Origin of the sequence: Algoriphagus sp. SE2, assembly GCF_039563885.1 — a bacterium.
Taxonomy (GTDB): domain Bacteria; phylum Bacteroidota; class Bacteroidia; order Cytophagales; family Cyclobacteriaceae; genus Algoriphagus.
Map to the genome: position 1 here is coordinate 1 of NZ_JBCLWJ010000019.1, position 57,671 is coordinate 57,671.

General features: G+C 38.8%; 38 protein-coding genes (1 of these 38 running past the window's edge). 13 read left to right on the plus strand and 25 right to left on the minus strand.

All coding sequences use genetic code 11. From position 1 onward, the window contains the following. Positions 1–666: 666 nt before the first annotated feature. The 4 genes from alr to AAGF08_RS17870 all read right to left on the minus strand — a co-directional run bounded on the left by alr (position 667) and on the right by AAGF08_RS17870 (position 8,471). A complete protein-coding gene (alr, locus tag AAGF08_RS17855; RefSeq protein ID WP_343512726.1) occupies positions 667–1,845 on the minus strand; it encodes an alanine racemase in 1,179 nt (392 codons plus the stop codon). After that, a complete protein-coding gene (locus AAGF08_RS17860; RefSeq protein ID WP_343512727.1) occupies positions 1,818–3,806 on the minus strand; it encodes a hypothetical protein in 1,989 nt (662 codons plus the stop codon). Before AAGF08_RS17860 ends, alr begins: the two co-directional genes overlap by 28 nt. A gap of 16 nt (positions 3,807–3,822) precedes the next feature. Continuing rightward, entirely contained in the window at positions 3,823–5,046 is a 1,224-nt protein-coding gene (locus AAGF08_RS17865) for a carboxylate--amine ligase (protein ID WP_343512728.1), read from the minus strand. A 389-nt stretch (positions 5,047–5,435) separates the two neighbouring features. Beyond that, positions 5,436–8,471 (minus strand): glycoside hydrolase, encoded by a 3,036-nt coding sequence (locus AAGF08_RS17870; protein ID WP_343512729.1) that lies wholly within the window; start codon positions 8,469–8,471, stop codon positions 5,436–5,438. Between the two features lie 218 nt (positions 8,472–8,689). On the opposite strand from AAGF08_RS17870, the gene AAGF08_RS17875 reads away from it, so the two are divergent. After that, positions 8,690–10,822, plus strand: coding sequence for a M20/M25/M40 family metallo-hydrolase (locus tag AAGF08_RS17875; RefSeq protein ID WP_343512730.1), 2,133 nt, complete (start codon positions 8,690–8,692; stop codon positions 10,820–10,822). Between the two features lie 180 nt (positions 10,823–11,002). On the opposite strand, the gene AAGF08_RS17880 is transcribed toward AAGF08_RS17875, so the two are convergent. Next, positions 11,003–11,761 (minus strand): glucose 1-dehydrogenase, encoded by a 759-nt coding sequence (locus tag AAGF08_RS17880; RefSeq protein WP_343512731.1) that lies wholly within the window; start codon positions 11,759–11,761, stop codon positions 11,003–11,005. 7 nt (positions 11,762–11,768) lie between these two features. Continuing rightward, entirely contained in the window at positions 11,769–14,141 is a 2,373-nt protein-coding gene (ppsA, locus tag AAGF08_RS17885) for a phosphoenolpyruvate synthase (RefSeq protein ID WP_343512732.1), read from the minus strand. Between the two features lie 186 nt (positions 14,142–14,327). Between ppsA and AAGF08_RS17890 the strand changes: the two genes are divergently transcribed. The 9 genes from AAGF08_RS17890 (at position 14,328) to AAGF08_RS17930 (ending at position 27,754) form a co-directional block, all read left to right on the plus strand. Further along, positions 14,328–14,732: an OsmC family protein gene (locus AAGF08_RS17890; RefSeq protein WP_343512733.1), complete on the plus strand. Its 405-nt coding sequence runs from the start codon at positions 14,328–14,330 to the stop codon at positions 14,730–14,732. Positions 14,733–14,782: 50 nt separating this feature from the next. Next, positions 14,783–15,697: an endonuclease/exonuclease/phosphatase family protein gene (locus AAGF08_RS17895; RefSeq protein WP_343512734.1), complete on the plus strand. Its 915-nt coding sequence runs from the start codon at positions 14,783–14,785 to the stop codon at positions 15,695–15,697. A 350-nt stretch (positions 15,698–16,047) separates the two neighbouring features. Then, the gene (locus tag AAGF08_RS17900; RefSeq protein WP_343512735.1) at positions 16,048–17,499 is read left to right on the plus strand and encodes a transporter substrate-binding domain-containing protein; all 1,452 of its coding nucleotides are present in this window, start codon (positions 16,048–16,050) and stop codon (positions 17,497–17,499) included. Positions 17,500–17,629: 130 nt separating this feature from the next. After that, positions 17,630–19,156, plus strand: coding sequence for a bifunctional phosphoribosylaminoimidazolecarboxamide formyltransferase/IMP cyclohydrolase (gene purH / locus AAGF08_RS17905; protein WP_343512736.1), 1,527 nt, complete (start codon positions 17,630–17,632; stop codon positions 19,154–19,156). A gap of 315 nt (positions 19,157–19,471) precedes the next feature. Further along, entirely contained in the window at positions 19,472–20,962 is a 1,491-nt protein-coding gene (gene cysS, locus AAGF08_RS17910; protein WP_343512737.1) for a cysteine--tRNA ligase, read from the plus strand. Continuing rightward, the gene (locus tag AAGF08_RS17915; RefSeq protein ID WP_343512739.1) at positions 20,952–21,929 is read left to right on the plus strand and encodes a M28 family peptidase; all 978 of its coding nucleotides are present in this window, start codon (positions 20,952–20,954) and stop codon (positions 21,927–21,929) included. Before cysS ends, AAGF08_RS17915 begins: the two co-directional genes overlap by 11 nt. A 70-nt stretch (positions 21,930–21,999) precedes the next feature. Continuing rightward, complete coding sequence (locus AAGF08_RS17920) at positions 22,000–23,025, plus strand: LacI family DNA-binding transcriptional regulator (protein WP_343512740.1); 1,026 nt, start codon at positions 22,000–22,002, stop codon at positions 23,023–23,025. Continuing rightward, positions 23,025–24,173, plus strand: a complete 1,149-nt coding sequence (gene galK, locus AAGF08_RS17925) for a galactokinase (RefSeq protein WP_343512741.1) — start codon at positions 23,025–23,027, stop codon at positions 24,171–24,173. Before AAGF08_RS17920 ends, galK begins: the two co-directional genes overlap by 1 nt. 134 nt (positions 24,174–24,307) lie before the next feature. Then, positions 24,308–27,754, plus strand: a complete 3,447-nt coding sequence (locus tag AAGF08_RS17930; protein ID WP_343512742.1) for a ThuA domain-containing protein — start codon at positions 24,308–24,310, stop codon at positions 27,752–27,754. Between the two features lie 130 nt (positions 27,755–27,884). On the opposite strand, the gene AAGF08_RS17935 is transcribed toward AAGF08_RS17930, so the two are convergent. From AAGF08_RS17935 to AAGF08_RS18005, 15 genes are all read right to left on the minus strand, one after another. Continuing rightward, positions 27,885–29,258 (minus strand): nucleotide pyrophosphatase/phosphodiesterase family protein, encoded by a 1,374-nt coding sequence (locus tag AAGF08_RS17935; protein WP_343512744.1) that lies wholly within the window; start codon positions 29,256–29,258, stop codon positions 27,885–27,887. Beyond that, a complete protein-coding gene (gene eboE / locus AAGF08_RS17940) occupies positions 29,255–30,469 on the minus strand; it encodes a metabolite traffic protein EboE (protein ID WP_343512746.1) in 1,215 nt (404 codons plus the stop codon). Before eboE ends, AAGF08_RS17935 begins: the two co-directional genes overlap by 4 nt. Before the next feature lie 38 nt (positions 30,470–30,507). Next, entirely contained in the window at positions 30,508–31,659 is a 1,152-nt protein-coding gene (locus AAGF08_RS17945) for a 3-dehydroquinate synthase (protein ID WP_343512747.1), read from the minus strand. Positions 31,660–31,732: 73 nt separating this feature from the next. Next, positions 31,733–32,641, minus strand: coding sequence for a UbiA-like protein EboC (gene eboC / locus AAGF08_RS17950; RefSeq protein ID WP_343512748.1), 909 nt, complete (start codon positions 32,639–32,641; stop codon positions 31,733–31,735). Between the two features lie 3 nt (positions 32,642–32,644). Then, entirely contained in the window at positions 32,645–33,556 is a 912-nt protein-coding gene (locus AAGF08_RS17955) for a TatD family hydrolase (RefSeq protein WP_343512749.1), read from the minus strand. Between the two features lie 50 nt (positions 33,557–33,606). Beyond that, positions 33,607–34,503 (minus strand): EboA domain-containing protein, encoded by an 897-nt coding sequence (locus tag AAGF08_RS17960; RefSeq protein WP_343512751.1) that lies wholly within the window; start codon positions 34,501–34,503, stop codon positions 33,607–33,609. 220 nt (positions 34,504–34,723) lie between these two features. Further along, positions 34,724–36,229 carry an arylsulfatase gene (locus AAGF08_RS17965; RefSeq protein WP_343512753.1) on the minus strand — a complete coding sequence of 502 codons (1,506 nt, stop codon included), beginning with the start codon at positions 36,227–36,229 and terminating at the stop codon, positions 34,724–34,726. A 280-nt stretch (positions 36,230–36,509) separates the two neighbouring features. After that, entirely contained in the window at positions 36,510–37,676 is a 1,167-nt protein-coding gene (locus AAGF08_RS17970; RefSeq protein WP_343512754.1) for a Gfo/Idh/MocA family oxidoreductase, read from the minus strand. A gap of 51 nt (positions 37,677–37,727) precedes the next feature. Beyond that, on the minus strand, positions 37,728–38,753 hold the full coding sequence (locus AAGF08_RS17975) for a TIM barrel protein (RefSeq protein WP_343512755.1): 1,026 nt from the start codon (positions 38,751–38,753) through the stop codon (positions 37,728–37,730). A gap of 72 nt (positions 38,754–38,825) precedes the next feature. After that, on the minus strand, positions 38,826–40,037 hold the full coding sequence (locus tag AAGF08_RS17980; protein ID WP_343512756.1) for a hypothetical protein: 1,212 nt from the start codon (positions 40,035–40,037) through the stop codon (positions 38,826–38,828). Between the two features lie 69 nt (positions 40,038–40,106). After that, the gene (locus tag AAGF08_RS17985; RefSeq protein WP_343512757.1) at positions 40,107–41,171 is read right to left on the minus strand and encodes an aldose 1-epimerase family protein; all 1,065 of its coding nucleotides are present in this window, start codon (positions 41,169–41,171) and stop codon (positions 40,107–40,109) included. A gap of 202 nt (positions 41,172–41,373) precedes the next feature. Then, on the minus strand, positions 41,374–42,090 hold the full coding sequence (locus AAGF08_RS17990) for a DUF1080 domain-containing protein (protein WP_343512783.1): 717 nt from the start codon (positions 42,088–42,090) through the stop codon (positions 41,374–41,376). Between the two features lie 68 nt (positions 42,091–42,158). Next, complete coding sequence (locus AAGF08_RS17995; RefSeq protein WP_343512758.1) at positions 42,159–44,831, minus strand: c-type cytochrome; 2,673 nt, start codon at positions 44,829–44,831, stop codon at positions 42,159–42,161. Between the two features lie 165 nt (positions 44,832–44,996). Continuing rightward, the gene (locus AAGF08_RS18000; protein WP_343512759.1) at positions 44,997–46,508 is read right to left on the minus strand and encodes a RagB/SusD family nutrient uptake outer membrane protein; all 1,512 of its coding nucleotides are present in this window, start codon (positions 46,506–46,508) and stop codon (positions 44,997–44,999) included. 40 nt (positions 46,509–46,548) lie between these two features. Beyond that, positions 46,549–49,641: a TonB-dependent receptor gene (locus AAGF08_RS18005; RefSeq protein WP_343512760.1), complete on the minus strand. Its 3,093-nt coding sequence runs from the start codon at positions 49,639–49,641 to the stop codon at positions 46,549–46,551. A gap of 486 nt (positions 49,642–50,127) precedes the next feature. On the opposite strand from AAGF08_RS18005, the gene AAGF08_RS18010 reads away from it, so the two are divergent. Then, positions 50,128–52,248, plus strand: a complete 2,121-nt coding sequence (locus AAGF08_RS18010; protein ID WP_343512761.1) for a bifunctional aldolase/short-chain dehydrogenase — start codon at positions 50,128–50,130, stop codon at positions 52,246–52,248. 80 nt (positions 52,249–52,328) lie between these two features. On the opposite strand, the gene AAGF08_RS18015 is transcribed toward AAGF08_RS18010, so the two are convergent. Both AAGF08_RS18015 and AAGF08_RS18020 read right to left on the minus strand, forming a co-directional pair. Continuing rightward, on the minus strand, positions 52,329–53,081 hold the full coding sequence (locus tag AAGF08_RS18015; RefSeq protein ID WP_343512762.1) for an NIPSNAP family protein: 753 nt from the start codon (positions 53,079–53,081) through the stop codon (positions 52,329–52,331). A 58-nt stretch (positions 53,082–53,139) separates the two neighbouring features. Further along, positions 53,140–53,505 (minus strand): transmembrane 220 family protein, encoded by a 366-nt coding sequence (locus AAGF08_RS18020; protein ID WP_343512763.1) that lies wholly within the window; start codon positions 53,503–53,505, stop codon positions 53,140–53,142. Between the two features lie 121 nt (positions 53,506–53,626). Between AAGF08_RS18020 and AAGF08_RS18025 the strand changes: the two genes are divergently transcribed. After that, the gene (locus tag AAGF08_RS18025) at positions 53,627–55,321 is read left to right on the plus strand and encodes a mechanosensitive ion channel family protein (RefSeq protein ID WP_343512765.1); all 1,695 of its coding nucleotides are present in this window, start codon (positions 53,627–53,629) and stop codon (positions 55,319–55,321) included. A gap of 8 nt (positions 55,322–55,329) precedes the next feature. Further along, positions 55,330–55,887, plus strand: a complete 558-nt coding sequence (locus AAGF08_RS18030; RefSeq protein ID WP_343512766.1) for a GNAT family N-acetyltransferase — start codon at positions 55,330–55,332, stop codon at positions 55,885–55,887. A 2-nt stretch (positions 55,888–55,889) separates the two neighbouring features. Here AAGF08_RS18030 and AAGF08_RS18035 read toward each other — a convergent pair whose 3' ends face one another. Both AAGF08_RS18035 and AAGF08_RS18040 read right to left on the minus strand, forming a co-directional pair. Next, on the minus strand, positions 55,890–56,936 hold the full coding sequence (locus AAGF08_RS18035) for an SMP-30/gluconolactonase/LRE family protein (protein ID WP_343512767.1): 1,047 nt from the start codon (positions 56,934–56,936) through the stop codon (positions 55,890–55,892). 87 nt (positions 56,937–57,023) lie between these two features. Continuing rightward, positions 57,024–57,671, minus strand: partial view of a TIM barrel protein gene (locus AAGF08_RS18040; protein WP_343512768.1) — the 3' portion only. 633 nt of this gene lie beyond the right edge of the window; 648 of the gene's 1,281 nt are visible here — the last part of the coding sequence; the start codon falls outside the window, past its right edge; it ends in the stop codon at positions 57,024–57,026.

Consider the following 57,671-nt stretch of genomic DNA (forward strand, 5'->3'; position numbering starts at 1 on the left):
TACTCAACGTTACATAAAGTAGTATTTGATATTGAGTAAGTTACTTACCTTCAAAAAGGAAAAGACCTAATAATTAGTTTTCATTATAAGAAAGGCGCGCCAAAAACCTTCCTGTTTTGGTTTATATCCTAGTTGCCCCTTTCTCGCAATTCGAGAAGAAGAGATCAAATAAAACTAAATTTATCTTATGCATTAGAAAAAGTGATTGCACTAATTACATCTCGATGGTCTTCGGGATGGCGGGGATTTTTAAAGGATTTTACTCTCGGCAATTGTAGAGAATCATACCAATCCCAATTGAATCAGAAGTAAATATGAAGGTGCCACGCGTTTTGGAGTGTTTTGTTATTAGTTATAGTACAGAATTAATTAAAAGAATAGGATATAAATCTTAGCATGCGACGTTAAGAATATTTAGACTAAATTGAGTTATGAAATCGAACCAAGGAGTAAGACAAAGTAAATGGTTAATAGCGAGTTTATGCTGAAATTCAAAAATTCAGTATTTAACAAAAAAAGTATTAAACCGAAATTTATAAACTTCTATTCTCGCTACTAACCATTCGCAAAACGTTTACAGCGCTAAGTAACCTATAAGCAATTTATAATTGCATCGCTGAACTCCATTTATTTCGTAGTGATCATAATTAGCTTGAAATGGAGGTTCTACTTCACTATCCTTCTTGGAATAGCAGAAGGAAGTCTACTTAGCATTTCATTATTCAGAAGCTGAGTCACTTGTGAAAATGAACTGATATTGATGGTACTATTTTTTTGACGACCGACCAAAACCACCTCATCTCCTACCTGCACGTCCGGGATGTTTGACACATCTACCATAAAAAGATTCATATTGATTAATCCTACAATCTGTACTTTCTTTCCTTTAATTAGTACATGACCACTATTAGATTGCGCACGTGGATACCCATTACAATAACCTAAAGGCATCACGGCTACTTTCATATCCTGGGAAGCTTGATAGCTAGTTCCGTATCCAATAAATTCTCCTGCATCCACATCACGAACATCCATTACATCTGTTTTCCATGTAAATATCCGCTTTAAAGCTCCATCTGACTGTTTACCGATTTCCTGCAAATGCGAATAATAAATATCAGGACTCGGCCAAAAACCGTATTGAGCCACACCAATTCTTACCATATCATACACCGTATCCTTATAAGCCAATGCTGCCGCTGAACATGCGATATGACGAAGCTCAGGCATAATCATTTTTTGTTTGCATTGCTTTAGAAAGTTTTTATACCGTTCATGCTGACTCTTGATTTTAAACTGATTCGAAAAGTTCTCAGCACCACCAAAATGTGTACACAATCCTTTGAAAGAAATTTCTTCGGAATGCTTTTTTAGAAAGTTTAAAGTGGGTAAAAAATGCTTTTTAGAAAGTCCTGTTCTATTGGCTCCGGTTTCAACTTCAATATGAACTTTGGCCTGTTTCCCTATTTTCTTCGCAGACTCTAAAACTAAAGGAAGGCGTTCATAATTAAAAACATAAAACTCTATCTCATTTTTTATAGCCCAATCAATGTCTTCATCATAGAGAATCCCCATAATCATAACATCACTACCGGTTGATTTTGCCTCAAGTACTTCCTCCGCCTCAAAGGCAGATGCTGTTGCAAAATGATTTACGCCTGCTTTTTCCGCCATCTTTACAAATTCGCGAATTCCATGACCATAGGCATTCGCCTTTACCACAGAAGATACTTTTACGCCCTCTCCTACTTTCTTTTTTATAAAGTTTATATTATTCGTAAGCGAGGATTGACTTAACTCTATTCTCGACGAATGTCTTACCATAATTTCGTTTGTTGATTCCATGTATATGATTTACCCCAACTACCTCTAGCCAACTTCTCTACCTTTTCAATTTCCTCCACAGGCACCTCGTTTAACCTGTTTTTCACATCCAAAGAGCTGTAGTGAAAGGCATAAACTCTTGCCGCAAATTGATGAAAAGGCAAGGAAGATTCGCCTTGCTTTTCACCTTTACCGTGAACGGAAGGCAAAATACCTTGGCCCCAATCCTGTCTACCCTCATTGTTGGGATTTAAGAAATATGCACGCATCTCTCCCGATGGACTTTTTTCGACTCTCAAAAGTGAAACAGCATGAAAGCCGATCATATCGCCTTTATTGCTTGTGATGAATATCCCTACAGGATTAGGATACACTAAATGCCGATTCCCATTAAAATCAGGATGAAAAGACGCAAAGAATATCCTTTGATATCCTGGAAAATCCATAATAGAATTACTCATATAATCATAACATGAAGCAAAATCGACCTGAATCCAATGACCATACATCGCTGGATTGACCCATTTATGCGGATCTTCCAATCTCCCCGCAGAAATCCTCATCATCTCGTTATAAATTTTATCTAGATGAGGAACTAGTACCACTGATACGACATCTAAATTATAATCCAATTGATCGAGCAGGCCTTTTACTAAGTTGTTTGAAACCAAGTTTTGGTTTTCAAACCGCATGATCAAATTGTTCTGGGTTGAAACAGTTATGATCATATCGATCAGCTTAGCCGGTGAATGCTGGCTCCACATACTGATTCCTCGAGCCGACTGGCAGGTTGGATTATGCCCTTGGCCGATTCCGAGTGGCTGTCCCAAAACCTTGATTGTTCCGCCTATCAGGTACTGCAAAGCCGTGATATCAGCATCAGGTTCAGTCAAGGATTTCAAAATCCTTTTCTCCACCTGAGAATTAATCTTAATTCTCCGAAGGTTCTCTAAGCCAACTCGCACTGCTCTTCTGGAAAATAAATTCTTTCCTAACATTCTTGCCAATCCGTAAATACATTGGCAATTATCCCAGCTTGCAGTTTCCAAAATCAGGGAGGATACTAACTCATGATATTTTTCCCACTCAGCAATCCCTCGATCATTAAGATCAAGACAAATAGGAACAAGATTAGGATTGACTTTTAAAATATGTCTTAATAAGAGCGCATGATAGCCACTGACTAGACCTGTAGCATTCATAAGCTCACCCATTTCATGGGCTTCAGAAGCAAGAGTCGTTTCATCAGCACTTCCCAAAAACTCCAGATAGGATTCCTTGTTTTCATTCTCTCTAACCCCTCTGGAAGGAGTGTAGAGGGCATTAATGAAAACACGTATCATCTTGTCCTTTTTAGCTTCCCCCGAAGTATCAAACCTACGCTTAACCAGGCTGATTAACTCTCTTGCTTTTTGGGTTCGAATTGGTCTTTGTTCACAAATCAACCGCACTTCTTCTACAAGTTTTTCGTAAACTCCATTCAAGTCTATTTCAGACATGATAAAGCCAAAAAGATTGTATGCTTTTTTTAATTCCCGATCGGGCATACGGAGTCTGGTCTCTTCACTGGGTTCACGTAAAGCAAATTCCAAATTGTGGACAATCACTTCTTCCAGGAATTTTTGAGCGTCTTTGGCAGAAATGCCTTCATAAGAATCTTCTCCCTTTGCTATCCGCAGCATTCGAAGTTCAGAAAGTGTCTCAAAACTTGAAGAAGGATGCCCATAATTAAGAGTTCCTTTCACTAGGTATGGTACTAATTTGTCTGGATCACTCCATGAAGTATCCTTAAAAAATCCCCCACGATCAAGTTCTACGCTTTTACTATATAAAAAAGCAAGACCAGATCTGGTCAAGCTTAGTATATCGATATGACTGGCCAATTTTGTAGCCTTGCCTTTTTTAGTCAGCGGTCCAGAGTCAATAAACTCCTGGAAACTTTGATCGAAATTATTAAATACCTTATCGATAGTTAATCCCATTTAATATCTTAAAATTTTAGACGTAAAATTCTTCTTCTTCGTAATGCTTCAATAATTCAGTCATACGATCTGGGTCCTCACCTTTGAAGTTTATTGTACCAAAGTGATTACCAAACCCATCGCGATCAGCACTTAGCTTTTGGCCTTCATAAGGAGCTATCAATGTGTGCTCAACAAAGTATGGTTCATTATTGAGGGATTCAGGAATTTCCAATTTTGAGAATTGGCGCTTGTGAGGATAAATCATCACATTTCCATGATAATTTTTTGGTCTAAAGTCCTTCTCAGGAAAGATTTCATCCAGTTCTTCTTCCGTGATATTTGGATCATGGCAAATCACAAATGCAGCCAAGGCATCAAATTCATAGGACTTCGAACAAAGCTCTAAAATATGTCCTCCTGGAATTCTGCATGCAGTTTCTCCGAAATTCAGTTCATCATTTTCGGTCAAGAACCACTCCGGATGTACCATACCGTATTCAATTCCAAAGATGTCTACCATCTTTTGAACTTCTTTGTGGATTAAATCACGCTTTGATTCAAGATATTTTCCTTCCGGAATAAAGTTAGAATAACCCAACTTGACATATTCTGTAATATTCAGGAATCGGATTTTACCTTTATTAATGAAGGCTTCACAAGAAAACTCCCGACCAGACAAGTGACTCTCTGCCAAACATGGGAAATCACTATCCTCACATTTTTCATCAATTTCATCCATTGAGCGTAACAATCGATGTCCTACGGTACCTGCAGAAGCAAATGGTTTAATATGAACCCAGCTATCTTCCTCTCCATCAAGTTGGAGATTAGCTTGATTGAGACGTTTCATAAAGGCTTTTACCCCTTCTTTATTGTAAACTTCTTCAAATAATCCGACACGTAATCCGCCTATAAGCGCTTTACGCTTCATCATGGCTTTATTTCTAAATAGGAAAGCTCTATTAAGTACGCGTGGATCTCCTCTGTAAATAGAATTCAAAGCTCCTGCCCACTCAACTGTTTCTTCATAAAGCGGAACTGCAACGTCTGCATCAAATGCTTTTAGCTTTTCATACAAATCAATTGAATTGGAAGTATCACTCCACTCATCTAATTGATAAGAAACAAAAGGAATATCATTTTCATTAGCATAGGGTTCAAAATCTGAAAATGAAACGACCACGAAAGGTCTTCCAGTTTTTTGCATACTTTCAATGACAGGCAAACTCCAGCCTATAAGTGCGAAACATTTAGCCATTATTAAATCTTGGTTTAGGGTTAAAAATTTATAAATCTGATGCCTCGAACAACACGGGAAGTGTCAGAGAGAAATAGACAGAACTGTCAAATAGATCATGGCATCCACTACTACAAGAGGACTGATCGGAAGATCGTTCCATAAATTTTCAATCCCCTTGATGAGTACAGTTGATTCTTCGAATAATTAAAGAGAAGGGGGTTTTTACCGGATTTTGAGCTTTTGCTTCAGAGGGTTTAACTTTATGCTGTCCACTCAGCAAAGCTTAAAAATAATCGATAGGTCAAGATGAATTAATCAAAAATTAATCTCTTGTACTGAGCGCATTGATTGGATTTAGAGACCGAAAATGGTACTAAACCTTAAAAGAGAATAGGCTGATTTTTTAATTATTTAATTTCTTTCCACCTATTCTTTAACGCTTCCAAGGATTGGTTCAAAATATCTATTGCTTGAATAGTTTGAGTAGTAGGCTGCACATCTGCCGCTTGAATCAAATCCATCATAAAAAGGAATTTTTCCTGCAAGCCGACCAATGTCTCTTGATTTGGATCTGTTTGACGAATGCTCCCATACATCGTATCAGGATTCCCTACGCTTCCATTTCCTCGAAACTTACTTTGCGACTCGGATGGGTTGCTCAGTCTATCTATTTCCTCCACCATATCCTGTAATTCGTGATACCCATCGTAGCAAGCTTTACTCAGATTTGTCTGCAACTCTAAGGCTCTTTCTGTAATAGTGACCCGTGGATCCATTTTTATTGTTAATGGTCTTTCGGAAGACTTTCCATCCACTGTCAATCGAACCCGATAAGTTCCAGGTTGAACAAATGGACCTCGAGGTCCACTCGGCGTATTTTTGTATACTGCTGAAATAGAAAACTCTCTTTTCGATCCTCTTGGAGGCTCAAGCCTTAAGTCCCAGACAAATCGATGATGTCCAAGATCAGTTCCTAACCTTTGCTGGGGTCTGATCCAATAAGTTGGATGTGGCAAGGCAGTAGAATCAATGTACTCGGGCTCATCCTCACTTGAATAGGTTCTGATAGCATTTCCCTCACTGTCCAGTATTTCCAATAGCACCTTGTTCGCATTCTTGTTTAACTGATAATCCAAAATTGCACCATCAGGTGGGTTTTGGCCTGCGGGTTCTTCGGGAGGTAGTGGCGTATCCAAAAACATATTCCATCTGACACGATAAGTGTCTGAAGGTGAAAATAAGAAAGCTTCAGTTTTAGAAGAGTTTGCAAGTTCTCTAAGAGGTGAGATATTATCTAAAATCCAAGCAGACCTACCATGTGTGCCAACCACTAAATCATCTTCATGAATCACCAAATCCCGAATTGAGGTTGCAGGCATATTATTACGAAGTGATTGCCAGTTTTCACCATCATCTATTGAAAAGTAAACTTCACGTTCAGTCCCTGCATAGAGTAATCCTTTCTGCTTGGGATCTTCTCGTACCACATTCACTGGTCCATTTGGATTCAATCCTTTTGTAATCAAATCCCATGTCTTCCCTCCATCTCTTGTTCGATAGATATAAGGAGTCATATCATCTTTGCGAATAGCATTGATAGCAATATATGCGGTTTGCTTATCAAAATGACTTGCATCAATTTGTGAAACTTTATCCCAAGTGCTCATCTCAGGTGGAGTTACTTCAATCCAATCTTTCCCCCCATTATTAGTCACATGCACACGACCGTCATCCGTACCTGTCCAAATAGTTTGAACATCCAAAGGTGAAGGACCTACAGAATAGATCACTCCCCTTCTGTTCATTGTTTCCATTTCCTTGGTTTTATATCGACCCACACTGGATGGCACTTCCGGTTGTTCATATGTCAAATCGGGACTAATAATTTCCCAACTTTGTCCTCCATTCAATGTTTTCCATAACACGTTTGTACCAAATAGCAGCATATTGTCATCTGCTGGGTGAAAAAGCAAAGGCATTGTTCTAACAAACCGATAATCCCCGGAACGTAATGCTTCGGGTGCGACATTGCTTGATTGACCAGTTTTCTTATTGAATCGCATGATACGACCACCATAAATGATATCTGGATTTTTCGGATCTGGTGCTACGTAAGCATATTCATCTGCTCCCACTCCCATAAATTCTCTAAAACTTATCTGTCCCCCATTACCACGGCTTGCAATCCCTATCGCTCCACTTTCTTGCTGGCCCCCATAGACCCAATAAGGAAAAGCGTTATCGGTAGTAACATGATATAATTGTGTAGTGGGTTGATTATACCAAGAGCTCCAAGTACGTCCGGCATTTACTGTAATAACTGCACCTTGATCAGCAACAAAAAGCATAATGTCAGGATTGAATGGATTAATCCAAATACGATGATAATCATCCCCTCCAGGTGCTCCTTTTAGCGAAGACCAAGTCTTACCCCCATCTGCAGAGGTGTAGGAAGCTATATTAGCGACATAAATACGGTCTGGATTTTTAGGATGGATTTTTATCTCGGCAAAGTCCCCTCCTCTTCCCCATAGTCGTCGATCTTCATGAATCAATGTCCAGCTTTCACCAGCATCTGTACTTTTATAAATTCCTCCATTCTGTCTGGCATCAACCGTAGCAAACATAAGATTGGAATTACTTGGAGCTATCCCAACTCCTATTCTACCTAAGCCTTTTTCGGCGCTTGGAAGTCCTTTTGTAATCTTGCGCCAATTCTCTCCTCCGTCTGTACTTTTATATAATCCACTGTTCGGACCGGAAAATGCCGCATTCTCCCAAGGCCCTTCCTGATGTTCCCACATATGAGCAAAAAGTATATCTGGGTTATTAGGGTCAAATTCTACCTGAATCGCACCTGTATTATCATTTATATAGAGTACTTTCTTCCAAGTCTTCCCTCCATCAATTGTTTTAAAAACACCTCTTTGCTCATTGGCTCCATAAGGATGCCCTAAACCGGCTACAAATACTACATCAGGATTTGAGGGATGAACGATAAGCCTTCCAACTTGCTGAATATCTTTTAAGCCGACATGATCCCAGGTTCTCCCTCCATTGATACTTTTAAAGATCCCATCTCCCACTCCCAAATCCGGTCTATGTAGGCCTTCCCCACTTCCGACATAAATGATATCAGGATTAGACAAAGCCACAGCAATATCCCCAACCGAACCAGTAGGTGCTTCATCAAAAATAGGATTCCAGGTTCTTCCATAATCGTCTGTTTTCCAAACACCTCCATTATTCACCCCCATAAAAAACACGTTGGGTTGATCAGGAATACCCACTCCACCCACAGTTCTACTCGCCCTAAAAGGTCCTATCATCCTATAATCAAGGTCCTGATAAGCTGAAGAGGGAATCTGCTGCGAGTAAAGTGAGCTAAATAAAAATAGGCAGAAAAGGGAAAGTAAAACCCTGAGATTAGATTGATCGGACATAGTGCTGGAAAACGGTTTACCGAGTTTACTTATAATGCCATTCAAAACCAATATTATGTACTCTTTATCATTTATAAAGCAACTTCATATTTGATAATGAATACCGACTTGGAGTTGTCATAATTCTTTTTGTAACTATGTCCATGAGTATTTTGGTCCTATTTTGTATCTTAACACACCAATAAAAAACTTTTTTACCTACTATTTATTCTACAAACATGCATCTACTAAAACAGTCCTTCTACTTCATTATTTTTATCTTTTTTAATTACAGTTTGGCATTAGGGCAAGCGAAAAATGATAATTCTAATTTAGTGCATCATTTATATGAATTCTCAAAAACATCATCGGTAACTGGAAGAGAGGAACAAGCCTCCACCTATATTCAATCATTATTTCCAAATGCCGAATTAAAGAAAGATAAATTAGGAAATCTTGTACTGACAATTGGGTCTGGTCTCCCGAGAAAACTGCTTACAGCACCTCTTGATGAACCTGGATATGTTATCAGCCAGATTCAAGATGATGGGTATTTAAAGATCAATCCGATTGGTTATGGACATATAGGAAGTCTCTATCATCAATTTTTGCAAGGCCATGAAGTACAAATAAATACCGAAAAAGGACCTATTATTGCTGTTTCCACAGTTCGATCTACTCACTATGAGGGACTGAGAGCCATTCCTGAAAGAGTAAAAGCTCCTTTCTCTTGGCATGAAGTTTTTATTGATGTTGGTGAAGCAAATGCTGCAGCAGTCGGACAAAAAAACATTCATCTTTTAGACCCGATCACCCTCAATAAAAAACCTCAAATTATTAATGGTTCTTCGATTGCTGCCCCCTCAATGAAATCAAAAGCTGCTGCAATTGCGTTGGCGGCATTTGCAAAAAGCATTACCGAAAAAGACATAGATGGTACCCTTGTGATTGCATGGGCAACCTTAGAATTAATCAATGGAAAAGGAATCGAAACAGTGATAAACGAGTTTGGTCCCTTTGATGAAATACATCGATTTAATCGTTTTTTAGAATATGAAAAAACAGATCATCAGACATTATTGTCCAATGGGAAATCAATTGATAATGGTGAGAATTACTTGAATGTTAAACCTTCTTCTCCATTTAGAAACCCCACCTCCACGGTTGATTTCGAAAACCAAAATATTTTCGAAGTTGGATTACCAAGTCTTTATTCTGACACCCCAGTAGAATTAGTAGCTTTTTCTGATTTTCAAAATCTTATTAATCATTGGTTTGATGTAATCGGTGAAGACAAAAAACATGTTGACTTACCTATGGCAGAAACCACAACTTCAAACCCATCCTATACTAATTTCGATAAGGAACACGAACTAATTTCTGAGTTAATTGGTCAATATGGAGTGAGCTCAAATGAAGTAAAAGTGAGGGAACTTATTTTAAATAAATTGCCAGATTGGGCAAAACCAACTGTGGATTCTCAAGGAAATATAAGACTTACTTTTGGGCAAGGAGCCGATCATGTCGTTTTCGTAGCCCATATGGATGAAACGGGATATGTGGTAGACTCAATTCGTGATGATGGTAAATTAATTTTAGATAGCAAAGGGGGAATGCTTCCTTGGTTATGGGAGGCACAACCAGCTTTGATTCATTTGGAAGAAAGCTCTATTCAAGGAGTATTTGAACCTCGATCTGATTACAAGTCTTCATCTAGCAGAACGCTTTCCAATTCTTTCATGGTTTACGCAGGATTCAATTCAAAAAGTGAAGCACTTGATGCGGGAATAAAAGTTGGAGTTTCAACAGTGACTATGCCAAAAGAAATGATTCGTCTCAGCCAAAACAGAGCTACGGCGAGAGGTTTCGACGACCGTGTTGGCTGTGCCGCATTACTGATGAGTTTGAATGATTTAGATCCAGAACAAGTGAAAAATAAAATAACTTTTGTTTGGTCTGTGGGAGAAGAAACAGGATTAATAGGTTCTGCCTATGCTGCGAAAAGCCTACAAGATGCCAAATTGGTATTTCCTATTGACACCTATGTTTCTTCAGATGACCCATACACCGATGAAACATTTGCAAATAGTCCTTTAGGAAACGGAGCTGTTATCAGGGTATTGGAAAGTATAAATTTCATCAGTAGAGAAAATTTAAAGGAGATTCAAAAACTTGCAGAAAAAAATAACATCAAAGTTCAATATGGCATGACTGCAGGAGGCACAGATGGCCAAGCTTTTCTTGGCTATGGCATACCTTCTATTCCATTATCTTGGCCTGGAAGATACTCCCATTCCCCAGTAGAAATCATGGATTATCGGGATATGAAAAACCTCGTTTCCATGATTAAAGCTATAATCCAGGAAAATTAGGATGGACCTAAAATACGATTCAACATTTCTTCCCGAAAAAAGAAAATCGAGTTAATCTGTAAAACCAAACATGTAAAGCTCTAATCAAAGAATCTTTTAAGAAACTATTTATCAAAAGATTCAAGTTGAATTAGAGCATTAGACAATTTTTCCAGAAAGGCTGCTTCTAAATAGTTTGGATTAATAGGCTGTCCAACCACCGTCAGCAGTGATCACTTCACCATTTATAAAAGAAGAATCATCAGAGGCTAGAAAAAGCGCAACTTTGGCAATTTCATCAGATTCACCCATTCGAGGCATAGAACCCGCGCCCGAACTGCATAACTCTGCACCTTCTTTATCCGGTTCCGCATTTTTCATAATATTGGTATTGACACCTCCCGGGGCTATAACATTACTTCGAATTCCCTTTTTAGCATACATGAATCCAATATTTCTACTCATCCCCACCAAGGCATGCTTAGAGGTAGTATAAGCTAAACCTGCTCTTGCACCATGGGTTCCGCCTACAGAAGAAATATGGATCATCACTCCTTTTTCTTGCTTTAGCATCTGTCCGATTGCTTCTCTTGCTGCATAAAAAGGCCCATTAATGTTTACTCCCATCACTTTAGTCCAAAGTTCATCCGTTACCTTTTCAAGGGGCATAAAATTGTCCATGATTCCTGCATTATTAACAAGGATATCTATAGAGTGAAATTCTAAAAGAGCTGCATGCATCATCTTTTTGACTTGAGCCTCATTAGAAACATCACATTTCAATCCGATAGCATGCCCTCCTTCCATTCGTATCATTTCAGCAACATCCATAGCATCATCGGGATCTAGATCTACTGCCACCACTTTTGCCCCATTCAATGCAAAAAGTCTGGCTATTGCTTTTCCCATTCCCGATGCTGCCCCAGTTACTATTGCTGTTTTGTTTTCGAGCTTCTTCATTTGACTATTATTTATTTTGGGTTTCAGCTTCAATCATATTTTCTATGCCTTTGAGTAAAGCATCTGCATTAAAGGAAATACTGTCGATTCCCTGAGCTATCAAAAATTTCGCGAATGCAGGGTTATCACTGGGAGCTTGTCCACAGAGCCCTATTTTCTTTCCGCTTGATTTGGCAGTATGAATTACTTCCGAAATCATCCACTCAACAGCTGGGTTACTCTCATCAAATAGCTCGCTTAATACTTCCGAATCCCGATCTACACCGAGCGTTAGTTGCGTCAGATCATTTGATCCAATGGAAAATCCATCAAAAATCTCGGCAAATTCCTTCGCCAAGATTATGTTAGAAGGAATTTCCGCCATCACGTAGATTTCCAAGCCATTTTCCCCTTGCTTTAGCCCTTCTTCTTTGAGAATTTCAACAACCTTTTTCCCCTCTTCAGGCGTTCTGCAAAAAGGAATCATCACCTTTAGATTTTCCAACCCCATATCATCTCGAACTCTTTTGACTGCCTCGCATTCCAAAGCAAAACCCTCCCGATAGCGCTCGTGGTAATACCGCGAAGCACCTCGGAATCCTAACATTGGATTTTCTTCATCCAATTCAAATTGATGACCACCGAGTAAATTAGCGTATTCATTTGACTTAAAATCACTCATTCTCAGAATCACATCTTTTGGATAAAAAGCCGCTGAAATAGTTGCGATAGCCTGTGAAAGCTTGTCTACAAAATATTCTTTCTTGTCTGAATACCCCTTGCAAAGATCTGCTATCTGCGTTTTTTCCTCCTGATTCTCAAGTTGGTCAAAATGGACTAAAGCCATTGGGTGAATTCGAATACTGCTATTCACTACAAACTCCATCCGCATCAGCCCTACACCTTGATTAGGAAAAAAGGAAAGATTAAATGCTTTATCTGGATCTGCCAGAATAAACATGGGCTTGGTCTTAGGAAGCTTCAAACCATGGAAATCATGCTCAGTAGTCTTCCATTCCAGCTTACCTTCATAAACTTTCCCCATTTTCCCGGAGGAATTATCAATCGTTACCACATCCCCATTTTTGAGAATTTCCAATGCGCCCTCTGCCCCCACGATGGCCAATGCGCCGACTTCCCTAGCCACAATAGCCGCATGACTGGTTCGCCCTCCTTTTGTAGTAATGATCGCTCCGGCTTTTTTCATCACGGGATCCCAATCCGGATTAGTAATCTCGGTCACCAGAATATCTCCTTCTTCCAGAAGGTCTGCTTCGGAAGGAGACATAATGATTTTTACTTTCCCTGAGGTAATTCCCCCTCCGATGGCATAACCCGTACTGAGTAGTTTACCTTTTCCAGTCAAAGCATATTCCTTCAGGAGATAAGGATCCTTATCTGCATGAATGGTTTCCGGTCTGGCTTGAACTATAAAAAGTTCATCGGTAACTCCATCTTTAGCCCATTCAATGTCCATGGGAAGTTTATAATGCTTCTCAATCTCCACAGACCATTTTCCCAAAGTCTCCACTTCCTCATCGCTTAGCACAAGGGCTTTTTGTTTATCCATCGGAGTATCCAAGTTGACCACTCCTCCAGAATCCGAGTACACCATAGTTTTGGTCTTCGAACCTGCCTTTTTGGAAATAACAGCTCTTTTCCCCTTTTCCAGACTTGGCTTAAACACTAAAAATTCATCTGGTATAACTGCTCCCTGGACTATATTTTCACCCAATCCCCAACAGCCGGTCACCAAAACAGAATCAGCAAAACCGGATTCAGGATCGATGGAAAAACATACCCCGCTACTCGCTTTGTCTGCTCTTACCATCAACTGCACGCCAACAGAAAGGGCTATTTCATGTTTGTCAAATCCTTTGTCATGACGGTATTTAATCGCCCGACCATTGTACATGGAGGCAAAACAGGCACGTACCGCTTTCAATAAAGCCTCTGTGCCATTAATATTTAAAAAAGACTCATGCAGACCTGCAAAACTCGCTCCTGGAAGATCCTCTGCGGTAGCACTACTTCTTACCGCCACATCTGGAGCAGCTCGGTCTTTCCCTCCTATAGATTGATAAGATCGGATGATTTCTTTTGCTAGTTTTTCAGGTATTTCACCTGCTAAAATGAGAGATTTGATACCATCTGACACTTCACGAAGATTAGAAAATTCTTTTAGATCAAGGCTTGCCAATTGATCCTGAATGGCTTGCTTAAGTTGATTCTCATCTATAAAAAGGCGAAAACCTGTGGAAGTCACTGCAAACCCATCAGGTATGCGAATACCCAAGGGAGTGAGTTTTTGGTACATTTCTCCCAAAGAGGCATTCTTACCACCCACCTTTGGGACATCCTCTATTCCAATTTCACCAAATGAAATTACCAGATTATCCATATTGTTTTTGATTTTTCTAGATTTTAAGAATAGCCCAATTTAAGCAGTCCGCATTGCTTTACTTATGATTCATTTAGGTTAAAAAAATGATATAAATCAGTAAATAAATCCTCCTATTTTGAGACTTTCAAGAAGTAAGAAATGACTTATTATTTTGTTATTTAAAAAATTAAAATCCCAAAACTCATGATCTACTCTTGTAAAGCCAGTTCTACCTCAAAAGAAAAAGCTACCATATCAATCAAAAAATCAGAAATCGAGTTTGGTATTAGCGCAGATAAAGGCGATCTGCTATCCAGCCCGGCAGAACTATTTTTAGGATCTATTTCAGCATGCATCTTGAAAAATGTAGAACGCCTTTCCTCAATAATGAATTTTGAATACAAGAAAGCAGAGATTGAAGTAAAAGGAACACGGCTTGAAAAACCTCCTAGAATGGACGAGATAAAGTATGAATTACTTATTTACACAAAGTCACCAACAATAAACGTTCATCTACTTCAAATGAATATTGAAAAATTTGGGACCATTGTAAATACAGTTAAAAAATCATGCTTGATTCAAGGTGAAGTCAAAATAATTGAAACATGATAAAACTTTATATACTTAAACTGGAATAAAAGGTATTTAATATCAAAATAATGAAATTTATCAAAATATTATTTTTCGTATCCTTATTTTTTGTTTTTGAAGCAAATGCTCAAAAACCTACGTTCAAAGTTATGGCTTGGAATATTTTACATGGAGCAAATGATATTGAAAATGGAAAGGAAAATGCGATAAATATTATAAAAGAAATAGATCCTGACGTGATTTTAATGGTGGAGACTTATGGTTCAGGTTTATCAATAGCAGAATCTTTAGGATATAATTTTCACCTTATAGCTTCAGAAGGTACAGCTTTAGATGATAAGGATATAAATCTCTCCATATTCTCAAAATATCCTTTTGGGGATAGAATAGACACAGATTACCCTTTCTATTTGGGTGGAATAGAAATATTGATTGATAATAAAAAATATCGATTCTTTTCTAATTGGTTTCACTATTTACCTTGGGAAGATGAGCCCGAAAAAATGGGAAAATCAAGTGAAGAGTTGTTAGCATGGGAAAGAACCGGGAAAAAGTATGAGATGATTCAAAATATACTCCCCTATTTGGAAAAATATGGGAAAGAAACGGATTCCATACCATTAATTTTTGGAGGAGATATGAACTCTCCTTCGCACTTAGATTGGGGCAATAGAACAAAAAAATTACATAATGGCCTGGTAGTTCCATGGTATGCAACAAAAGTTCTGGAAGATATGGGACTGATTGATTCTTATCGAAAAATAAATCCGGATCCTATAGCATCTCCCGGAATAACCTGGCATACAAAAGGGAAAAATGATGCACACAGAATAGATTATATTTTTTATAAAGGAAAATCTATTCGACCTATAAAGTCTGATTCATATAAAGCTTTTCTTGGTGAAAACTTTTCTATAAATAACAAAAATTTTAAATATCCTTCAGATCATGGGTTCGTGGTAACAACATTTGAAATTTTGTAAAAAAATTATTTTAACTATACAAAAAGAGATTCTTTTTAAATTATTATTAATGCAACATAAAATTGAATTGAAACCATCGGTTGAAATTAAATTTCTAAATATCGATTGTAATTTATATTAAAATCTAAATATCTATTTTAAACATATATTATTTAAGCATGATTTATTTAGTGGAAACAACAGTCGATTAATTTACATTATTATTAATAGGAAGTACCGCTGAACATGTTTTAGTTTGATTTTCAATATTTTTTTGTTATAATATTCTTTTTGCAAACTGATAATCAGCGCTTGTAAAATTACAATTACAAGTTTCACCAACCACAATAAAATCACCAAATAAAAGTAAAATGAAATTGATAAAAGCGTTTTTTAATACCAAGTTCAATTTACTATTCCTAACACTTCTTTTAATGATCAGTTGCTCTCAAGAGCAGGAAATTAAAAGTGAAAAAGATAAAGCGAATCCCATAAAAAGAGACCTGGAACAAATAAAAAAAACGGGGACCTTAAGAGCGTTAACAATTTATAGTAGCACCACTTATTTTCTTTACAAAGGCCGTCCGATGGGGTATGAGTATGAATTGCTGGAAAGGTTTGCGGACTATTTAGAAGTAGAATTAGAGTTGGTTGTTGTCAAAAATATGGATGACTTGTTCGAAAAACTCAATGCAGGAGAAGGGGATATTGCCGCACATGGATTGACGATCACCTCCGAAAGAAAAGAAGAGGTGGCTTTTACAGATTATTTATACTTGACCAAGCAAGTTTTGGTTCAAAAGAAACCAGATAACTGGCGGACCATGCATTGGAACAAATTGGAAAATTCCCTAATTCAAGATCCTATGGAACTTTTGGGAGACACGGTTGCTGTTCGTAAAAAGTCTTCCTACAAAGAAAGAATCGCTAATCTATCAGAAGAGCTCGGGGGAATAATTCATGTCAAAGAACTTCCTGGTGAACTGGCAACCGACAAGATTATAAAAAAAGTTGTAGAAGGAGAAATTGAATATACAGTTGCAGATGCTAATATCGCTAGTGTTATGGCCTCTTATTATCCTATTTTAGACATTGGAGTACCTATAAGTTTTTCACAAAGGATAAGTTGGGCTACACGTAAAAATTCACCAGACCTATTAGAAGCCACTAATAATTGGTTAGAGGAAATTAAAAAGAAGGTGGATTACAATGTTATTTACAACAAGTATTTTAAGAATAAAAAGAATTTCAAAAGACGCGTCAAAAGTGACTTTTACAGTTTAAACAATGAGGAAATAAGTCCTTATGATAATTTAATAAAGAAGCATTCCAAAAAGTTAGATTGGGACTGGAGATTTGTTACTTCGTTAGTCTACCAAGAATCAAAATTTAATCCTACAAACAGTTCTTGGGCAAACGCTCAAGGGTTAATGCAACTAATGCCAGCAACTGCCAAAGAACTAGGAGTAACAAATAGAGCTGATCCCGAACAAAGTATAAAAGGTGGTTTAACTTATTTAAAACAAATAAGGGAGAACTTTCAAAACGTTCCCGACTCAGTCCAAAGAATTAAATTTACACTTGCCGCCTATAATTGTGGACTCTACCATGTCATCGATGCACAAAGGCTTGCAGAAAAACGAGGTTTAAATGCGCAGCTTTGGGATGAGAATGTAGAGGAAATGATTCTGGAATTAAGTTCCCCAAAAAATTATAATGACCCAGTAGTAAAATATGGCTATGTAAGAGGAATAGAACCTTACAATTACGTCGATCAGATTTTTGAAAGATATCAACATTATACCCAGTTTATAGAGGTCTAGGGATTAAGCAATCGCAAGAGCAATCTTTTATCCAAATCAATTGTAGATATTACAATCTTCTTCTACCCCCTTCCGAGCAATTTTCTTACCTTTGCAGCTTCCTGAGTTTTTCTAATCAACCCATTTCCAAATGGCCACAAAAAAAATAAAATCTGCTCTTATTTCTGTCTTTTACAAAGACAATCTTGAACCTATCATTGCCCTTCTTAAAAAGCATGGTGTCACTATTTATTCCACAGGTGGCACACAGAAATTTATTGAAGAACAAGGAGCAGCAGTTGTTCCTGTTGAAGAATTAACCAGCTACCCTTCCATCTTCGGAGGAAGAGTGAAGACTTTACACCCAAAGATTTTTGGAGGAATTCTTTATAGGAGAGATAATGAGGGAGATCTTTCCCAAGCAGCGGAGTTTGATATTCCAGCTATTGATTTGGTGATTGTGGATTTGTATCCTTTTGAAGAAACGGTAGATTCCGGAGCTTCTGAAGCGGATATTATTGAAAAGATTGACATTGGTGGTATTTCATTGATCAGAGCTGCTGCAAAGAATTTCAAGGATGTAACGATCATTGCCTCTAAGGATCAATACAAAGAATTGGAGCAGAAACTCTCTGACCAGGATGGCGGAACAACCATCGAAGACCGTCGCTATTTTGCCGCACATTCCTTTCAGGTTTCTTCTAATTACGACACGCATATTTTCAATTACTTCAATCAGACTGAAAATATACCTGCTTTGAAAGTATCTGAAACCAAAGCAAAAGCACTTCGATATGGGGAAAACCCTCATCAGGGCGCACATTTTTACGGAGATATGGATGCGCTTTTTGATCAATTAAACGGAAAAGAACTTTCATACAACAACTTGGTAGATGTAGACGCTGCCGTGAATTTGATCGCTGAGTTTAAAGGTGAGACCGCTTTCGCGATTTTGAAACATACAAATGCCTGTGGTGTTGCTTTGGCACCGACCGTGAAACAAGCCTATCAAAAGGCTTTTGAAGCGGATACCATTTCTGCATTTGGAGGTGTTTTGGTCACCAATCAAACAGTAGATAAAGATGCCGCAGAAGAGATGCATTCGCTTTTTTTCGAGGTCTTAATCGCTCCGGATTTTACCCCTGAAGCTTTAGATGTACTGACTAAAAAGAAAAATAGAATTTTGCTTCGTCAGAAGATAAATCTTCCTGGAACCAAAATGATGAAAACACTTTTGAATGGAGTAATCGAGCAGGACAAGGATTTGGCTACTGAAACAAAGGCGGATTTCAAAGTAGTTACGCAAGAAGCTCCAACAGAAAAAGAGATGGAGGCGATGGTTTTTGCAGCTAAAATCTGTAAGCATACCAAATCCAACACCATTATTTTAAGTAATGATAATCAATTGTTTTCTTCAGGAGTAGGACAGACTTCCCGCGTAGATGCCTTGAAGCAAGCTATCACAAAAGCGCATGAGTTTGGATTTGACCTAAAGGGTGCTGTCATGGCATCCGATGCATTCTTCCCCTTCCCTGATTGTGTGGAAATTGCAGGAAAAGCAGGAATCACTGCGGTTGTACAGCCAGGTGGTTCTATCAAAGATCAGTTGAGCATTGACTATTGTGATCAGCATGGGATGTCTATGGTGATGACAGGAGTAAGACACTTCAAACATTGATTTATGATCCTTTGTGGTTTTACCAACCCCAAAGATTTTACTTTCCTATTAAATTCTTTCAGGATTTTAAGCCTAAAAGGATGGATCTCAAGACCTTCTGATTTGAATTCGGAAGGTCTTTTTCTTTCAATAAGAAAAGAATATTTAGATAAGCTATTCTAGAGATTTCCAGATTTACGATAGAACTTACCCAAATTCATTTAATCCTTCATTTCCCCGGTCGAAACTGCTATTTTGCAAGTCTAATCCAAACCGTTTGGCCCGAATCACGTAACCCAATCATTATCGGATTCAAATTCGTACTTTTGCAGACTTATGAAATCGCATCAATTAAAGCTATACAACACTCTTTCCCGCAAGAAAGAGAACTTCCAAGCAATTAACCCTCCTTTTGTAGGATTGTACGTCTGCGGACCGACCGTTTACGGTGACGCCCATTTAGGACATGCAAGACCAGCAGTGACTTTTGATACGGTCAATCGCTACCTTACCCACCTTGGCTACCGCGTCAGATATGTCAGAAATATCACGGACGTAGGTCACTTGCAAGGAGATGCGGATGAAGGTGAAGATAAAATTGCCAAAAAAGCAAAACTCGAGCAGTTGGAACCGATGGAAATTGCACAGCAATATACGGACTCCTACCACCGGGACATGGCTCTTTTGAATACCTGGAAACCGAATATCGAACCTAGGGCAACTGGTCATATTCCTGAGCAAATTGCGTTGGTTGAAGCTATTCTGAAAGAAGGTTTGGCCTATGAGGTCAAGGGGTCTGTGTATTTCGATACTTTGAAATACAATGAGATCACTCCATACGGAAGACTTTCCGGAAGAGTGATTGACGAATTGATGAGCGGAAGCCGAGACCTAGACGGTCAAAGCGAAAAGCGTAATCCTGTAGATTTTGCTTTGTGGAAAAATGCTGCTCCTGAGCACCTCATGAAATGGGATTCACCTTGGGGAATGGGATTTCCGGGTTGGCATCTGGAGTGTACTGCAATGAGTTCGAAATATCTTGGAACTACCTTTGACATTCATGGAGGTGGTATGGATTTAATGTTCCCACATCATGAATGTGAAATAGCACAAGGAAACGCCTGCAATCATAAGGATCCGGTCAACTACTGGATGCACAATAATATGATCACCATCAACGGACAGAAGATGGGCAAATCTTTGGGCAATTTTATTACGCTTCAAGAATTATTTAATGGGAATCATCAGTTGTTAGAGCAGGCTTATAGCCCGATGACGATTCGTTATTTCATACTGACGGCTCATTACCGCTCTACTTTGGATTTCTCCAATGAAGCACTAAAAGCTGCGCAGAAAGGATATAAAAAACTGATCAACGGCCTGAGAATTGCAAAAATGTTGGAATATCAAGCTGCTGACGCCGAAGTGGACAAAAAGCAAGTCGAACAAATCGAAAACAGCATCTCCAATGCCTATAGGGCGATGGATGACGATTTCAATACGGCTCAGGCAATTGGGCATTTGTTCAACTTATTGAAAAAAATCAACTCCATGTACACAGGACAGCTACAAGCAGCAGTTCTTGGCGAAGAGACATTCAATAAATTAATCAGCACCTTTATCACTTTTGTAGTAGATATCCTGGGGTTGATTGAAGAGAAATCAGATAGTCAGAATAAAATGATCAATCTCTTATTAACTCTTTATACAGAAGCTAAAACAGCAAGGGATTATGACAAAGTGGATGAAATCAGAGCGGGTTTGAAAGACCTTGGTTTTGTGGTGAAAGACATGAAAGACAAAATTGACTGGGCGTATGAAGAATAAATTATGGCTCTTCGGTATCTTTTTTTTAGTATGGGCTTGTAGTGCCCCTGAAAAAAAAACCGAGACTGTAGCAGAGGTCCCGGTAAAACCTTACCCAAGCTTTTCTCCGGACTCCGCCTATGCCTATATTCAAAAGCAAGTTGATTTTGGACCAAGAGTTCCAATGACTCCTGCCCATCAGGAGACAAAGGAATGGATTATCGCAAAGTTTGAGAGTTTTGGCTTAAATGTAAGCACTCAGGATTTTGAGGCTAAAACGTACGATAACTTAACTTGGAATCTAACCAATATCATTGCATCCTATAAACCCGAGGCGACAAAACGTATTATGCTATCTGCTCATTGGGATACCAGAAGATTTGCAGACAAGGATTCTCAGGATATGGATCAGCCTATAGATGGCGCTAATGATGGAGCTAGTGGTGTAGGGGTTTTATTAGAAATTGCAAGAACGATTACTTCACAACAATTAGAACCAGAGGTAGGAATAGATTTTATTCTTTTTGATGGGGAAGATGACGGAGAATTAGAAAATGGCCCGAGATTAAATAATGGAAAAATCTGGTGGTGTTTAGGTTCCCAATACTGGTCTTTAAATAAACATGTCCCAAACTACAGTGCTTATTATGGGATTTTACTTGACATGGTTGGAGCCAAAGGGGCACACTTCTATTATGAAGGATATTCTCGCCAATATGCCGCAGGAATTCTAAGGAAAGTTTGGGAGAACGCTGCCAAGATTGGTCACAGCGATTTTTTCGTAATGAGAGAAGCAGCAGAAATTTTAGATGATCATGCCTTTGTAAATGAAAACGCAGGTATTCCTATGATCGATATTTTGGACTTTTCTCCTGATTACGGGTTTGGGCATTACCATCATACCCATAGTGATAATATGGAATTGATTGATAAAAGAACCTTGCAAGCTGTAGGAGAAACCGTTTTATTTACGGTTTATCAAGAGTAATCTAGTAACCAAGGAATTATTAGATTGTTGATTTCAAACCTAAGCATTCATGCTTACCTAAATTTCAAACATGAAAAAAGGGCATCAGGTCACAATGAAAGAGATTGCCAAGAAATTGGGAGTTTCAGTCTCTACTATTTCCAGAGCTTTAAAAGACTCTCCGGAATTGCATCCAGAGACCAAGAGGAAAATTGTGGAAATGGCAAAAGAAATGAATTACCAACCAAATCTTCTTGCCCAGAGTCTCAGAATCAGCAGAACCAAAACACTTGGGGTAATTGTTCCTGAGATAACTTCTCACTTCTTTGCTTCCTGTATCAGTGGTATTCAAGATCAGGCAAATGTTCGTGGATACAATGTCATGATTTGTCAATCTAATGAGCATTTAGAATTGGAAATGGCAAATATCAAAACTTTGGTTGCCACCCAAGTCGATGCTTTATTGATTTCATTGAGTAGAGAAACCAATCATTATGAGCATCTTTTTGAACTCTACAATCGAGAAATTCCATTTGTGTTATTTGACCGGGTTCATGAGGATATACCTGTGTCTAAGATAACTTTTAATGATGCAGGTGGAGCTTATCAGGTCACAAAACACTTGTTGGAAGAAGGCTGCAAACGAGTGATGTATGTATCAGGTCCAGAGGATTTATATATAAGTAAAAAGAGAAAAGAAGGGTACCTAAAAGCTTTAAAAGAATTTGGGATTCCTGAAAATGAAAGCTTGATAAAAGTTACTGATTTGACAACCGAAGGCAATACAGCAGTAGCAGAAGAAATACTAGAAATGGAGACACGACCAGATGGAGTGTTTTGTATGATAGATCCAGTAGCAGTGGAAGTTTTATTGAATTGGAAGAGTAAAGGGATCAAAATCCCTCAGGACATTGCTTTAGCAGGATTTACTGATAACCCTACTTCAGCAGTAATAGAACCTTCATTGACTACAGTTTCTCAACCAGGTTATGAGATGGGGAAACTTGCAGTAAGTCACCTATTAGATCAACTCGACGGAATCGCTTCTGATGATCCTATTTCTATCGTTTTAGAGACTACCCTTATTCCAAGAAAGTCCACAGAAATTATCAAATAATGCGTGAACTCATCACGAAATCTTTTCTTGAGATTTTTGCTCAAGAGCCAATTCACGCCTTTGCTCCAGGTAGAATTAATCTTATCGGAGAACATACAGATTATCAGGAGGGGTTTGTTTTTCCAGCTGCTGTAGCGCAGGGAATCTATTTTGGAATTCAAAAGAACAATAGTAATTCAGCAAGAATACATTCTTTTGATTTTAATGAAGATTTTAGATTTGATGTCAAATCTTTTTCTCCAAGAAAAGGTCATTGGGGAAATTATATTATGGGTATGGTCTCCCAATTAAACCAAGCCGGATATGAAATAGAGGGCTTTGACATGGTTTTCGGAGGAAATATTCCAGTGGGTTCAGGACTGTCATCTTCAGCAGCACTTTCCGTTGGAGTTGGCACTTCAATTTCAGGTTTGTTTGATTTAGATATCCCTAAGAAGTCACTTGCTTTATATGCCCAAAAGTCAGAGAATTTATTCGAAGGGTTGAATTGTGGAATCATGGATCCTTATGCATCTGCATTTGGTAAAGCAGATCATGCCTTGTTATTGGATTGTAGAAGCAATTCACATGAAGAAGTCCCTATTTCACTTGGGCAATACAGTTTGCTATTAGTTAATACAAATGTTAAACATAAACTAGCTGATTCTGCTTATAACAAAAGAAGATCTGCTTGTGAGGAAAGTGTGGATATTTTATCTTCTACTTTTACTGGCATTAAAACATTAAGAGATATTGCTGAAGCAGATCTTCCAAAAGTTAAATCCATCTTACCTAAAGAGCTTTTCTCCAAGGCAAAGCATGTGATTTTGGAAGACGTCCGAGTCCATCAGGCGGGAGAAAGTTTAAGAAGTGGAGAACTTGGAAAGTTTGGGGAATTAATGAAAGCATCACATAAAAGCCTTAGTCAAGATTATGAGGTGAGTTGTGAAGAGCTTGATTTCTTAGCAAAAGAATCTTGGAAAAAAAAGTATGTATTAGGTTCCAGAATGATGGGAGGAGGCTTTGGAGGCTGTACTATCAATTTATTGGAAAATAATCATATCCTTGAATTCAAGAAATCAATTGCTACAAGTTACTTAGCTGCTTTTAATATTGAACCGGACTTTATCGAGGTAAAACCTTCAGATGGAGCCAGATTAGTTAAATAAAATCTCTACCCGACTGGCAGATTTCTATTGTTTCAAAAAGAAATAATTTGTAATTCGCCCCGATTTGTCATATGATTTTCGGTTATTTGACGTCGATTTATTACAAATCCCCTAATTTCAGAAAAATTGATATTATGAATTTCCCAAAAAACCTACGTAACATTCTGCTCTTAGCAGTGCTAGTAAGTTTGGCTACTTGGAGTTGTAAAAACAAACGCTCCGGTTCACCAAAAGTGCTCGTTTTCAGCAAGACAGCAGGTTACTACCATGAATCCATTCCAAAAGGAATGGCAGCAATACAAAAACTAGGGGCCGAGAATGGCTTTGAAGTAGATACCACGACTCAGGCGGAAAAATTCACTGAGGAAAATTTAGCTCAATATGCTGCGGTAATTTTTCTAAGCACTACTGGTGATGTATTGAACAATTATCAGGAAGCAGATTTTGAAAGATATATTCAAGCTGGTGGTGGCTATGTAGGTATCCACGCAGCCGCTGACACAGAATATGGATGGGGCTGGTACGGCCGGTTAGTTGGAGGTTATTTCACAGATCATCCTGGAATTAATGACCCTAATCCAAATGTTCAACCTGGAGAAATCACTGTAGTTGATTCTAACAATCCTTCCACTTCATTTTTACCAAATCCATGGGCTAGAACAGATGAGTGGTATAGTTATAAAAACATGAATCCAGATGTTCATGTACTTTTAAATTTGGAAGAAGACTCCTATAAAGGTGGCTTTGATATGGGAGAGCATCCCATTGCTTGGTATCATGAATACGACGGAGGCAGAGCTTTCTATACTGGAGGTGGTCATACCGATGAATCATATTCCGAAGAATTATTCTTAAAGCATGTTTTGGAAGGCATAAACTATGCAATTGGTGATAATTTGGAACTCGACTATTCAAAGACAATCAGCAAGCGCGTTCCAGAGGAAAATAGATTTACAAAGACTCCATTGGCGACAGGTGTTTTTACCGAGCCCACTGAAATGACTATTCTTCCTAATCTTGATATTTTAGTTGCACAAAGGAGAGGAGAAATTCTATTCTTTGACAATGAAACAGAAGAGCTGAAAGAAGTAGGTAAACTCGACGTTTATTGGAGAACTGAAGTAAAAGGAGTGAATGCGGAAGAAGGATTGATGGGTATTCAAAAAGACCCTAATTATGCTGAAAACGGATATGTTTTCGTTTACTACGCTCCAGCTGGGGATGAGGAAATTAATAGACTTTCCCGATTTACATTTAAAAATGATACATGGGATATGTCATCAGAAGTAGTTATTCTGGATGTTCATTCTGACAGAGATATCTGCTGTCATACTGGTGGATCTATTGCCTTTGATAAAGAAGGTAATCTTTATCTTTCATTAGGAGATAACTCTACTCCATTTAATCAGGCAGATTCTAAGTTTAGAAATAACGGTTTTGCTCCATTGGATCAAAGACCGGGATATGAGCAATATGACGCAAGAAGATCATCTGGAAATGCAAATGATCTTAGAGGAAAAATCCTTAGAATTAAGGTAAACGAAGATGGTTCATATGATATTCCTGAGGGTAACTTATACCCAGTAGGAACGGAAGGAACGAGACCTGAAATATATGTTCAAGGAAATAGAAATCCTTATAGAATTTCTGTGGATCAGAAAACTGGTTTCTTGTATTGGGGTGAAGTTGGTCCCGATGCTAACGCAGACAGTATGGATACAAGAGGACCTAGGGGTTATGATGAATTGAACCAAGCTAGAAAAGCCGGGAATTTTGGATGGCCATTTGCTGTAGGTAATAATTATCCCTATCATGAATACAATTATGAAACGGGGGAATCAGGTCCCGCTTTCGATCCAAATGGACCAAAAAACACGTCAGTAAACAATACAGGAATTACAGAATTACCTGAACTTGCTCCGGCATTTATTTGGTATCCCTACGGAGAGTCTGCAGAATTTCCTCAGTTAGGTTCCGGGGGAAGAAACGCTATGGCAGGACCTGTGTATTATTCTGATATGTATACTGCCGACACCAAATTCCCTGATTATTTTGATGGAAAAATCTTTATCTATGATTGGATCAGAGGTTGGATTAAAGTGGTAACCATGAAGGAGAATGGCGATTATGATAAGATGGAGCCATTCATGCCTAATACCAAGTTTAATGCCTTGATAGATATGGAAATGGGTCCAGACGGCAGAATATACCTCTTAGAATATGGAAATGGCTGGTTCTCCAAAAATCCAGACGCTGCTCTTTCAAGAATCGACTTTAATGGTGGAAATAGAGCTCCTTCAGTAACAGAGATCTCTGCGGACAAAACATCTGGCACCAATCCACTTACCGTAACATTTACTGCAACCTCTTCGGACCCTGAAAATGATGCATTGACTTACACTTGGGATTTGGGAAATGGAGAAACCAAAACGACTGAGGTTCCTTCTATTACCCATACTTACAATACCATTGGAGAATATGAAGTAAAAGTAACAGCAAAAGATCCGGATGGACTTACTGGTACAAGTGGAATAGAGAGTGTTTATTCAGGAAATATAGCTCCTGAGGTTACCATAGCTATAAATGGCAACCAATCTTTCTACTTCCCAGGCAAAAAAGTCTCCTATAGTGTTTCTGTTGAAGACCCAGATAATCCTGAAGCTTCATCCGACATGAGTACATTATATGTTTCTGCTGACTATATCGAAGGTCTAGATCAGGCAGAATCTGACATGGGACACAAAGTGATGACTGAGGCCATGATGGGTAAATCTCTCTTTACAACCTTAACTTGTAAAACCTGTCACAAAGAGGCTGAAGCATCTGTAGGACCTTCTTATGTCGATGTTGCAAAAAAATACAATCAAAGAGATATTGATTACTTAAAAAATAAAATCAAGAACGGTGGTGGAGGAGTCTGGGGTGAAACTGCGATGCCAGCTAATCCAGACTTGAAAGATTCTGAATTGAATGCTTTGGTAGCTTATATTCTATCCTTGGATCAAGTAACTGTCCCATCTCTTCCAGCAACCGGTGCAGTAGATGCAACTGTGGGTAAAACTCCAAGCCCTAACGGTGTATTAATGCTAAATGCATCTTTTACAGATCAAGGTGGAGAAAATGTAAAACCTCTTACCGGTTCGACTACTGTTTTGTTAAGGAGCAATACCATAGATATGGGTAACACCGGGGATTATGCCGGGGGATATAGCAGTATGAGCTATGATGGAAACAACCTAGTAATGGTTCCTAAAAATGAAGCTTCATTCTCTATAAATAACGTGGACCTGACTGGAATTAGCTCTGTCACTGCAATCGCAGTAACTATGGGTAGTCTTGGAGATGAATATGATGTTGAACTTAGATTAAATTCTCCAACTGGTGAGCTGGTCGGATCTACTACTTTTGTGCAGCAACCAAACAAAGGACCTGAAGGATCTCCAAACTTTGGGCCATTTAACATTCCTGTTACCGGAACAGGAGACGGACAACCACATAAACTATTTGTGGTCACAAAGCCTAAAAATGATGGTGGTTCAGGCACCTTTATTATTTCGGGAATGACTTTCAATTCAAAATAAAAAACCAACCTTAAAACACGAAAAAGCCATCCTCAAATTGGGGATGGCTTTTTTATTTTCTTTTCACAGATTATTTTTTCTTTCGATAATTAGCTATTCAGACCGAAATCTAATTATTGCATTACCCCCTTTATCCAAATACTTTTTTAAGAATCAAACTTTGAATATCCGTAGGGTTGAGTTGGGTCTCCTTAGTTAGGTTTTTATCCGAAGATAGGAAAACAGGATGATCTAGCTTATCCTCAGGAACTCTACCATGTGCACCTTTCACCAACGTAGCATCTAATGGAATCACATCCATCAAGTACCTGAATCCCAATTTTTTCTTCAATACCTTTAAACCCACTTTTACCATGGGTAATTTGATACTTGGATTTATAAAAAGCTCTACAGGATCATACCCTGGTTTTTGATGAATAGCAACACATCTTGCATAATCAGGAGCCTTGGAATCATCCAACCAAAAATAATAAGTAAACCAGGAATCCTTATCTGCTACCACTACCAAATCTCCAGATCGTTCATGATGCAGATGATATTTCTTCTTGCCCTCTTCATCCAAAATCAATTCAATCCCAGGGCTTTCTTCCAACAGCTTTTTAACCAAAGGCAAATCACTTTTATCTTTCACATGGATGTGGGCCAATTGATGGTCGACAACAGCAAATGCTCTACTAGTACCAGCATCTAAAGTTTCCAAGCCCAATTCGTCTTTGACTTGGATAAGCCCTGCTTTTCTGAAAATACGATTTAGATGCACCGGATTATTTACCGAGGTAATCCCATATTCCGAAAGCAAAATCACCTCAGCCCCTTTATTTTCGTAGTAGGTTATCAAATCCTCACAGACCTTATCAATTTCATTCAAATCCTTCGAGATTTTTGAAAAATCAATCCCGTATTTTTGAAGCCCGTAATCAAGATGAGGTAAATAGATAAAAGTCAGAGTAGGATTTTCCCACTCATCGACTTTCTTGGAGGCGTCAGCAATCCACTGTGATGATTTAATACTGGTCTTTGGTCCCCAAAAAGAAAATAGTGGAAATTGACCAAGCTCTTCTTGCAACTTGTCTCGCAGATCCATAGGATGCGAATGACAATCTGGTAACTTCCTCCCATCTGATGGGTATAAAGGTCTAGGCGTTACCTGAAAATCAGCCGTAGAATACATATTGTACCACCAAAACATATTAGAGACTGTAAAATCAGGATTTTTCTCCTTGGCTACATCCCAAATATTTTTAGCCTGAACCAGCTTATTTGACTGTCTCCAAAATTTGATTTCGCATTCGTCCTTAAAGTACCATCCATTGCCAACGATACCATGCTCCGTAGGCCATTTCCCAGTCAAATAAGTAGTCTGTGCAGAGGTTGTTACCGCAGGCAAAACAGGATTGATGGAAGCCATATGACCTTTTGATGTCCATTCCCTTAAAAAAGGAGTATGTTCACCAATTAGTCTTTGTGATAAAGCAACAACATCAATTACTACTGTCTTTTTCATGCTTCTTTCATGTTTTCAGAAACCCATGAGAGCTCTCGGATAATGGAACTCTGAATATCAATATTCATTCCTTCTGGAAGCACATCCCAAGTGTAGGTTTCCACTTCCAAATGGTCGGTAATATTTTTTGATTTGAGATATTCCAAGACTTCTAAAATATCTGATTGAGTGGAAGAAACTTGTCCGTAATCAGACATAAAAACAGGGACATGAAAGTGAATTCGCCACTCTTCCTGATCTGTTTTTTCTAATTGTTCCAAAGCCTGGTCCAGATCTCTATATGATTCCAATTGGCCACTAGAATCTCTACCAATCACTTGATGTAGATAAGTTGACTCTGCGAAAGGAATTAAAGTCTCTCGAATTTCTTTCCTTTTATCGGTTGATTTTGGCAGATTTAATTTTAAAGCAGCCGAAACCTGAATCTTACCGATCTTGATTCCAGCAGTTTCCATAGCATGGAAAACATCTTCCGGCTTCTCATAAACCAAGGCAAAATGGCAAACATCATAACATAGCCTGATGTGCTCTTTTATAGCTTTCTCTGCATCCTCTTGGCTCATCGCTAAGGAATCCATCAAATCGCGTGTCCCCATTGGAATGAGCCAATCTTTGAAATAAGCGAGTACTTCAGCTGTATTTTCCAAAATACCATCTGGCTCTGGTTCAATATCCAGATGAAGGACTTTACCCGTTTTTTGCTTGATTTCAATCAATTTAATCACAACCTGAATCAGGTGAGTTGTTGATTTTGTAAGTGCTCGTTCTAATTCACTCTGGGATTTAAACCAAAATCTATAGGATAAAGGAGAAGTAGAAATACCACCTTCTATCTTGTCAGGCAGCACCTCCGCAAGAATCTCAAAAAGTCTAATCGTATAATCCCGCCGTTCTTTCGTTGTCCAATCTGGAGAATGAACATTATCTTTCACTATTTGCCCATGAAAGCCTCCATATGGGAAACCATTCATTGTAAAAACATAGGCGTTTTGTTCTTTTAGCCAAGTTTTAAAAATCTTTAGGTTTTCTGGCTTATGAAGTTCTAAACTTGCTTCATTAGAAAGCCTAAGACCAATCCCAAAATCCTGATCTGGAGAAAGGCTTGATTTAATAGTTGGAATATATTTTTTAAGATTTTCGAAGGTTTCTTTCCAGCTTTCTCCAGGGTGAATATTGGTACAATAAGACAGGTGTTTTCCTTCAATTTGCATAATTATAATTCAGTAATTTCTAAGATTTTAAATTTAAATCAATTAGCAATCAATCGATGCGATTGAAATGATTTCAACTTTTCTACAGCCTCAAGAATCAATTTTTGATCCATCTCATGCACTTCCTGACCTTTCCCAAGTTTAGCCAACAACATAATAGTCAATTGACCCCCTAAGTGCTCCCTGAATTCCTCCAAGCCTTTCAAAAGCATTTCTCCAGAAAGAACCGGATGATATAATTGAAATCCCAAAGATGATATGACAGCAATGATTCTATCTAATTCGGCTGAGGTAATCATTCCTTTTAAGAATGAATAAGTAGAATCCAAGGCTATTCCAATCGAAACAGCTTCTCCATGCCTGATTTCATATCCACTGAGATGCTCCATTTTATGTGCTGCCCAATGACCAAAATCCAAAGGTCTGGATGAGCCCATTTCAAATGGATCCTTTCCTGCAATATGATCCAAATGCATCTGTGCGCATCTTACTATCAACTCCTGCATTGGCTCCATTTCTCGATTTGCTAAAGCCGAGGCGTTTTCCTCTATCCATTCAAAAAAATCAACATCCTTGATCAATGCTACCTTAATCGCCTCAGAAATACCGGATCTCCAATCTCTATTATCCAAGGTTTTCAAGAAATTAAAATCATTCAATACGGCATAAGGAGGAGCAAATGTTCCTAAGTAATTCTTCTTACCAAATGAGTTAATACCATTTTTCACTCCCACCGCAGAATCATTTTGAGAAAGAACAGTAGTTGGAATTCTGATCAGCCTGATTCCTCTATGCGAAATCGCAGCGGCAAATCCTACCATATCCAAAACAGCTCCGCCTCCGACAGCTACGATGTAGGAATGTCTATCGATACCATATAAGTGAGTGGCTTCAACTACTTTTTCGTAATACTGAGGGTCATTTTTTGATGCCTCACCCCCAGGAACAATCAATGGTTCTGCACAAAGCTTGAACTGTGCTTGATAAGCATCTGCATAGGATTTAATCTGATCAACCAAACCCGGATGCTTTTCAAGGACACCACTATCAATCACAAAATAGGCTTTTCCTCCTTTACCATTATCTAACAGTTCAGCAAGTGTTGGATCTCCAACATTGAATATGTTTTCGGAGAAAATCACCGGATACGTATAAGGAACAGCAAATGATTGTTCTATTCTTCTTTTCATCAATTACTCAATCTAAAACAGGGGCAAAAGGTTCTTTTGCGCTGCAATTTATTGCTTTACAATTTAGAAAGGCTTAAGTCACAGCAAATTTTCTCGCTAACCAAAGCGAAATGGGTAATAAGATTAACACCAATAAGCCATAAAACCATCCTGCAAAGGCAGAAGACAGTGATGCATTTAATATTATGAGGGAAATTACCGCCGCTTTAACCGCTTTCCCGATCAGCTTAGGCTCTTGTTTTTTGATGGCTTTTATCAAAGGCGGGAAAATCATGTAAGCAAATAATCCAATGAAAGGGATTACTTCAAATGGCTTTCCTCCCCAAACAAAAGCTAAAACGATAATCGCCGCTATGATAATCAGGTACATTCCCAAGCCACCGAAGAGCGCTCTCTTGTTTTTGCCATGCACTTCTCCCCTGCTGATCATAGTGATTGCTGCTACAAAAACCAATGGAATTAGTCCAATAAATGCAAATTCGCTTACTAATCCCGGTACGACACTAACACCAAGAAGAAGATTTCCTGCACGGCACAATCCCATATTAATGGGACCAAAAAAATTCTGATGCTTTCCCCAATAATCATAGAGAACAGCGAAAATAGCAACTCCAAAAGCGATCAAGGCAGAAGTCATGGAAACTTGTGCTGCGGCAAGAACTCCAATCAAAAGAAGTGAAAAGGCCATAATTGAGGCACTTTTTATCGAAGCCCTCCCGCTTGGAATGGGCCTTTCTGGCCTTTCAATGGCGTCTAAATCAGCATCAAATACATCATTGAAAGCAACTCCACCTGCATATAATCCAATCGTGGACAACACTAACCAAGCTAAGTCAAAAAGATGGTTCTCAGAATTTGAAAAGGAAGTCAAATAAACCCCCATTCCTGCTATGGCGAAACCCGCTAAAATATCAGCGATTGCGGTTACCACATTTGCAGGTCTGGTTAGCTGCAAATGAGCAAATAACTTGGTTCCAAACATGAATTAATTTTCCACTCGATCACTAGGGCCCTCCACTCGAGGAACTTGACCACCTCTCAATACCGAATTTCCAGACATTTTTTTAGTCTGATCAATAGGCTCTGCATTTAACCAATCCATCTCGTCCATTTGACCACTTTGAGAATAGGCTGTCAACGCATTTTGATAGCAGGTCAATCTTATATGCTCCTCTGGAATTCCCATTTTTCTCATCAAAGCTGCTGTTTTTGGAACCGCTAATGGATCAGAAATCCCCCAATCTGCAGCTGAATCAACAATTATCCGCTCAGGTCCATATTGTTTTACAATTTCTACCATTCGCTCGCTTCCCATTTTGGTGTGCGGGTATATGGTAAATGCGGCCCAATAACCTCGATCAAGTACTTCTTTTACAGTTTCCTCATTGTTATGATCAACTATTACCATCTTAGGATCCAAGCCATGCTCCTCACTCACATCCATACTTTTCGTAGTTCCCTTTTTCTTATCTCTATGAGGGGTATGGATCATAACCGGCAAATCCATTTCTTTGGCAAGATCAAGTTGAAGTCGATAAAATTTATCTTCAGCGGCAGTTTGATCATCATAGCCAATTTCACCAATTGCAACGACTCCCTGCTTTCCAGCATACAAAGGTAAAAGTTCCATCACCTGCTCAGCTAATGGCTCATTATTCGCTTCTTTCGAATTCAATCCAATCGTGCAATAATGAACGATCCCGAATTGCTTGGCACGAAATCTTTCCCAACCTACCAAACTGCTGAAGTAATCTTTAAAACTTGCAGCCTCTGTCCGAGGTTGACCTAGCCAAAAAGCAGGCTCAATGATAGCTACAATGCCAGCTTTTCGCATAGCTTCATAATCATCGGTAGTTCTTGATGTAACGTGTATATGTGGATCAATAAACATTTCCATGTTTGGTAAATTTTGTTTCTCTAACTAATTAATTGCCAGTTGAAATTGAATTACGCCAAGGCCAATGCCTGTTCTCCAATCCAATTCCAGTTTAGCGTTCCAGATTTAATTTTATTCTCAATTTCTGGAAAACTTATCAATAATTCCTTTGCTTCAGGGTAATCGCTCATACTGCAAGCCAGCAAAGCAGCATTTCTCTCCAACTCATCTTCAGATTTTGTGACCTTCTCAATATCCTTGAAGTTTTCTGAATTAATAAAAGGTCCAACAAACCGCCACAATTCTGGGATAACATTTCTTCCAGCAGCCCACCTTTCATGGGCGAAATCAATGATGATATTTGCTAATTCCTTATTCGATCGAGATTCAGCATGTTGGATTCTAAATAAGGGTCTTTGCATAAAAATCGCCTTCACCACCATTTGATTCCAGGCACTTTCGTCAAAGTATTTTGAAGGATACGGATTATTTAAAGCAACAGCATCAAATACCAATGTAATATTTGTCCTTAGTCCTTCTCTTGCTCTTCCAACCATTTTATCCTTGAATGGCATGATCGGTAAGGCAGAATACAAGGCTTCGATTTCATGCATATCGCCTGTTTCAAATAGCTTCTGTAATGTCTGCTTCCAGGAATCAAAGTTTGGTGCAGGGTATTGCAGAAGCAAATAAATGCGAGCCGCCTGCAATTGAGTCCACAAATCCATTCTCAATCCTTCACAGAAAGATTGAGCTTCTTGAAATTGTTCCTCACTCAGTTTAAACGGATTGTTTTTAAAATATCTTGATGCTTGGCTAAAAGCCATAAAGAAATCCATTTCCTTTTCAGACAATAATATTTTCTCTCGCTTTTGAGCCAACCAAACAATAGACTTCTCTTCTACTTGGTCAGTTAGGGCTGAAAGTAAGATGGATGAAATTGGGTTTACTTTGTTTGGGGTAGACATATCGAACTATCAATTTCGAATGATTAAAAGGGTCTTTAAAGGTAAGGCTATATTCTCTTTTTTTTACGATAGAATAACACCATTGGTCAAAAAAAGGGGCTTTTTCAAGCTAAAATGAGAAAAATCATGTTTTCCATTTCCTGATTTCCAGCCACTTCTTTTTTACCTCATCTAGCTTCCCAACACATTTTTACAACTGGCTAGAGCCAAGAATAATTACTTACTTTTGAGCGGCTTCCTTTTCGCCTCTGTAAAATTTGAAAATAGGGTTCTCAAGATGCGAAGTTTCCATCAATTTCTCCATTTCTTCTACCTTTTCAGGATATTGAGAAGCGATGTTCTGGGTTTCGCCAAGATCTTTACTCAGGTCATATAATTCCAATGTTGGTGTATCACTTTGGAAAACTTCCAACTTAACCGCTTTCCAATCCCCCTTACGAATTGCCTGTTTTCCTCCTTGCTCATGAAATTCCCAATACAAATATTCATGTTTTGCTTGTTGGTCATCATGCCCCAACATAGCTGGTACAAAAGAGATCCCATCAATTGATTCTGAAATCTTATTTCCTGCAACTTCTGAAAATGTGGGTAATAAATCCCAAAATGCTGCCACATGATCAGAGGTAGTACCTGCTTTGATTTTACCAGGCCACCAAGCGATCATCGGTGCTCTTACCCCTCCTTCATACAAATCTCTTTTAAAACCCCTAAACGGTCCGTTACTATCAAAAAACTCAGGATCTGCTCCTCCTTCCCGGTGAGCACCATTGTCTGAGGAAAAAACGATTAAAGTATTTTCAGCAAGCCCGTTTTCTTCCAGCTTATCCAAAACCTCTCCAACATAACGATCGATTCTCTCCACCATCGCTGCGAACGTAGCATGCGGATAGGGTTGGGATTGGTAACCAGGAATCCTCATATCAGGACCATAATCGGCACCTTTACCTCCCACATATGGCTTTTCATCCGGAAACATCTGCTTATATTTTGCTAAAATCTCATCTTCGGGTGCTGCTAATTCAGCGTGAGGGGTCACTATTGGCATAAACAAGAAGAACGGTTTGTCTTTGTTCTCATCGATAAAAGCCAGCGTTTTTTCTTGAATAATATCCGGAGCATAATCACCTGTGGTCGTCCAGTCATTTCCGGGCAGATTTACTTTTTGATCGTTATGCCATAAATATGCAGGGTAATAGCGATGCGCATACCTCTGACAATTGTACCCAAAAAACTCATTAAACCCTTGATTGACAGGCTCACCTGAAGTACCAATAAACCCTAAGCCCCATTTCCCAAATGCTCCTGTCACATAACCTGCTTGCTGCAAAGCTTTACCTACGGTCATCACTGAATCTGGCATAGGCAATTGACCTTCCGGTTGTACTTCTGAATTACCTCTAATCGGGGTATGTCCAGTATGTAATCCTGTCAAAAATGAAGACCTAGATGGAGCACAAACTGTGGATCCTGAATAGAAATTAGAGAAAAACATCCCCTCCTTTGCCAAACGATCGATATTTGGTGTTTCTATATACTGCTGCCCCAAAAAACCTAAATCCCCATATCCCAAATCATCCGCCAGAATGAATATGATATTTGTCTTTTGAGTACTTTCTGCGGTCTCTTCAATTGGTCTTTGATCGCAACTAAATGCCATAAGTACGATTAAGCCCAAAAAAAGGACTTTCAATTGTCCTTTGTTCGAGGTGCCTTTTTTCTTTTTCATAGTTATTGGGTTAATCAAAAAAGCTCAATCAAGATTCACATTGATTGAGCTTTTAAATGTATTTCTAATTTAAGAATTTTTATTTTTCGGTCCATTCCATTGCTGTATCATTCCTGACTTTTTCGTTCTCTGAATCTATGGTTATTTCAGTCCCTATTATCAAAAAAAATTAGTCAAGAAATCAATAATAATTTTTTACAAGTAGGGAGTTTTCATGTATAAAAAAATCCAAGCCTCTCAACCTGGATTTTTTAGACTTCCGATTTTATTATTCTGATTTTCAGACTTTTTCAGTCCAATCTACGCCTGTATCTTTCCATGCTCTATCATTAGCTGAATTAATTACTGCTTCACATACTTTTTGTGTTTCAAAAGCATCTTTGAAAGTTGGATGACATTCAGTACCCTCATCTAAGCTCTTAAAGAAATCAGCAACTTGGTGAATAAATGAATGTTCGTATCCAATGGAAGTTCCTGGTATCCACCATCTATCCATATATGGATGATCACCGTCTGTCACGTGGATTGATCTCCAACCTCTCACCTTCCCTTCATCATCATGATCGAAATATTCCAATCGTGTCAGATCGTGCAAATCCCATCTGATAGAGGCATGTTCACCGTTGATTTCAAACGTATAGAGAGCCTTGTGACCTCTCGCATATCTAGTTGCTTCAAATAATCCCAAAGACCCATTATCAAAATGACAGTGGAAAATACATGCATCATCAATTCCTACTTTCTTTTTCTCACCGGTACTTTGGTGAACTCTTTCTTTAATAAATGTTTCAGTCATGGCAGAAACATCTTTGATTCCACCGTTGATCCACATGGCTGTATCAATACAGTGTGCCAACAAATCACCGGTTACTCCAGAACCTGCGGCCTCAACATCCAGTCTCCAAAGCGCATCTCCACCTTGCGGTAAATCAGGACTTATAGTCCAGTCTTGAAGGAAGTTTGCTCTGTAGTGGAATATTTTCCCGAGTTTCCCTGAAGCTACTATTTGCTTTGCCAAGGTTACAGCCGGTACTCTTCTGTAATTGTACCATACCGTATTTTGAACTCCTGCTGCTTCAATGGCATCTACCATTTCTTTTGCCTCAGCTACAGTCCTGGCCAAAGGCTTTTCGCATAAAATCATCTTTCCTGCTTTTGCTGCTGCAATTGCGATCTCAGCATGCATGTCATTTGGAGTACAGATATCAACGGCATCGATATCATCTCTTTCCAAGAGCTTTCTCCAATCAGTTTCCACTGATTTATAGCCCCATTGTTCTGCAAAGGCTTCTACTTTTTCTTTTCTTCTGGAACAAGCAGCTTGTAGCACGGGTCTGTGCTCATACTCTGGAAAGAAATCTGCTAATCTCTTATAGCCGTTTGTATGAATTCTTCCCATCAAACCTGTACCTATCAATCCTATTCTTATATATTTTTTATCACTCATTGTCTTAGAATTCTAAAATTGAAATTTGAATTTTTTTGATCTGTTAATTCCTCACTGTTCTTTCCAACCATGGGCTTCTCTTACCTTAATCATGGCAGCGAGTATATCATTCCAAGTCTGCTGACTTTCCATAACTGAATTTGGGAACATACATCCATCCCAACAGATGTGCTTAAAAGCTTTCGTCAGATTACCATTCTCATCTCTCAACCAGTACCCTGCATCATGAGCGATGTCCAGTAAGCCATTTGGATCTGTTGCCTGACAATGTCTGCCAGTCTTATCATGAGAGCCTGAACCAAAAACTGAACCGTCATTTTGAGCCACGTGGAAATCAATAGTCCAAGGTCTCAAGGCATCAGTAACGGTTTTTAAACCAGCTTCAATCACTTTACGATCGTGGAGATCAGCATCTTTAGGTATAATTCTATGCTCAGGTGCATTATAGCCCAAAGTATATAAGAACGTGTGAGACATATCTGCCTGAAGACCAATATTTGGTCTATCCACCATTTCCAAAAGTTCTACCATATATTTCCAGCTATGCATTGCTCCCCAACAAATCTCACCTTCTGCAGCAAGCTTTTCTCCATATCCTGCAGCTACATCGCAAGCTTCCCTAAATGTTTCCGCAATGATTTTTGTGTTTCCTGCCGGGTCTTTTGCCCAATCCTCAACTCCTGCGGCGGAATCTATCCTGACAACACCATATGGCCTTACTCCAAGATCTTTTAATTGTTTCCCAAATTCACATGCTTTGCGAACCATTTCAACAAAAGTCTTACGCTGATCAGCTGTACCCATCGCAGAACCTGCCCAAATTGGAGCAACTAAAGAACCGGCTACAAGATTATGTTTTTTAAGTTTTTCAGCTAAAATCTTAGCTTCATCTGGGTCATTGAGTGTGAAATGCGGTTCTAGTAAACCTAAATCAACCCCGTCAAATTTCACTCCATCAACTTCTGCTGCTGCAGTCATTGCCAGCATAGTATCAAAAGGAATTACTGGCTCGGAATCAGGTCCTTTCCCTACTATTCCCGGCCAAGTTGCGTTATGTAATTTTGGATAATTATTCATAGTTAAAAATGGGTTATTAGTTAATTAGAAATCAATTTCATTTTGTTTGAAAGATTGGAATCATTTAAAAGATTACTCCACTACTTTCAAATCAGGATTATCCGGACCAAAATGCTTCAGCATCACAATTGGATCTGTTTTCGAATGATTCGTGATTTTAACCCCAGCCTGTGCTGCTTTTTCAGATACAAAATATTCATCATGAGTCAATTGACCAAATCGAATCAATGCAGGAGTTTCAATATCCCAATCATTCATTTTTCCATAGCCTTGCATCATGATCATACCATATGCTGCGGAATCCTTTATAGTTACTGTTTGACCCGGAAAAACGGTCAATTCTTTCGCACTATAATCATGGGATCTATAGCATATCCATTTGTCATCATAACCCTTTGCATTCATTTCAGCTCGATCCTCCACTGGAATTGGTTCCATATAATGGTTATCCATAATATTAGGATTCACATTCAATTCCCAATCAATCATTTCCACTAAGAGCTCGTAATCTCCCCACCGATCTTTTGGCGTCGCATTCCATAGCAATTCATCGGGAATAATCGCTTCATTGACCAAAGATTGATACATCGCAAATATGTCAGAAGCCTTTTGCGGCTCATATGTACACAAACTTCCTGGAGCATGAAGCATGCCTGGAGGCACATTCCATCCAGTACCAGGCTGCAGTCTAAATGCCTGCGAGTAATTGGTTATTTTATTATCTCCTTTTTTAAAGTTCTTTAGACATTCCAGAATCGTCTCTTTGGATGTTCCGGGAGCGATCCCAAAAAATGTATAAGGATAATCTCCTCCGTGGTTATTGACTTGTGGAGGAAAATAATATGCTTCCGGCTTTCCATTTTGTCCCGTTAGTTTCCCGAATTCATCACTGGGGTGAATATGGTGTGGCAATGGCCCCATATTATCAAAGAACTTAGAGTACATGGGCCAGGATTTATATTTATCCCAAAGTCTATTCCCTATAATCTCCCCTCTAAGTTCATCAATAGCATCTTTTAAAAGGAACAGTTCTGTTTTCCCACCGTCTTCAAATGCGATATGGCTCAACCCTTCATTTTTACTTGTCAATGGGCCATTTTGAGCTGGAGTTGTCGATGAAAACCAACGCTCATCAATTCCTCCTCTTTCACCACCCAAACAATAATAATCATCTGGATGCAATTTTATTCTTCGGCCAGGAACACAAAAAGACCGAGGTACCCAGGTAGGAGTCAATCTTAAAATACCTTCACCTTGTTCGAGCGCTTTCGTTGCTAAACTCATTTCTTAGTATGGGTTAATGGGTTATTGAGTAAATTATTAAGTTTGAATAAACCATGTCTATCCAATTTTTTATTTAAAATCCAGCACTTCATTGCCAGTAATCACTTCCAGTTTTAAATCATAAGATCTGCTTTCACCCGGCGGGATCATGATCAGTGTACCATTTTTACTAGCCGCCGCTTGTCCAATAGGTGGGTTTGTTGCAGGCTCCAAAGCAGTAACATATTCATTTTTTCCCCAATGCTGCCAATGAATCAACCAGGGCATTTGACTTTTCGAATATGAAATCTTCAACCCAAGTTGCAGCTCATTATTTGCATATCCGCAAACCACTTGGTCCTGGGAATTTGCTTTCGGCTTGATAAAAGCTACGTCTTCTCCAAATCCATTATGTTCTTCTAAAGGAGGAGCACAGACTTTAAATCGATGCTTTTTATTAAACTCAGTATTATTTACATCACTCTCTTTTGGGACAATTTCTCCGTCCCATATAATCCTAGTTCCCTCATCTATCAGTGGCCACCCACAGTTAATATGATATAAAATCATATGAGGAGCTGGAGTATTTCCTTTATTGACAATTGTATCACTGACTTGAAGCAAGGCAGATCCCAAATTCCCGGAGATCTTTCTTGTCAATTCCAAACTTGGGCCAAACGTGGTTGTTTCTCTGACTTTCCCGACTATTTCGAAAGTAAAATCATTTTGAAATGGGTCCGGCTGCTTTATAGAAACAAGTTCAGCCGGAATATTACTGAAATTTCCATGTAATCCTCTTTCACCATTTCTGTCCTCATTAGGAGGCCCGGCATTTGAAAGACCACAAGTAGTCAATAAACCTCCACCAAATGTCCTAAGCCAATCAATCCCTTTATTAGAAAATGGCTGGGGTCCAATAGTTCCTCCATGACTGATCCATGACAGACTGCTTTCATTATAAAAGCAATCCAGAATATCAAAGCCTCTATCTAAAATAACCTTGTACCTTAATCCGGTACCGGTATTAATCCAAGCTATTCTTACTCCCCTTCCTGCTCCGTTATCAAGCACCGAAGTTTCAATTCCTCCAAGTTGCTGAGAATTGGAAATTTTATGCTTCCATTTATCTATTTGAGCTATTTTGGGTGAGTTCATGCTTTATTTTAACACCTTAATTTCTTATTTGAAGGCCTGTCTTCCATCCTGTAGTGTCAGGTTTAAAAGTTAACCGTATCCTATTATTATATCAAGTAACTGTTGACCAATGGTTAAATATTTTAAAAAAAAAGCACCGATAAGAAGCTGTAATTTCTATCGGTGCATTTAACGTGACAATTAATCTATATTTCCAACCCAATTAATTCATTTTTATCATCAAATCTTTATACTGTACTTTCATTGGAGGACCTACATGAACTTGAACTCCTAGATATCCTTTTGCTGAAAAATTAGCTGGATCTTCATCATGAACTTCACTCATTAAAATGCCATTGACGTAATGTTTCAACACATTTCCTTTAGCGATAATATGAATATCATTCCAATCCTCAGATTTTATTTTTGTCTTCAACTCATCCCGATCTCCAAGCTCTTCAATAACATTCAGACCTTTCCAGGCATTCCTTTCTACATAATCCCTTAAATTCCCAGTAGGATTTTCCTGAGGTGTTATTTTAGTTTTTTGTCCTCGGTAAGCCAAAGTCGTTCTTTTTCTCTCTTCGTAATTCTGTCCAGTATAATTGATTTTCCCATCTATATCCGCTTGGTATCCTTTTAGCGCATAAGGAACATCGGGCACAATATCACTTCTATAATTAATACCAGAATTTCCAGATTCAGAGATTTTGAATTTTGCTTTCAATTCAAAATCTCCTGGCTGACCACCCTGCCATATCAAAAATGTATTTGCCTTTAATAACGTCTCAGGTGTGATTAACCCTGTTATCGCACCGTCTTCCACACTCCAATAAGTAGGATCGCCTTCCCAGCCATCTAGTGTCTTTCCATCAAAAATAGATTTGAAATCACTTTGAGGCTGATTGGAATATTCTGCCGGTTTATCGGCGGGAATCATACTCAACAACAGCCCTAAGGCTACTGTTGGTAAAATCCCTATTAACAAATAATTGATTTTTTTCATTGTTAGTCAGTACTTGATTGTCCTCCAGATCCTTTGAACACCTCATGGTCAGGGTTTCCTCCTGATACTAAGTAGGCCATCAAATCTTTTAGTTCTTCCGCGTTTAATCTGTTAATCATTCCTGGTAACATGATTGAAACTTCAGAAAGCTTAACCTCTTCTACACTAGACTTAGGGACAGTTCTGATTGTCTGTGGAGCAAATGGATTCTGAGACACATAGTAATTTTCATCATCTTCATTTGTTACTCTACCGACAACAGAATTACCATCATTCAGAACTAAAACAGAAGCTGCATATTGATCTGAAATCACTGCACTAGGATCTATTGTTGCTTCTAGAATATCTTTTGGTGAAAACCTAGTTCCCAATTGTGTTAAATCCGGACCTATGATTCCTCCTTCACCTTGCATCGTGTGACAGGATTGACATAACGTGGCTGTGTACATTGCTTTGCCTCTCACAAAATCTCTACCTGATAAATTTTCAACCAAAGGAGCTGCTTCTTCCAAAGTCCATCTTCTTCCCGGTCCTTCTGGCTGAATATCCGATTCAATAATATCGTTTCCATTTCCTGTGAGTAGAGCGGCACCGGACATTTCATCATATTTTGCATTTTCAGCATTAGAAACATGCGATAAGGCCATTTTCCTTGCTCTATCAATAAATCCTACATAACTTCTTCCTCCTTTGTAGTTGAATGCATTTCTAATCCAAGTGAAGTATTTATCATGCAATTCTGGAGTCCAACCTTTTTCGGCTCCTCCAAGAACAACAGCATAGTAGGTTTGCTGAGCTGGTGGAACATTCGCTAACATATTTGCGATATCCATTCCATATTGAGGATTTCTCATAATCAAATCCGAAGAAGAAGTGAATGTCTTTTGATAAGACTCATCATCTTTCGCAGTTTCTAACTGGGCAACGATTTTACTTACTGCATCTGGCGCTCCTGTGTAAGAAAGCAGTTTTGCCAGCTCTCTATCCAAATTATTATTCCCTGAAGGGTAATGTGGATCTAGGTATGATACTACTTTAGGAAAAGATGCTTTGGAAGAATTTTCGAACCTGAAAAGAGTTAACTCTATTGCTCTTAAAATATTCTGCTTTCCGGTTTCTGATAGGCTTCCATAATCGATGCTGGTTAACTTATCCAAAAGTGGTGTTGCAACACTTGCGTTTCCATGTCTTGCCAAAGCAATTGCTCCTTGAATTGCTATTTCAGGATTTTCCTCGGAAAACACTTTTGATTGCCATTCTGAGAGAGGTTGATGCTCTACAGCAATCCTGGCAGCATATTGAACAAATCTATCAGAATGAGCCAAATTTGGCCAAGCTGCTTCAATAGCTCCAGCTTTTGGTCCTGTATGATACTCCTCCAAATTTCTTCGAAGCATGTGTTCCTCAGTCAGAGTTTGTTTCGCTTCAGTTCCAGCTGCCTGATCTCCGTCATAATAAACTCGGTATAAATCAGATTCCAGTCTTCTACCTCCAGTTAAAAAATACATCGATCCGTCAGGACCAAACTCACCATCAGTTAAAGGAAGAGGAGATCCAGAAATAAACTCTTCTCCACTTGCAGCATATGATGCTCCATCAGGAGTTAAAGTAGTGGCATAAATAATCCCGAAACTCCAATCGAAGGTATAAAGTGCTTTTTTATATTTTTCAGGAAAATTGGAATTCGTTCCAAACATCACGTTTGTTGGTGAACCTTGTCCAATATTTAATACTGCAGGAAGATTATCCGGATAATTTGGAGACCATTTTTGGTTTCCTGTTCTCCATCCGAATTCTGCTCCACTGGGTACATAGCAAATTCTGGTAGGTCTATACCAAGGCATACCAAAATCCCATTCCATATCGGAGTCATAAGTAAATAAATCTCCATTTTCATTGAATGCGATATCGAATTCGTTTCTAAAACCAGCTGCTACCAATTCCCAAGACTTTCCTTCAGGATCTGTTTTTGCAATCCAGCCTCCCGGTGCCATTCTGCTATTGGCATGACCCCTTGGGTCTTTAATTTCCGGCAATAAATTATCTCGATCCCACGCTTTTGGAAGTCTATATGTATCCATTTCAGGAACATCCACATGATTTCCGGCAGATATGTAAATTGATTGGCCATCTGGAGACAGAATCATGCTATGAGGTCCATGCTCTCCTGGAGAGCCCTCCATAAGTTTTATCAAATTAACGGTTTCATATCGGTCATCTCCATCCAAATCCTGAATTCTATACATTCCTGTAGTTTTCTCGAACTCATCGTTTCCTCTGTGATTAACCATCACATAAACACTGTTAAATGCATAGAGTAACCCTTGGGCATAGCCCATACCTAATTTTTGATCGGTTTGATTCCCTACTACTAGTTTCTCAACCTTGGGAGCAAGTGAATCTGAACCTGTTGAAGGGATATCTAATCTGTAAAGTGCACCATATTGATCAGCAGTGATCATTCGTCCTTTATTGTCAAATGTCATTGCAACCCATGATCCTTGATCATTTTCACCTGGACTATAAATATGTTCTGCAACAAAGCCAGGAGGTAATTTCAATTTTGCAACCTTAGGGTGTACAGGTTTACTTTCTTCTTTTTTGGCACAAGAGGCTATCCCTAAAATAAATAGGGATAAAATCAAAATGCGGATTAATTGATTTTTTTGATTCATGGGGATTTATGGAAAGTTTATTGAATTGCTTACTAAATGAACTAACTCAATGAACACAATTCTAAGATAAATTGCACGAAGAAATACAAGAGTGGCGCGAAATCTAAGTAAAACTGCATGAAGCGGAGTTAACCGCTCCATGCAGGATTTTTTAAATTTTAAATTTTAGAAATAAGGGCTTAGATCAGACTCTGCTGCAGGGTATGAATAAAATTTATTCAGATTGGTAAATGCATTTGATCTTGGAATAGCTCCTTCTATTGGTGGATAATAATAGTCTAACGGATTTGCAATGATTCTTTGACCATGTGGTATAATAATCTCTTCAATCCTGTCAGTTCTTTGGATATCAAACCATCTTTTATTTTCGAAAGCCAGCTCTACTCTTCTTTCCTTAAAGATAGCTTCTCTTAACTCAGCCTGTCCAGAAGCAGTGGTTGGATCTAATCCAGCTCTTTCTCTAATTTGGTTCAAATAAGGTATAGCTTCTCCAGTTTTTCCTTGCTCATTAAGAATTTCAGCCATAAAGAGTAAAACCTCTGCATAGCGATATACTACCCAGTTAGTTCCGGTATTGTTATGCTGAGAATGTTTCTTTGCATGTTTCTTGATGTAAGGATAGGTTTTATCATCCCTAAAACTTCCTGCCAAAAACACATAGCCAATTGAAGCATCTTCTCTCAAATCCCCATCTTCATAGGCCTCAATAATATCTGGAGTTGGGATATTATTTCCCTCACCATCAATATTCTGAGGATTACTGGTTCCCATGATTGGCTGGAGCTCATCAGCGCTGATTGGTCTTGGCATAAATTGGTATATAAAGTTACCGTTCAAACCAGCTGCTCCTTCGATAAATTGAACCTCAAAAACAGATTCCATATTATTCTTATTATCGGCATTTCCTGGGAAGGCCATTGCATAATCTGCCATCAACATGTATTCTCCACTGGTAACTACTGGAGTCAACACTTGCTCAGCCTCAGACCATTTCTTCTGGTTAATGTACACATTGGCAAGCACTGTTCTAGCAGCCCCTTCAGTCACTCTTCCTGGCTCTTGAGCAGATTTTTTAGGCAACAATGGAATAGCTGCCTGTAAATCCTGCTCGATTTGTGCATAAATATCAGCTTCAGGAGAAAGGTCCAATGCCGCTTCTTCTCTAGTGGCAACTGGAGTCAAGTGTAATGGAACACTTCCAAAATACCTGGCTAATTCAAAATAAGCATAAGCTCTTAAGAATAATGCCTGCCCTTTTACATTGTCCTTAGCCGCTTGATCAAATTCAACCTCATCTATCAATGAAAGGATTTGGTTGGTTCTGGCAATGATCAAATAATCTTGTCTCCATTGGTTTAAAACATGGGTATTTGCCGTAGTACCATTGGATTCAGGTATGGAGAAATCCGCTATATCCTCTTGGTTATCCGTTGCTCCAAACAATATATTTCTTGCATAATAAGTGTTGTCTGAATGCATCTCCCCAAGAAGCCACGATCTATTGTTGGTAATGGTTCTCAGAGGTACATAAGCAGCATTCACTGCCTGCTCAAAATCGGTTTGGTTTTTGAAAAAGGTAGCAGAACTCAATTCTGTCTCAGGAACTACCGTTAGAAAATCTTCACAGCCAGTCAATAAAATACATGCTACTGCAAAGCCTAATATATGTTTTTTCATTTTTTCTACAGTTTGATTTTTACTAATGAGATGAGGTTAATCAAAAGGTGATGTTTACACCAAATGTGATTGTACGTGGCACAGGATAACCTGCCAAGTCAACGCCAGGACTCAAGTTACCTCCATCTCCCTGACCATTGTTCTGCATACTAACCTCTGGGTTAGACCCACCCCAATACGGAGTAAAGACAAACATATTTTGTCCTGAAGCATAAATACGTGCAGACTTCACAGCATTAGGCAAATTCGTGAAATTGTATCCTACTGTAATATTTCTAATGGTGAAATATGAAGCATCCCAAACGAAGTTACTATTTGGCCAGTCTCTCTCGATTCCTGTCACGTTTCCTCCACCTACTGTAGTACCAAAGATTCCTTCTCCAGGATTTTCAGGTGATCTAAATCGATCGGCCACTTTGGCAACCATGTTAAATACTCCATCTAGGTTTGCAGTAGAATACAGGTGTCTCATATACAGTTCATTTCCTTGAGATCCTGATGCTACGATACTTGCATCAAAATTCTTCCACCTGAAGTTATTGGTGAAACCATAGACAAAGTCTGGGAATGGATTACCAATGATAGTTCTGTCATCATTGTCTCCACCATATGTGATCACTCCATCTCCATTGATATCTTCCAACTTGATACTACCCACAGTAGATCTTCCTGGGATCTGAGGAGAGTTCGCTAAATCTTCGGCATTAGCATAATTTCCAAGTTTTCTTAATCCGTAAAACTGTCCGAATGGCTGTCCTACCTGAGTAATATGGGCATAACCATATACCCGATCAATTCCATCTGCTAACTCCAATACTTCATTTCTATTGATAGATAAGTTCGCATTGATAGACCATCTGAATGCTCCAGGGGTAATCACTGCATTGACTGTGAATTCATGACCCCAAAATTTAATTTCTCCAATATTATCGTTGAAATTGGTGAAACCTGATTCCTGAGGCACCTGAACCGCATACAATAAGTTAGTAGTATTCTTGGTATAATAATCATAACCTAAAGTCACTCTATCCTCCCATAATCCAAGATCGAAACCAATATCGAGTTGAGTAGTAGTTTCCCAACCCAAGTTCGAATTATTTAGAGATGTCACCGCCGCACCAGGTAATACTGAACTACCAAAAGCAGCATTAATAGTATTGTTCACCAAAGCATATTGCGTGTAGTTACCAATATTATTATTACCTGTCACCCCGTAACTTGCTCTCAATTTCAAAAATGAAACTGTAGAACTGGTGTTTAAGAATTCTTCATCAGACAATACCCAACCCAAAGATGTAGAAGGGAATACACCCCAGCGATTGTCTTCTCCAAATCTGGAAGAACCATCTCCTCTGACAGAGGCAGTAAATAAGTACTTACCTTTATAATTATATGTCAATCTTGAAAAGATGGACGTCAAAGACCATTCATCAACATCAGAAATCGTCCCTCCTCTGTTGATATTGATAGCACCCTGGACAGTTGGAAGTCGATCATCCGCATAAGTATCGGCCTGAACTCTTGTTCTATCTCTTCTAAATTGTTGATTTGAGAATCCAGCCAAAACTTCAAAATTATGATCTCCTATGCTGTTAGCATAGGTTGCAATATTTTCATTCAACCAAGAAAAGTCTTGAAAATTATCCCTGATAGAAACAGCAACAGTCGGGATTGATCTGTTTATTCGATTAGTAGCAGTAGATGGGTTAAAGAAAAAGAAGTTACTATTTCTTATTTCTGCATTGAAAGTTGATTTCAATGAAAGACCTTTGATAGGTCTCCATTCTGCATAGGTATTTGCCAAAATAATTACCCGCTTTGTTTCATTTTTTATTTCGTCAGCGGATCTCAACCAGTTCGGGTAAGCGAATATATTTCCTGTTTCAGCAGGGAATCTGTTGAATAATGTCAACTCCCCATTTTCATCATAAATATCCATCACTGGCCAAGTGTGTAGGGCATTAAATAAAATACCTGTACCTCTGGATCCATCAGTCTGAGGAGTGTTATCAAACACATAGCTAGGAGCCACATTTAATCCTATGCTTACTTTATCTGATACAGTATAATCTGTATTCATTCTAAGAGAGAATCGCTTAAAATCAGTGTTTCTCACAACTCCTTTTTGATCAAATACACCAGCTACAATTGCAGTATTGACCCTCTCTTTGTTGGAAGTGACAGTTAAGTTATAACTGGTAATTGGCGCTGTTTCCAACATGGCACCATACCAATCATTCGTCTTTCCACGGAAATCTGCAGGATTTTGGAAAATCTGAGGAACTGGCTGGCCAGCATCTTCATAATATTCCTTTTTAAATTGAGCGAACTCTTCCGCATTCAACATTTCAAGCCGATTACTTTCCACAACTTTCTGGAAACCGGTGTAGACATTTAAGTTTACATTGGTCTGACCAACTTTTCCTTTTTTTGTCGTAATCAAAACTACACCATTTGCTGCCCTAGACCCATACAATGAAGTAGAAGCAGCATCTTTCAAAATAGTAATATCTTGGATTTCATCAGGATTCAGCGTGTTAATATCTCCTGTAATAGGAAAACCGTCCACTACATATAATGGATCGCTACCCCCAGATACAGAAAGCTGACCACGAATCCTCACGTTCATCCCCTGACCTGGCTTACCAGTAGTTTGGTTTATCTGAACCCCTGCCAATTTACCTTGTAATTTTTGAGCAGTGGTAGTAACTGGGATATCTTTCAATTCTTCTTCACTGACAGTTTGAATAGCTCCAGTTACCTCTCTTTTTATCTGACTACCATACCCCACTACCACTACTTCGGAAAGATCCGACATAGAAGTATTGATGGTTACATCATAATTGGTTTGTCCAGACTGTACGGTTATCTCAGCAGGCGTATATCCAATAAAGCTCACAACTAAAACATTCCCAGCAGAAGCCTGAATACTAAAGTTACCATTTAAGTCCGTGACTGTTCCTACTTGCGTTCCTTTTATCATGATTGTAGCTCCAGGAACAACTTCACCTGTTTCGTCCTTTACATTACCAGTTACATTAAAGGTCTGAGCAAGGACCGATAAATTGGCTGAAAGGAGAATAAAAAAAAGCAGTAAAAAACGCTTTTTTAATAATAAATAATTGTTTTTCATAGATCTTGGGTTTTATGTTAACAAGCGGTAATTTCCTTCAATTAACTTCTATTAAGTTCTAAATCTATCCTGTCGCATCCTGCACTTATATAATATTCAAAAATTATTTAATAGCAGGACAGAACAGGATAGTAAATTTATTTTAATGTTTTGTTTAATAGATTTCATACATTATTAAATATTCTTTAATTTTTTATCGGCATTATTTAAAATATTTTTAAAATTACTTTAAAACTTTTCGAATAAATTCATAAGTAATTAATTTACAATTATTTCTATTGAAATCAAAAAGTGATTTTCTGTTAAATCTGATAAATTCATCTCAATAATAAATATAAACAATTATTTATTTTTTATATAACAACGATTTAGTTGTATCAAATTTAATATTTCAACGATTTTTCAAATACAGTATAGAACAGGACAGAAAGGTTTTTATATAGAACTACATTTATGTTTAGTTGTATACAATAAAACCCAAAATACATGGAAAAAATAAATCAACAATTTAACCATGTCAGCTTTTTATGGGACGATAAAAAGGCTACCGCTTTGGAAGGAAATGAAGTTGACCTATTGATCTATAGATCTAATATCCTGGGCGCAGATCTGCGCATCACCAATTATGGTGGAGGGAACACCAGTTGCAAGACTTTTGAAGCCGATCCTCTCACCAAAGAGTCCGTTGAGGTCATGTGGGTAAAAGGGTCCGGTGGGGATATCGGAACCCTGACCAAAGCCGGTCTGGCAGGACTTTATGTCGATAAGCTCCGTGCCCTGCAGGGAATCTACCGCGGGATCGAATTCGAAGATGAAATGGTCGGTCTGTTCAACCACTGTATCTACGACCTGAACTCCAAGGCCCCTTCCATTGACACCCCCTTACATGCCTTTTTACCTTTCAAACACATAGACCACCTGCATCCCGATGCGGCCATCGCCATTGCCGCCTCCAAAGACGGAGAGCAGATCACCGCTGATCTCTGGGGAGGACAGATCGCCTGGGTACCCTGGCAGAAGCCCGGTTTTGATCTGGGACTTCAGCTTCAGCAGACCCTGGCAGACAATCCTGGCATTCGGGGCATTATGCTCGGTGGTCACGGACTGTTCACCTGGGCAGACACTTCCTACGATTGCTACATCAACAGCCTGGAGGTCATCGAAACGGCCTCTGCCTATCTGGAAGCCAATTACGGAAAGAAAAGGCCCGTCTTTGGCGGTCAGAAAGTAAACGCTCTTCCGGCTGAGAAGCGTGCCTCACAGGCAGCCCTGCTCGCACCGGTACTCCGGGGACTGGCTTCTTCGGAAAAAAAGATGGTCGGTACCTTCTCGGACACCGATGTGGTTTTACAGTTCATCAATTCAAACGATCTGGGCAAATTGGCCCCCATGGGGACTTCCTGTCCCGATCACTTCCTGCGTACCAAAATCTCCCCGCTGGTGCTCGACATCCCCGCAGACATTGATCTGTCCGATCCTTCCTCCCTGAAGGCCGATCTGGAAAAGGAGTTTCTGAAGTACCGGGAGATGTATGCCGATTATTACGAAAAACACAAGCACCCCAATTCCCCTGCCATGCGGGACCCCAATCCGGTCATCATCCTTTGGCCGGGTGTAGGTCTATTCTCCTTTGCCAAGGACAAGCAGACCTCACGGGTTGCCTCTGAATTCTATATCAACGCCATCAACGTGATGCGTGGGGCCGAAGCGGTTTCCTCTTATGTTTCCCTCCCTCTTCAGGAGGCCTTCAACATTGAGTACTGGTTGCTCGAGGAAGCAAAACTCCAGCGCATGCCTAAGGAAAAACCCCTGTCAAGACGCATTGCCCTGATCACGGGAAGTGCCGGGGGAATCGGGAAAGGAATCGCCGAAAAATACATCCAGGAAGGCGCATGCGTGGTGGTCACCGACATCAACGATGAAAGGCTTGCCGAAACTGAAGCGGCCATGCAGAAAAAATACGGAAAGGATGTTTTCCTCGGGGTCACCCTGGACGTCACCGATCCGGAAAGTGTCAAAAAAGCCATGCAGGCCATCTGCCTGAAGTTCGGTGGAATCGACATCATCGTCAACAATGCCGGAATCTCCATCTCCAAGGCTTTCGAAGCCCATTCCGAGGATGACTGGAACAAATTGCTTGATATTCTGGTCAAGGGACAGTTTGAAGTCTCCCAGGTGGCCGTCAAAGTACTCAAGCAGCAGCGACTCGGAGGCGACATCATCAACATCGTCAGTAAAAACGCCCTGGTGGCAGGACCCAAAAACGTGGCTTACGGCACCGCCAAAGCTGCACAGCTCCATATGTCGCGTCTCATGGCAGCAGAACTCGGAGAGGACAAGATCCGCGTCAACGTGGTCAATCCCGATGCGGTCATCGAAAACTCTAACATCTGGGAAGGGGGATGGGCCGAAAATAGGGCCAAGGCATATGGAATCGAGGTAAAAGACCTGCCTGCCTATTATGCAAACAGAACTCTTCTCAAAGAAGCAGTAAAAACATCCGATATCGCAGAGGCAGCATTTGCTTTCGTATCGGGTATGCTCAATAAAACAACCGGGAACATGATCAACGTTGACGGCGGACTAGCCGCCGCTTTCCCGAGATGATAACCGATTCCATTCTTAACGCAAAAAAGCCAACTTTAGAGTTGGCTTTTTTAGTTTTTCAGGATATCAGAGATTTCTATTTATTTTATTGGTGAAAAAGGTAAAGTCTTAAAAAAAGTAGCATCTACTTTTTCAACAATTTTGCCTTCAGCCTCAGACGCATCTCTAGCAGCAATCCAATCAGGGTCTTTCAAAAATGCTTGAAAAGCCGCTTCAAAAGCAGCTTGATCCTGATGCCCCAACAAATAAACCAATTTTGGTTGTGCACCCGCTTTTTCTGAGGTTATCCAATAAGGATAATTTTTCAAACCTTGTCTCTGAAACAACTCCTGCGTATGATCTTTAAAACGAGTGATCAGATTTTCTAATTTCCCGTCAAAACAAGTGTAAATTCTCAATTGAAAAATCCCACTCTCTGAAGGCATACTCATTTCGTTCAGACCGGGTGCAAGAGTCATAAAAATTTGATCAATCCTAGAAACTAAAGCTCCATCTACAATAGATTTTTCATATGCACTTTTCCATTCGGGGTCATTTAAAAACTGATCCCACATCCTATCACGGGATTCCTCATCCGGGTAACCTAAAATATAAGTCAAAGAATTGTCATTGTTTTCAACGGGAAGAAAATAGACAATATTTTCCATTCCGCTTTTTTCGAACAAGGCCACTGTATGATCTTGAAATCTTTTTATAAGTTCATCCAGCTTTCCTGGATTAGCATAATATTTCCGAACCTCAAAATAGGTAGATTTCATATCTGCTATCTTTTGACAATAGGCACCAAAACTTAAAAGTAAACCAGCTAAGGTCAACAAAATTGTTTTTTTCATGGGGTTATTATTAAAGTTTTACTTAGTCAAATCTTCCAAATTAGAAGATTCCAAAATACTATTTTTTCTTCCAGGCTTTGAAAAGTCCTGGTAACATGACTAATGCAAAAATCAGAAGTCCAAATGACTCTCTAGATTCTTCCATAAAATCATTTTTCATGCTTAAATCGTGTTGTTCTACTTCTTGAGAAACCCATCCGCCTACATCACCTTGCCAGTAAAAAGCCGCTCCAATGAAACAGGCAATAACAACTATTGTCAAAGGAATTTTAGGGAAAATACCCCTAATCCCAAGAAGACAAAAAATGATGGCTACGGCATAGATACTAACCCAAATTTCCGGGTCTGGATCATTGAACTGCCAAAAGGCAAATAAGGCAAATAAAATTACCCATATTCCATAATAAACTTTGTTGAAGGTCATAATTAAAATGGTTAATAATCAAATCTAATTAAAACGATGATTATTTTTATATTAATTGCTAAATGGTGTTGAAATTCAAAATACCAGATTTGAAATTTATTTTAAACTTTATTGGTAAAGCATGTCATTAACTTTGATTAGAATTGCTTTTTTCAGTCTGGTATTTCTTAATACTGCGATCTCTTTTGCGCAAAATCAAGATTCTACTATAATTAACCATCCTGACACCATAAAAAAGCCAGTGTTTTTTTTAGAGGACACCCTGTTTTTTATAAATACTTCACTAGGTCCTTTTAGCCAAAAGGATAGAGCTTTAAATATTAGCAGAAAGCTAGAATCGCTAGTAGAATCAAATGTGTTTGATACAACCCTTTTGGAAATCACCAAAGATAATGCTGCAGTTGAAATCCTCCATGGTGATCTGATTCTAGCGAGTGTGACTGAACCAGACGCTGTTTTCCTGGGGAAAACCCAAGAAGAAATTGCTCGAGATTATATTTCAGCTATCAAACAATCCTATAAACTTAATAATCAGAAGCGATCACTTATTCAAAATTTAACGAGAACAGGAATTCTGTTTGGAGTTTTACTCATCGTTGTAATCCTGGTTAGATTCATTAATAAAGGCTTTAATAGACTGATTGATTTTATCCTCTTAAGATGGCATAATTACTTTAAGGGAATCAAAATCAAAGATTTTGAATTGCTTTCTGGTAAACAAGAAGAAAAACTACTGAAGCTAATGATGAGAGTCCTTAAGGTACTCTTCATTATTGTGTTGTTATATCTGACTTTGCCTATTGTTTTCAGCATATTCCCGACAACGAAAAACCTAGCAAATGCCTTACTCAGTTATATTACCACCCCTATAAAATCGATTTTCAGCTCTTTTATAGAGTATCTTCCGGAACTTTTCATGATCCTGGTGGTCGTCGTGATTACATTTTATTTAGGGAAATTTATAAATTTTATTTCCGGTGAAATTGAGAGAGGAAATCTTAGCATTCCTGGGTTTTATCCCGAATGGGCAAAACCAACATTCAATCTGGTAAAAGTTATTTTATATGCATTTGCCTTTATTGTCATTTTTCCATACTTACCAGGCTCAAACTCCCCAGCTTTTCAGGGCGTTAGTGTTTTTCTGGGTCTCTTGATTTCATTAGGCTCTTCATCTGCAATCAGCAATATTATAGCCGGATTGGTCATCATTTATATGAGGGCATTTAAAATAGGAGATCGAGTAAAAATTGGTGATACAGTAGGAGATGTCATAGAGAAAACTATGCTTGTTACCAGACTGAGAACCATCAAAAATGAGGAAGTTACTATTCCTAATTCCGCGATTTTGGCAGGGAATACGGTGAATTATTCGGTAGAATCCAACGGGCCTGGCTTAATATTGCATTCAACAGTTACTATTGGGTATGATGTTCCATGGAGACAAGTTCATGAATTACTGATAAATGCTGCTCTCCAAGTGGAAACAGTGATCAAAGAACCTAAACCCTTTGTTTTGCAAACTAGCCTCGATGATTATTATGTAAGCTATCAAATCAACGCCTACACCAATGATTCAAAAAAAGCTGCAAAAAGTTATTCGGACCTTCACGCTAATATTCAAGATGATTTTAACGAAGCAGGAGTAGAAATTATGTCGCCTCATTATCGTGCTAATCGGGATGGAAACCAACTTACTATTCCACCAAAATATATTCCGGAAATTGAACCTGTTGAAGTCCCTCCTGCTCAAGAAGAAATTAAGAATGACAACCCTGAAGACCCCGGAGATGTAGCAGAAGATTCAACTTATAAATAATTCATTCTATGTTGGAAATAGGTAGGGCAGAAAGCGAAAGTGATCTACAGGGAATTCTCGAACTTCAGCAAAAAAACCTTCCTCAAAACATCACTCCTGAAGAAAAATCTGAACAGGGATTTGTAAGAGTAGAACATAATCTAGAATTATTGGGATTACTTAATTCCATCGAAGCACATGTTATCGCAAAGGATGGTAATTCGGTTGTGGCATATATTTTAGCCATGACAAAGAAATCAAGGAATGATGTACCCATGTTGATCCCAATGTTTCATCAACTAGACAAACTGACTTATAAAGGGAAGCTCGTTAGCGAATATAACTATATGGTTATCGGTCAGGTTTGTATTGGAAAAAACTACCGGGGTCAGGGGTTATTTGCCAGCTGTTTTGAAGCTTATAGCGCTGCTTTTGCAAAGGACTATGATTTTGCGATTACGGAAATTTCAATTTCTAATCCAAGATCCATAAAAGCCCATCAAAAAGCGGGGTTTGAAATAATCCATACTTTTCAAGATGAGTTTGAGACCTGGGTAATTGTAGTATGTGACTGGAACAAAAAATAGTTTTATTTCATCTTAACTCTCAGCAAATCCATATCTGCTGTGATGTAGAGGTACTCTTCTTCTGTATCGAACGTACAATTAGATGTAGCTCTTCCCGTTTTGATAGTTCCTAAAAGTTTTCCTTCAGGACTAATGATCAAAATGCCTCCCGGGCCACTTGCGAAAAGATTTCCGCTACTATGAACCGCTAAACCATCAGGTAATCCAGGGTTTTCATCTCCAACTAAATCGGTAACATCCAAAATCACTTTTCCTGAAAATACATTTCCATTTTCGTCTAATTCGTAACGATAATATCTAGCTTTTAATGGATCAGATTGGGCGATAAACAAAGATTTTTCATCAGGGCTAAGTCCAATTCCATTTGGCCTCGAAAGTGTGTCAATTTGCAACGACAGGTTTCCCATAAAATCGATAAAATAAACCCCCTGAAAATCTAGCTCTTTCGTATTCCATTCATCTAAACCATAAGGAGGGTCAGTAAAATACATCCCTCCATTATTATTTATGACCAGATCATTTGGACTATTGAACTTTTTACCTTCAAATTGATTAGCAATTGCCACAAAATTCCCAGAAGGATTTCTGATAGGGCTTTTCATAACAGCTAATTGCCTTGCACCATGCTGGCAAAGCAACAAATCTCCGTTTATATCTAAAGCCAATCCGTTTGATCCTGGCTCTCTTTTACCTTTCTCATCTCCGAAATAACCTGATGGCTCCAAATAAATCTCTAAACTATCCTGCTCAGTCCATTTCCATATTCTGTTCTCTGGAACATCTGAAAAAATCAAAGCATCAATTACCTCAAGCCACAAAGGTCCTTCAGACCAGTTAAAACCAGATGCAATAATTTCGATATTAGAATCTTTGGGAATTAACTGATTTATCGCCGAATCCAATCGTTCAATTTTCCCGGTTGTAGCATAATTGAAACTAGATCGATCGGAATTTTCTGTTATACCAGATTCTTTTTCATCTTTTACCTCTGGGGATTTACAAGAAATTAAAAAGGATAAAATAAAAAGGGAGTAAAGGGCTTTTCTCATGGCTTTATTAGGGAGAAACATGAATTCGATCACATAATAACTCCAAAATAAGAATTTAACTCAAGAATTTTAATCCTTCTTAATCTGCTACAATCCTGTAGATCTTGAATCTGCCCCTCTATCTTTGATCAGGCCATTTCTTACAGCTAACTTTCTATACAACAAAATAGGATCAGAAGCTCCTCCATTTTGAATTCTTGCTTCTCTCACCAGTGACCTCACATCTGTTTGGAAAGCTTCCTGCAAACATTCTTGTGCTCCTACCACATCACCTTCCAATTGGCAGGAAGTCAATTTCTTTCTATCTACCAGGAGAGCTTTGGTATAACAGAGACTGATTGTTTCCAAAGCCTGCATTAAATCTTCAAGTGGATCTTTGGTATTATGACTTGCATCAATCATCCAAGAAATACTCTCCCAAGCCTGAGCCCCATCTTCTGAACCAGACACTAATTCACAAAAAATCAAAAAAAGTTGATATGGTTTGATACTTCCTGTTGTCAAATCATCATCTCCATACTTACTATCATTAAAGTGAAAACCAGCTAGCATATCCTGATACATGAGTGTCGCCACAATCTGTTCGATATTGGTATTTGGCAAATGATGTCCCAGATCAACCAGAACCTTAGCTCTATCTCCTAAAGATTTACAAAGTAAAGATGAGGTCCCCCAATCTGGGATAATGGTATGGTAAAAATTAGGCTCGTAGGGTTTGTATTCAAGTAATAATTT

Coding starts and splice junctions, on each gene's coding strand:
- alr (WP_343512726.1), bottom strand. CDS start 1,845: ATGGAATCAACAAACGAAATTATGGTAAGACATTCGTCGAGAATAGAG.
- AAGF08_RS17860 (WP_343512727.1), bottom strand. CDS start 3,806: ATGGGATTAACTATCGATAAGGTATTTAATAATTTCGATCAAAGTTTC.
- AAGF08_RS17865 (WP_343512728.1), bottom strand. CDS start 5,046: ATGGCTAAATGTTTCGCACTTATAGGCTGGAGTTTGCCTGTCATTGAA.
- AAGF08_RS17870 (WP_343512729.1), bottom strand. CDS start 8,471: ATGTCCGATCAATCTAATCTCAGGGTTTTACTTTCCCTTTTCTGCCTA.
- AAGF08_RS17875 (WP_343512730.1), top strand. CDS start 8,690: ATGCATCTACTAAAACAGTCCTTCTACTTCATTATTTTTATCTTTTTT.
- AAGF08_RS17880 (WP_343512731.1), bottom strand. CDS start 11,761: ATGAAGAAGCTCGAAAACAAAACAGCAATAGTAACTGGGGCAGCATCG.
- ppsA (WP_343512732.1), bottom strand. CDS start 14,141: ATGGATAATCTGGTAATTTCATTTGGTGAAATTGGAATAGAGGATGTC.
- AAGF08_RS17890 (WP_343512733.1), top strand. CDS start 14,328: ATGATCTACTCTTGTAAAGCCAGTTCTACCTCAAAAGAAAAAGCTACC.
- AAGF08_RS17895 (WP_343512734.1), top strand. CDS start 14,783: ATGAAATTTATCAAAATATTATTTTTCGTATCCTTATTTTTTGTTTTT.
- AAGF08_RS17900 (WP_343512735.1), top strand. CDS start 16,048: ATGAAATTGATAAAAGCGTTTTTTAATACCAAGTTCAATTTACTATTC.
- purH (WP_343512736.1), top strand. CDS start 17,630: ATGGCCACAAAAAAAATAAAATCTGCTCTTATTTCTGTCTTTTACAAA.
- cysS (WP_343512737.1), top strand. CDS start 19,472: ATGAAATCGCATCAATTAAAGCTATACAACACTCTTTCCCGCAAGAAA.
- AAGF08_RS17915 (WP_343512739.1), top strand. CDS start 20,952: ATGAAGAATAAATTATGGCTCTTCGGTATCTTTTTTTTAGTATGGGCT.
- AAGF08_RS17920 (WP_343512740.1), top strand. CDS start 22,000: ATGAAAAAAGGGCATCAGGTCACAATGAAAGAGATTGCCAAGAAATTG.
- galK (WP_343512741.1), top strand. CDS start 23,025: ATGCGTGAACTCATCACGAAATCTTTTCTTGAGATTTTTGCTCAAGAG.
- AAGF08_RS17930 (WP_343512742.1), top strand. CDS start 24,308: ATGAATTTCCCAAAAAACCTACGTAACATTCTGCTCTTAGCAGTGCTA.
- AAGF08_RS17935 (WP_343512744.1), bottom strand. CDS start 29,258: ATGAAAAAGACAGTAGTAATTGATGTTGTTGCTTTATCACAAAGACTA.
- eboE (WP_343512746.1), bottom strand. CDS start 30,469: ATGCAAATTGAAGGAAAACACCTGTCTTATTGTACCAATATTCACCCT.
- AAGF08_RS17945 (WP_343512747.1), bottom strand. CDS start 31,659: ATGAAAAGAAGAATAGAACAATCATTTGCTGTTCCTTATACGTATCCG.
- eboC (WP_343512748.1), bottom strand. CDS start 32,641: ATGTTTGGAACCAAGTTATTTGCTCATTTGCAGCTAACCAGACCTGCA.
- AAGF08_RS17955 (WP_343512749.1), bottom strand. CDS start 33,556: ATGGAAATGTTTATTGATCCACATATACACGTTACATCAAGAACTACC.
- AAGF08_RS17960 (WP_343512751.1), bottom strand. CDS start 34,503: ATGTCTACCCCAAACAAAGTAAACCCAATTTCATCCATCTTACTTTCA.
- AAGF08_RS17965 (WP_343512753.1), bottom strand. CDS start 36,229: ATGAAAAAGAAAAAAGGCACCTCGAACAAAGGACAATTGAAAGTCCTT.
- AAGF08_RS17970 (WP_343512754.1), bottom strand. CDS start 37,676: ATGAGTGATAAAAAATATATAAGAATAGGATTGATAGGTACAGGTTTG.
- AAGF08_RS17975 (WP_343512755.1), bottom strand. CDS start 38,753: ATGAATAATTATCCAAAATTACATAACGCAACTTGGCCGGGAATAGTA.
- AAGF08_RS17980 (WP_343512756.1), bottom strand. CDS start 40,037: ATGAGTTTAGCAACGAAAGCGCTCGAACAAGGTGAAGGTATTTTAAGA.
- AAGF08_RS17985 (WP_343512757.1), bottom strand. CDS start 41,171: ATGAACTCACCCAAAATAGCTCAAATAGATAAATGGAAGCATAAAATT.
- AAGF08_RS17990 (WP_343512783.1), bottom strand. CDS start 42,090: ATGATTCCCGCCGATAAACCGGCAGAATATTCCAATCAGCCTCAAAGT.
- AAGF08_RS17995 (WP_343512758.1), bottom strand. CDS start 44,831: ATGAATCAAAAAAATCAATTAATCCGCATTTTGATTTTATCCCTATTT.
- AAGF08_RS18000 (WP_343512759.1), bottom strand. CDS start 46,508: ATGAAAAAACATATATTAGGCTTTGCAGTAGCATGTATTTTATTGACT.
- AAGF08_RS18005 (WP_343512760.1), bottom strand. CDS start 49,641: ATGAAAAACAATTATTTATTATTAAAAAAGCGTTTTTTACTGCTTTTT.
- AAGF08_RS18010 (WP_343512761.1), top strand. CDS start 50,128: ATGGAAAAAATAAATCAACAATTTAACCATGTCAGCTTTTTATGGGAC.
- AAGF08_RS18015 (WP_343512762.1), bottom strand. CDS start 53,081: ATGAAAAAAACAATTTTGTTGACCTTAGCTGGTTTACTTTTAAGTTTT.
- AAGF08_RS18020 (WP_343512763.1), bottom strand. CDS start 53,505: ATGACCTTCAACAAAGTTTATTATGGAATATGGGTAATTTTATTTGCC.
- AAGF08_RS18025 (WP_343512765.1), top strand. CDS start 53,627: ATGTCATTAACTTTGATTAGAATTGCTTTTTTCAGTCTGGTATTTCTT.
- AAGF08_RS18030 (WP_343512766.1), top strand. CDS start 55,330: ATGTTGGAAATAGGTAGGGCAGAAAGCGAAAGTGATCTACAGGGAATT.
- AAGF08_RS18035 (WP_343512767.1), bottom strand. CDS start 56,936: ATGAGAAAAGCCCTTTACTCCCTTTTTATTTTATCCTTTTTAATTTCT.